This window comes from Nonomuraea sp. NPDC004186 (assembly GCF_053603495.1).
The window spans coordinates 1-41,899 of sequence record NZ_JBSGFQ010000112.1; the positions used below are offsets into that span (position 1 = coordinate 1).

Below are 41,899 nucleotides of genomic sequence, written 5' to 3' on the forward strand. Positions count from 1 at the left end.
AGAGGAGACCCTGCAGGTACGGCACCTCGCCCTCCGCCGGCTCCTGCGTCACTACCTGGCCACCGTCCGCACGATCAGCCGGAAGCTGAACAGGGTGCTCCTGACCGCTCAGCTCGGAGCGGGCGTGCTCCAGCGCGGCGGTCAGCTCGGGGGTGCGGCGGCTCGGATCGACGGCCTCGGCCTCCTCGATGAGCAGGTCGAGCAGGGTACGGTCGTCGCTCATGGACAGGAACTCGATCTCCGCCACGTTGGTGTTGCCCGACGGGAAGGCGACGCGCAGCCACGGGTAGGCCGCGGTCCGCGGGAGCGGGACGGAGTACCACTGCGCCGCGTCTACCCCGCTGACCGTGTGCAGGTCGGTCCAGGTGGCGCCGCCGTCGGCGGATCCCCTGAACACGGCGCCGTTCAGCCGCGTGACGTGGGTGGAGCGCGGGTGGTAGCGGACCGCGTCCAGCGCGACCACCGCCGGCAGGCGCACGTCGATCCAGCCCGCCGAGGTGGTGGTGTCGGTGGCGGTGGCCAGGTCGCCGTCGAAGGCGCGCCAGCCGTTCTGGGCCTTGGTGCCGCCGCCTCCCCACGCTTCGGTGGACGCCTCCACCATGGACGGCTCGACGGTCACCTTCTTCAGTAGCGTGCCGACCGGCACGAGCTGCTCGACGGCGGCGTAGATCCGGTCGATCAGCTCGTCCTCGTCGCCACCCGCCTTCGCCTCGGCGATCGCCCGGGTGAGCAGGTAGTGGCTGCCCTTGGTGTAGTCGGCGGCGGGCAGCTTCTCCGTCTCGGCGATCACGGTGGCGAGCGGTTCGGCCGTCGCCATCAGCAGGCCCGAGCCCGGCCGTTCGGCGCCGTCCGCGCCGATCGCCGCGATCCGGTAGAAGCGGGTGCCATGCCGCAGCGGTTCGTCGGTGAAGTCGAAGGTCAGCGCGCTGGACAGCACGGGGCGCCAGGCGGCGCTCACGCCGTCCTTGCGGTAGACGGTGAACCGGGTGGCGGCGTCCGGCTTGCTCCAGCGCAGCGTCACCTGGTCCCGGGCCCGCTCCACCCGGGCGTACAGCGTCCCCTCGCGGTCGGGCGACACCGTGACGTGGGTGAACGTGGCCGCCGCGGCCGCCGCGACCCCGGCGTACACGCCTTCGGGGAAGGGCGTGAACAGCTCCGCCACGTACGACCACGACCGGCCGTCCTTGCTCGCCCACGCCCGCACGATCTGGGCGTCGGCGTCGCGTACGAGCTTGACGAACGGGTACTCGGCCGCGGTGTAGCCCTGGATCCCGGCGTCGATCGGGCTGCGCCGGTCGTCCTGCCAGTCGTGCCGGGAGTCGCGGGTGCGATTGCGCAGGACGAGCCGGCCCGAGGCGTCCGCGCCGAAGTAGATGTAGCGGGCGTCGGCCCGGAGCATCACACCTGCAGCCGGGCCCCGCGCCTGCTCGATCCGGGCGATGACCGACCCGCTGCCGGTGAGCACCTCGTTCGAGAACAGCAGGGTGTCCTTGATGTCACGCTTGTCCACGTAGTAGTCGTCGCCGTCGCCGAGGCCCTTGCCGTCGCCCCCGGTGAGCTCGACGCGGTACCCGTCCGCCTTGATGCGGCCCGCGACCTCGCCGACGCGGTCCACCGGCGCGGCGGGCGGCTGGACGGCCTGCGAGGCCCAGCCGGAGCCGTGGCGGTTCACGCCGGTCACGGTGTAGGCGCCGGACTGCCTGCCGGCCTCGTACGTCGTGCCGCGGACCCCGGTGGCGACCACCTTGCCGTCGCGCCTGATCGTGTACGACTCGGCGCCGGCGGCGGGCTTCCACGTGAGGGTGACGCCGTCGCGGTCGCGCAGCGCCTGGACGAAGTCCACGTGGTGCGGCTTCGGCCGCTCGGCCACGGCGCCGTCCAGCCTCAGCACCATCGCGGTCTCGGGCGGCACGCTCACCGCGCCCCCGGCCACCCGCCTGCCCGAGACCAGGTCGACCGCGTCGCCGGGCACGTCCAGCGAGAACGAGCGCTTGTTGCCGTAGTCGTCCCGGGTGGTGTTGAAGGCGAACACGTAGTTCCCGTAGCGGGCGGTCAGGAAGTCCGCGTATCCGGAGTAGGGGGTGTCGAACTCGTAGTTCTCCCGCCGCACGGTGCCGACGCCCGGCTGGTAGGCGGCGGGCAGGATCTCACCGGCCAGGGCCTGCGGCAGGCCGCCGTCGCCCTTCTGCTGGTCCTCCATGAAGTCGACGTCGATGTTGTCCATCCGCAGGTTGTAGTCGCGGTAGGCGAACTGCGTGTCCGTGGCGATCTGCACGACGTTGTGGTGGTCCTTGTCCAGGACGTGCAGCCGCCCGTTCCCGGCGACGCCGCGCTGCCGTTCGAACAGCGAGCCGAAGATCCGGGTGTCGCCGTCGCGTACGGAGACGAACATGTCGTCCACGTCCGCGAACGCGAACCGCTCGTAGCGGGCCGGGTCGACGCCCAGGGCGGCGAGCTCCGCGGGCGTGTACGCGGCGAAGTCCGTCTGCGGGAGCACGGCCCCGGCCGCCGGACGGGCACGCAGGTAGGCGTAGGTCTCGGGCAGCCACATGTCGTACTTCCGCTTCGCCTCCACGGAGGAGAAGGTGTTGAAGTACTGGTTGTCGGCGATCTGCTGCTGGACGAACCCGGCCGCCTCGTTCGCGTAGCGCCGGTACGGCTCCCACTCCGCGCCCGCGTAGCGCTCGGCGTGCTCGGACATGTGCTTGTCCAGCGTGACGTACTCCATCGTGCGGCCCTCGGTGTTGCGCAGGGCGTAGGCGGGCCAGCCCGGGTAGCTCGTGTTGCGCTCGTCCACGACCATCTCCGCCAGGGCCACCCGCTTGCCGTTGTCGTCCGTGCCGGTGTAGCGGGTGAAGCCGCGGGCGTGCAGGTTCTTCAGCGCCAGCTTGAGGATCTCGTCGTTGAGCTTCTCGTCGCCCTGGTGGCCCCAGGTGCGGAAGAAGTACTCCGGCAGGTAGTTGGTGGCCTCGCCGTAGTTGGCGACGAAGGTGTTCTCCCTGGTCAGGCCGGCCTTGGTGATGCCGGTGTAGTGCTCGCCGTACGGCAGGCGGCGCACCACGCGCCCGTCGGGGCCGAGCTTGCTCCTGGCCAGGCCCTTGCCCACGATCTGCGCGAAGTCGTCGGTGAAGCGGGCGGTGGTGTCGTGGTAGAAGAGCGAGTGGTAGAGGTCCAGGTCCTTGCCGTCGGGCCCCACCAGCACCTCTTCGCCGAGGAAGGGCTCGACGCCGAGCGCCTCCAGCAGGATCCGGTGGCTCCTGGCCTTGCCCTCGTAGAAGCGCGACCCGATCACCCGCAGGCCCTCGTGCGCCTCCCACGCGCCCTCGTAGGTGTACATCACCTGGTTGTAGATGTAGGACAGGCGCGCGCGGGCGAAGTCGAAGTTGGCCTTCAGCACCCGCTCGTACGCCTCGCGCCGGGACAGCTCCCCGCCGTCCCAGTCCACGCCCTTGAGCGAGGACGGCCCGTCCTGCGTGCCGGTGACGAAGGGCTCGTCCAGGAACGCCTCGAACTCCTTCGCGCCGTACACCTCGGGGATCAGGTTCTCCACGATGTACAGCGCCTCGCCCAGGGCCCCGTAGTAGCCGCCCCAGTCGCCCTGGTGACCGCCCCGCAGCAGCAGCCGGGTGTCGGCGTAGTAGTCCTTGACGTGGTTGTCGATCGCCTTGAACAGCCGTCCCAGCGCCGCCTTCTTCAGCTCGGGCGTGTTCGCCGGCGTCCACGGCTCCAGCAGCGCCGAGGCGTAGAAGCGCAGGTCGTCCTGGTAGCGGACGATCGACAGCTTCGCCGTGGGCGAGGCGTCGAGCTGCCCGCTGTACTGGTTGAACAGGTCGATCTGGCTCTTCCGGTAGCGGTCGACCATTGCCTGCTTCTCGGCGTCGGCCGGCCCGGGCGCGGGCGTGGTGTCCGGGGTGACCGTCCCCTGCTTCTCGCCGGAGACGTCCAGGTACGCGGTGGTGTGCGTGTAGGCCCGGTAGTAGCCGCGCGAGTCGGCGGTCACGGGCTGGGCGAACCCGGCGTCGTACGTCCGGACCGTCATCTCCACGACCCGCCGGCCCAGGGTGTGGCCGAGCGGCAGCATGATCGTGTTGTAGTAGAACCGGCCCGGCAGCGCCTTGCTCGACCCGAGGTTGATCGCCTCGTAGTCGCCCGAGCGCCGGTAGCCGATCTGCTCGCCGTTGACGTAGGCGATCGTCTTGTAGGGCGAGACGTCGCTCCCCCAGAACTTCAGCGTGAAGTAGTTCTGCGCGACCGGATCGACCGCGACCCTGAACCGCAGCTCACCGCCCTTGACGGTGGGCGGCGAGGTCGGCTTGGCGACGCGGGCGGGCTCTCCCAGCGCCCCTTCGACCACCGCGGTGGAGGCCGCCTGCAGCGCGTGCGCGCTCTCGGACTCGGTGTCGCCGAACGTGACCACGTCCACGTGTCCGGCGGGCAGAGGGGCGGCCATCGCGGGGGGCGCGGCGAGGAAGGGCAGCAGCAGGATCGCGGCGAGCGGGCCGCCTAACCGGTGCCGAATGAGCATGGCGGATCTCCCGATAGAAAACGTTCTCCCCGGAGAGTAGGCCGCAGTGAGATGCCCGACAAGAACCCGTTACCCAGGCGTTACATAGGTGATCAGTTCAAGTCCGACGTTTCACCAGTTCAGAGGCATGATTGATGGCCGGAAATCCAGGAATGCGCTTTCCCCTCTTGCCGACCCCGCCGGGACGCGCTTACGCTGGGCGCACTCTGATAGGTACCGTTAACTACGCTCGCTGGCTCAGAAGGTCCAGAACTCGTTCGCGTTCTCCTTGGTCGCCAGCTTGACCGGGACCGCCACCGTCTTGGCGACCGTCTGGCCCTTGGCCACCTTGATGGCGTCCTGCACCGCCTGCCAGCCGATCAGGCGCGGCTGCTGGGTGACCGTGGCGGCCATGCTGCCCGCCCGCACCGCCTTGATCCCGTCCGGCGTGCCGTCGAAGCCGACGACCTTGACGTGGCCCGCCTTCGGCCCCAGGGCCTGGATCGCGCCCAGCGCCATCTCGTCGTTCTCCGCGAACACCCCGTCGAGGCCAGGGTGGGACCGGATGAGGCCCGTCATGACGTTCAGGCCCTTGGCCCGGTCGAAGTCGGCCTGCTGCGTGGCCACGACCTTGATCTTCGGGTACGCGGCGATGCCGTCGGTGAAGCCCTTGCTGCGGTCTCGGGAGGCGGAGGTGCCGGCCGTGCCGCGGAGCACGATCACCTCGCCCTTCCCGCCGATCTGCTTGGCCAGCTCCTGCGCGCCGAGCTTGCCTCCGGCCAGGTTGTCCGAGGTCAGGGTCTGCGCCACCGAGGCGTGGTTGATGGCGCGATCGGCCGCGATCACCGGGATGCCGGCCAGGTTCGCCGCTCTGACCTCCGTGGCGAGCGCGTTGGAGTCGACCGGGTTGATGATGACCGCTTTCAGCTTGCGGCTGGTGAAGCCCTGGATCTGCGTCGCCTGCCGGGAGGCGTTGTTCTGGGCGTCGGCGACGGCCAGCTTGGCCCCGAAGCGCTGCGCGGCCGCCTCCGCCCCGTCGCGGAACTGGACGAAGTACGGATTGTTCATCGTCGAGACCGACAGGCCGATGGTGAGGCCCTCCGTGGCGTCGCCGTTGGCGGGCACGCCACAGGCGGCCGCGCCCAGAGCGAGACCGGCAATGGCGTACGCGAGACTTCGCATGATCATATCTTCTCGTTGGGCTTCAGCCCCGCTGCGAAAGGGCACCGACGCGGGCGGCGAGCGCGCTCCACACGCACCCGTGACCGCCCGGCCGCTGCGCTGAGGCCGGGCAGCGGCACGAACGGCCACCACGTAACCGCTGGTCAGAGTGTATGTGATGGTCTTCACGTTTGCCGAACCCGAGTTGTGAGACCGTCATCACGGCGACGGCGCGAACCCCAGGAGACTCAATGGTCCCAGCCGGCCACCAGTTCCACGAACGTCGCCGGATGCTCCACGTGCAGGAAATGCCCGGAATCCGGCCACACCACGGTCCTGGATCGCGGGTGACCGGGGAGATCCGCCTCCCACCGCGCGGCCTCCGGCACATTGTGCACGGCGAGCACCGGACAGGCCCGTCTGGCCAGATATCGCTCCGATTCCCGCCGCACCCCGAACGCACCCGGCACGGTGTACATCCCGGCGTAGCACTCGGCCAGCACATGACCTGGCGTGGCCAGCAGCTGCCCGGTGATCGGCGCGGGCAGCGGCCCGAGCTGCCGCAGCGCGGCGGCCACACCGTCGGCGCGCAACGCCGCCAGGCGCCCGGGGATGAGCCGTTCCTCCTCCTCGTCGGCGCCGTAGGCGGGGGCGACCACGACCAGCCCGCTGACCAGCTCCGGGTGCTCGACCGCCAGCGCGGTGACCACCTGGGCGCCCATGGAGTGCCCGACGGCCAGCACCGGCTCGTCGAGCAGCGGCACCAGGTCGCGAGCCAGGTCGACGGGCCGGTACCCGGTCGCCGGGACCGGGGAGCGGCCGTGGCCGCGCAGGTCGGGGGCGATGACCCGGCGGCCCCCGAAGTCCAGGGCCCGCCACAGCCGGTGGTCGCCGCCCCAGCCGTGCACCAGGAGCAGCGGCGAGCCGCCCTGGCCCCAGGTGTCGACGTGCAGCCTCATGGGGTGCCCCAGGTGCTGGAGAAACCGGTGTTGCTCATGTGCGGTAGCTGATCTGCTCGAAGCGCGCCGAGCAGCCCTCCCCCGCCAGGTCCTGCACCCAGAACCCCACGAACGCGCCGGTGAAGCCGAAGGCCCGCACCTTCCCGTCGATGAACTCGTCGGCGTGCTCGTCCGACAGGATCGTGGCGTCCAGGTCCGGGCCGTGGTTGAAGCGCACGACCGGCCCGTCGAACTCCACGCGCAGCTCGACCTCGCCTCCCACGGGGCCGAGCAGGCGCTCGGTGCGGGTCCCCTGGTCGCTGGTGGTCAGCACCAGGCCGTCGGCGGTCACGGCCAGGTAATGCCAGTTGCGCGAGTTGTAGTAGGCGACGATGCCCGCCCACTGGTGGACGCTGTCCGGCTCAAACCGCATGACCGTTTCCAGGGAGCACTTCCGGTCCGTGACCCGGCGGGCGACCAGGCTCGGGGTGCGCAGGCCGTACGGGGACTGACCGCCCTGGACGGTGAGCCCGCCCTGGTCGGCGGTCAGCCAGTCGGGCGAGGCGGGCCGCCGCAGCGTGCTCCAGTCCGGCCCGAGCCCGCCGGGGGACGGCGAGCCGCCGTTCCAGCCCTCGCTCGCCGGCCACGGGTGCGCGGGCAGCTCGGGGGCGGCCACCTCGACGGCGGGCACGCCGCCCGCCACGCGCGGCCAGCCGTCCTCCCAGGTCACGCGCTGCAGCGCGGTCTCGCGCCCGAGCACGCACCTGCCGTTGTGGTACGGCCGGGCCATCAGGTGGGACAGATACCACTCCCCCGTCTGCGTCTCCACCAGGCAGCCGTGCCCGGCCTTCTGCAGCTCCAGGCTCCGGTCGTGACGCGAGGTGAGCATGGGCCCCGCCGGGTCCTCCTCGTACGGCCCCGACATCGAGCGGGAGCGCAGCACCGTGACCCCGTGCTCGTAGCCGGTGCCGCCCTCGGCCACCATCAGGTAGTACCAGCCGTCGATCTTGTAGAGGTGCGGGCCCTCGGTGACCTTGCGGTTGGGCAGGATGAGCTCGGGTTTGCCGCCGTCGAGGGGCTGCAGCTCGATCCCGGCGAACCCGCGGCCCGGCCGGGAGTCGAAGACCATGTTGAGCAGCCAGCTCCGGCCGTCCTCGTGGTAGAGGGAGGCGTCGAAGCCGCGGCCCGGCAGCCGGACCGGGTCGGACCACGGCCCCTCGATCGAGGGCGCGGTGATCAGGTGGTTGGCGATGTCCTTGTAGCCGAGGGCGTAGTTGTCCATCACGCCGTAGACCAGGTGGAACAGCCCGTCGTGATAGGTCAGGTCGGGCGCCCAGACGCCCCCTGAGTCGGGCACGCCGGACAGGTCGAGCAGCCCGCGCCCGGTCAGGACGCCGCCCAGCGGGCGCCAGTTGACCAGGTCACGGGAGTGGTGCACCCGGACGCCCGGATACCACTCGAAGGTCGAGGTGGCCAGGTAGTAATCCTCTCCCACCCGCACGATCGAGGGGTCAGGGTCGAAACCGGGCAGGACGGGATTGCGGATCATACGATCTCCACACTCTTTCCAGCAGGAAGCTCAACTTCTCGGCGCAGGCCCGAGGCACGGTGAACAACGGTAACGGTCTGGTCGATCAGCGAGATGGTCCCGGCCCGGACACCGTCGCCCCAGGGGGCGCGACGGGCCGGGCAAGGAGCGCATCAGTCCTCCAGGAAGAGCACCACGGTGCTGAGGGGCGCGACCTCGATCGGGGTTCCCAGGCGGACGCGGCGGCCGGTCACGAGGTCACGGGCGTGGCCGGGGCCGGTGGTGTGCAGGCGGCGGGGCCGGTCCTCGGAGGTGTTCATGCCGATGAGGTAGCGGCCGTAGGAGCAGCGGTAGAACTGGGCCTTGCCGACGAAGAGCTTCTCCACACCCGGGAAGTCCACCCCGAGCGCGGGGTCCGGGACGTCCGCGGGATACGGCCCGACCTTGAGCACCTCGCCCGCGAAGGCCTGGTGGACCTGCGGACCGGGGGGCGGGAAGCCGCCGGGCGGGATGTGGGAGGCGGCGGGGTCGTTGATGGCGAAGGAGAAGCAGACCCAGTCGGCCTCGGTCCAGGTGTCGCCGGTGGGCGTGACCTGGCACTGCTGCCGGACGGTGGCGACCCGGTGGGTGTCCGGGGTGATGTGGTGGACCCGGGCCAGGTCGTTGACGGCCTGCCGGGCGCGCCAGTAGAGGGAGGCGTAGAGGATCTCCTTGCCGTTCTTGATCGCGACGACGCCGTTCTCCTCGTCGGAGAAGACGAAGGCAGGGGCGTCCCAGTCCATGGGGAACCGCGTGCCGCTCGCCGGCAGCGCCTGGAAGGCGGGCCAGTCGCGCTGCACGAGGCGCAGGGCGTTGAGCCCCACGCGCGGCCAGGTGTTGGTGAGCAGCAGGTCGAGGTGGCCGAAGAACTGGTTGTCGGCGATCATGCGCTGGGCGTGCCCGGCGATCGCGGGGTCGCCGAGCACGGCGGCGGCCATGGCGGGGTGGCCGTCCCAGGCCAGGCGCTGGGCGTAGACGACGTCGCCGGGATAGTGGTCGTCGCGCCAGCCGACGGCGGCCTCCATGCGCATGGTGCGGTAGCCGTCGTTGTCGACCTCGGGGTAGCGGAAGACGGCCCGCGCGTTGATCATCTTGATCAGGTGCGCCTTCAGCTCGGCGTCCTCGACGCCGTCGAAGCGGGTGACGGCCTCGTAGAGCAGGACCAGCCAGTCGGTCACCTCGCCGTAGTTGCCGACGTAGCCCAGCTCCCTGGTCAGGCCCTTGCGGGTGACCTGGTGGAAGTGCTCGCCGAGGATCTTGCTGGGGGTGCCGGAGGCGTCCTCGCGGCCGAGGAAGGGCTTCAGGCCGACGGACTGGTGGATGTAGTCGCGGGCCTTCTCCTCGGTGAGCGGCGCCTTTTCCGGATTTATCAGCATCAGGGCGCGGTTGCAGCGGTAGATGCCGAGCGCGCAGATCATCGTCTGGTTGCTGTAGTGCGGCATGTGCTGGCGCCAGTACGAGATCGACTCGGCCAGCATCCTGGTGTACGCGTCCCGCCGTACCGGGAGATCGCCCTGGACCGGCGGGGTGGCCCCGTCGAGCGGCGTGACCTCGACGTCGTCGAACCAGGCGGTGCCGCCGCCCTCGACGCGGACGTCGAGCCGGAGCTCGACCGCGGTGGCCGGGGTGGTCAGCTCGGCGGTGATCTGCGTCCAGTCCCGGGTGCCGGCCGGGGCGTAGAACTTGTTGTCGGTGCCGACGATCTTGCCGGCGGCGTCGTAGAAGAGCACATCGAGGTAGGCGCCCGGGGCCACGACGTCCTCGGTCCTGACCCAGACGCCGTAGCGGTGCCGGCCCTGGCCGATGAGGGTGCGGTTCTGGGCGGTGTTCCAGCCCGCGGCGGCCCCGGCGGCGACGGTGACCTTGACCGAACGCGAGCCGCCGCGCTTGACCGTGTCGTCCCAGAGCCAGGTGGCCGTGCCGGCCCACCGGGCGGTGTTCCAGGAGGCGGGGGCGGTGCCGCCGCGCTCGAAGCCCGGGTTGGGCGCGCCCACGGGCCGCCCGCCGACCGGGCGCTCCAGCCGGTCGCCCAGGACGTCGCGGAGCAGCAGGAGCGCTGTGCCGACCTTGGCGAAGCCCTCCCACTGCTGGTCGGAGGCGGTCAGCACGGTCGGGTCGGTGAGCCACTTGGTGTAGCGGGCGTCGATGGCGGCCAGCACCTGGTCGATCGCGTCCGGAGCCTGGTGGGCGGGGCTCTCGGGCCAGAAGTAGCCCTCGGCCAGCCCCTGGAAGGCCCAGGAGTCGAGCGAGGCGGGGTTGCCGTCGAGCCAGTTGCGGTGCTCGCGCAGCACCCTGGCCTTGATGTCCGCCAGCATCTCGGGGCCGGGCGCGGGCCGGACGGGCGCGTCGGGCGCCGGCCCCTGGATGCCGTCGCCGGGGAAGTACGGCTCGGTATGGGTGTAGATCCGGTAGAAGGGGCGGCTGGGCTTGTCCATCGAGCGGTAGAACTCGGCCGCGTTCTGCCCGTAACCCCAGATCCGGCCCATCGACCGGATCTCCAGCGTGACCTGCTCGCGGTCGCGGGTCATCGCCTCGGGCAGCGGCAGCGTGTGGAAGTGGAAGCGGCCCGGCGAGTGGGCATCCTGGCTGAGGATGTCCAGCGGGTCGACCGCGCCCAGGTGGTAGTGGCCGACCTGCGCGCCCGCGCAGAAGAGCTGGAGCCGGGACTGGTCGGCCTCGCTCGCGGCCCGGTCGCCGCCCCACAGCTTGATCGTGACGTACGTGGTGCCGCGCGGCGCGCACTTGACGGTGAAGGAGACCGTGCCGCCCCAGACCCCGGCGGGCTCCTGCGGGTTGAGCACGCGGGCGGAGCGGCCGAGCGCCCCGGCCACCACCGCCGACCGGTCGGCGGTCACCGCGTGGGCGCTCTCGGAGGCCTCGTCGCCGAAGACCACCACGTCCAGCGGGGCCTCACGGCCCGTCGTGGCGGCGGCGGCCTCGCCGTTCCATAACCACGTGGCGGCGGCCAGCGCGCCGGAGGACGCCAGCACGGTCCTCCGGCTGAGGGGGAGCGCCATCGTCACTGGCCCTTCAGGTAGGCGTCGGCCTGCTTGGCCATCTCGGCCTGGACCTTGGCCAGGCCCGCCCGCTCCAGCGCCTTCTTCAGCTTGTCCAGCCCCTGGTCGACATCGACCGCGCCGATGAACAGCGGGTTCGCGAACTGCGTCATGGCCGCGGTGACCTGGGTGTTCTCCCGCTTGATCGGCTCCGGGTCGGGGACGAAGCTGGCGTAGGGGTCGACGGTGAAGTTGTCGATGTCCTGCGCCCAGTCGAACCACTTGGCCTCGGACTCGGTCATGCCCTTGACCCGGCGCTCCAGCTTGGCCCGCCAGGCGAGGGCGAAGCCGGGGAAGGTGTAGGTGGACAGCTGCTCGTACTTGTCGTCGCCGACGGGGTTCCAGTCCTTGCCGGGGAGGCCGTAGTTGATCAGGTCGTGGTTCTCCTTGATCGACACCCAGTCCTGCAGCTGCATGGCCTTCTCGTTGCTCTCGCCCTTGGCGTTGAGCACGACGAAGTTGTCACTCTGGAACGTCTGGTACGGCTTGGCGCTCTCGCCGCCCTTGAGCGGCATCACGTTCGCGATCATCGCGCCCGGCACGTTCTTGGTCAGCTCGGGCAGCCCCGTGGAGGACAGGCCGTCGGTCATGGCCCAGCCGGTGGCGACGCGGCCGGCCTTGAACTGGGAGTCCAGCGCCTTCGAGTCCAGGGTGAGGGCGTTCTTGTTGATCAGCCCGTCCTGGTAGTACTTGCGGATCTTGCGCAGCGCGTCCACCATGCCCGGGGCCTCCCACCACGGGATCGGGTTGGACGAGCCGGTCTGCTTGCCGTCGGCGGCCAGGACGAAGTTGAGCGAGTCGCCGGTGAAGGAGGCGATGCTCATGGTGGGGTTGTCCCACATGTAGGGGTTGAGCCAGCCGACCGGGTTCCACGCCACCAGCAGCTTGGGCATCCGGGAGCTGACCCCGATCGGGATGATGTCCTTGTTCTTCTGCTTGACGTCGTACCAGAACTTCTCCAGCCCGGCGAAGTCCGTGATGTCGCTCATGCCGAGCTTCTCCGCCAGGTCCTGGCGGATGCTGAAGTGGTGGAAGCGCGCGACCGAGTTGATCTGGGGCAGGCCGTAGAGCTTGCCGCTCCACCGGTTCAGCTCGATGATCTTCGGGTCGATCGTGGCGGTCAGGTTGGGGTACTTGCCGCTGGACAGCAGGCTGCTCAGCTCGACGATCGAGCCGCTGGCCGCGAGCTGGGTCATGTTGAGCCAGCGCGCCTGCAGCGCGGTGTCGAACTTCTCCCCCGCGGTGAACTTGAGCAGCGCCTGCTGGCCGTAGCTGGTCCACGGGATGAACTGCGGCTTGATGGTGAAGCCCAGGTCCGCCTGGAGCTTCTTGTTGACCTCGGCCAGGACGGCGTCCCAGCCGGCCGGAACGTCGCCGGGGAGCAGCAGGCTCAACGCGAGCGCGCCGGCGCTCTGGGCGCCGCCGGTGGCCTGCGGCTTCTGGGAGTCGTCCGAGCAGGCGGCGAGGAGGGCGGCCAGGGACAGGCCGCCGCCGGTGGCCAGCAGGCGGCGCCGCGACATGAGGTGGTGGGACACGGTAACTCCTGAGGTGGGGGGAGCGGGATCAGCCCTTGGTGGCACCGAGGGTGATGCCCTTGACGAAGTAGCGCTGGGCGAAGGGGTAGGCGAGCAGGATCGGGCCGATGGCGACGGTGGTGAGCGCCAGCCGGAGCTGGTAGACGGGGGTGGCCGCCTCGGCCAGCTGCGGCAGCATCTGCGTGAACGAGATGTTGGAGATGAGGTTCTGCAGCACGAGGGGCAGCGGGAACTTGTGCACGTCGTCGATGAACAGCAGCGCCATGAACCAGTCGTTCCAGTAGTGCACGGCGTAGAAGAGGCCGACGACGGCGAGGATCGGCTTGGACAGCGGGATCGCGATCGTGAAGAAGATGCGCAGCTCCCCCGCGCCGTCGATCTTGGCCGACTCGAAGATCGACTCCGGCAGCTGGCGGAAGGCGCTGACCTGGACGAAGACCAGGAACGGCATGACCAGCAGCGGCAGGATCACCGAGAAGTAGCTGTTCTGCAGCTTCAGGTACTGCGTGACCAGCAGGTAGAGGGGCACCAGGCCGCCGGAGAACAGCATCGGCAGGTAGGAGAAGACGGTCAGCGGCCGGCTGAGGCCGGGCAGCCGCCGGGCGATCACCCAGCTCAGCCCCGAGGTCACCGCCAGGGACAGGGCCGTGCCCACGACCGTGATGAAGACGCTGGCGAAGTAGGCGTTCAGCACCGCCGGACCCGTGAAGATCATCTTGTACGCGGTGAGGTCGAAGGCCGCGGGGAACAGGCTGTAGCCCGTCGTGGCCAGCTCGGACTCGCTGGTGAGGGACCCCGAGATGATCATCCAGAACGGGATCGCGCAGGCCAGCATGGCGAAGGAGACGCCGATGACGCTGACGATCGTGAACGGTTCCAGCTTCTTGCCGCTCATAGGACGCTGGTCTCCTTCGAGTACTTGCGCTGGATCAGCACCGCGATCACCACGAGGACGAAACCCACCACCGACTGGAACAGGCCGATCGCGGCGGTGGTGCCGAAGTCGCCGAGCTGGCGCAGGGCGCGGAAGACGTAGGTGTCGATGACGTCCGTGCTGTCGAACAGGGTGCCGTTGTCCCCGACGATCGCGTAGATGGTGCCGAAGTCGCCGTAGAAGATCCGGCCGACCCCCAGCACCAGCAGGACCGCCGCGGTGGGCTTCAGCAGCGGGAGCGTGATGCGCCAGGCCATCTGGGCCCGCGAGGCTCCGTCGATCATCCCGGCCTCGTAGACCTCCTCGGGGATGCCGGTGATCGCGGCCAGGAAGATGACGCTCAGGTAGCCCCCGAGCTGCCAGATCTTCACCACGGTGAGGATCCACGGCCACGGCCCCGGCTCCGTGTACCAGTCGACCGAGGGGAACCCGAGGCCCCCGAGGGCGTCGTTGACCGCCCCGCCCCCGCCGGAGGCCCCGGCCAGCAGCACCTGCAGGATGATGCTGATCACGACCGGGGAGACGAAGTAGGGGAAGAAGACGACGGACTGGGAGACCCGCTTGAAGAACGTGCTGCGGATCTCGTTCAGCATGATCGCCAGAACCATGCCGGCGGCCAGCGTCGCGACCAGGAACAGGATGTTGAGGAAGAGGGTGTTGAACAGGATCCTCGCCGCGTCCCCGGACTCCAGGAAATAGCTGAAGTTCTCCAGCCCGTTCCACGGGCTGCCGAAGATCCCCTGGCTGACGTCGAACTCCTTGAACGCCACCACCAGGCCGGACATCGGCAGGTAGCTGAAGACAAGGAAGAAGGCGACGGCCGGCAGGGCGAGCAGCCCGATCGTCCAGTTCGTACGGACCGCCCTGCGTCGGACGCGGCGCCTGTCCGGCGGCCCGGAAGGCGGTCTCGTCTGAGGCTCTGGCCTCGTCTGTAGCGTGCTCATCACCGAAGTCCCGTCTGAGGCGGCAGCAGGTGGTTCTCTAGGTTGATAGAAACCGGTCGCTGCGAACGCTACGTCCGACCGGCCAGCACGTTCAAGGCTGCGTTACAGAGACGTTACAGATCAGCGCAGGCCAGCCGGGAGATCCTGGTAAGACGCGCCTTCGAGTTAATCGGGGATTGCCCGTTGACCACAGAGGGCTGCGCTCCTAGTTTAGAAACCGGTCTCTATCGAATGGAGGGCTTCCCCCGTGTCCCCACGCCCGAAGGCGCTGTTCGCCATGCGCGAGGAACATCTCGCTCTGCTCTTCCCCGCGCCCTTGCTGCGGCGGCTGGACACGCTGGCCGACATCGACGTCGCCGTGGTCGCCGAGCGGTTCGACGACCCGCGCGTGGCCCTGGCCGACGTCGAGATCCTCATCACCGGCTGGGGCTGCCCGCCGATCGACGAGGCGCTGCTGGCCGCCGCGCCCCGCCTGCGCGCCGTCCTGCACGCGGCCGGCTCGGTGAAGGGCATGATCAGCCCCGCCTGGTGGGAACGCGGCCTGCTGGTCTCCTCGGCCGCCGAGGCCAACGCCGTCCCGGTGGCCGAGTACACCGTCGGCGCGATCCTGCTGGCCGGGAAGGGGGTCTTCGCCCTCAACCAGCGCTACCGGCGCGACCGCTCCTTCACCCTGGCCAAGATCGAGCCCGGCATCGGCAACAACGGCCGCACGGTCGGCATCGTGGGCGCCTCCCGCATCGGCCGCAAGGTGCTCGAACTGCTGGCGCCGTACGACCTGGACCTGTGCCTGTACGACCCCTACACCCGGGTTCCCGGCGTACGGCAGGAGTCGCTGGAGGAGCTGCTGCGCCGCAGCGACATCGTCAGCCTGCACGCCCCCGCCACCCCCGAGACCGAGCACATGCTCGACCGGGCGCGGCTGGCGCTGATGCCGGACGGCGCGGTCCTGATCAACACCGCGCGCGGGTCGCTGGTCGACACCGACGCGCTGATCGGCGAGCTGAAGTCCGGGCGGCTGTCGGCGGTCCTCGACGTCACCGAGCCCGAACCGCTGCAGCCCGACTCGCCCCTGTTCGACCTGCCCAACGCCTTCCTCACGCCGCACATCGCCGGCTCGCACGGCAACGAGCTGTCCCGGATGGGTGCCGTCGCCCTGGACGAGCTGGAACGGCTCATCGCCGGGCTGCCGCTGGCGCACCAGGTGACGCACGAGGACCTGGACCGGGTGGCCTGATGGAGGTGACCTGGCGCGACCTCGTCCTCGACCTGGCCGCCGGAGCTCCGCCCCGGCTGCTGGCGATCGGCCCGTTCCGGGGCAACGGCCGCTCGGCGCTGCCGGTGGTGCAGATCGAGGTGACCGGCCGGGGCAGGAGCGGCACGTCGGGCAAGCGGCACGTGGACGGGCTGAAGCTGCGCTACGAGAGCCACCGCGCCGAGGACGAGCGCCTGACGATCCGCTCCGGCGGCGACGGCGTCTCCGTGACGACCGTCTTCCAGGCGGTCGGCCCAGTGATTGGACAGGTGATTGGACAGGTCGTCCGGTGCTGGTCGACGGTGACCGCGACGGACGAGCTGGTCCTGGAGCACGTGTCGAGCTTCGCGTTCGCCGGGCTGCCCTGGGATCTGACGGTGTGGAGCGCGCGCAACCCGTGGAGCGGCGAGTTCCGCTGGTCGGGCCGGCCGCTGGAGCTGCACGACGTCGGCATGACGCGTTTCGGCCAGACCGGGACGAAGAACCGCGTCGCACTCACCAGCACCGGCTCCTGGCCGTCCTCCGAACACCTGCCGACAGGGTGGCTGGAGTGCGCCGGCGGCACGCTCGCCTGGCAGATCGAGCACAACGGCCCCTGGCACGCCGAGCTGGCCGACCGGTTCGACGACGTCTACCTGGCGCTGTCGGGACCGTCCCAGCGCGAGCACGGCTGGTCGGCGCGGCTGGCGCCGGGCGAGAGCTTCACCACCGCGACCGCCGCGTTCACCGTGGCCGGCGACCCCGTCGCCGCCCTGACCGCCTACCGCCGGGCCGTGCGCCGGCCGCACCGCGACAACGCCGAGCTGCCCGTGGTGTTCAACGACTTCATGAACTGCCTGATGGGCGACCCCTCGACCGAGCGCCTGCTGCCGCTGATCGAGGCCGCCGCCCGGGTCGGCGCGGAGTACTTCTGCGTCGACGCCGGCTGGTACGACGACTCGCTGGCCGGGCCCGGCGACGGCGGCGTGCCGGGCTGGTGGGACACGGTCGGCGCGTGGGAGCCGTCCACCGTGCGCTTCCCCGGGGGAATCGGCGAGGTCATCGACGCGATCAAGGGCCACGGCATGGTCCCGGGGCTGTGGCTGGAGCCCGAGGTCATCGGCGTACGCAGCGGGGTCGCCCTGCCCGAGGAGGCGTTCCTGCGCCGGGCCGGAACCAGGCTGGCCGAGTGGGGCCGCCACCAGCTCGACCTCAGCCACCCCGCCGCCGTCGCCCACCTCGACGCCGTGATCGACCGGCTGGTCCGGGAGCACGGCATCGGCTACTTCAAGTTCGACTACAACATCGACATCGGCCCGGCCGATCGGCTGCTCGAACACAACCGCGCCTACCTGGCCTGGGTCGAACGCCTGCTGGAGCGCCACCCCGGCCTGGTGATCGAGTCCTGCGCGGCCGGCGGCATGCGGCTGGACGGCGCCACCCTGGCCAGGCACTCCATCGCCTCGCTCACCGACCAGCAGGACGAGCTGCTGCTGCCCGCCATCGCCGCCGCCGCGCCCGCCGCGGTGCCGCCGGAGCAGGGCGCGATGTGGGCCTACCCCGCCGAGCGGGTCGCCTGGTCCATGGTCACCGCGATGCTCGGCCGCATCCACCTCAGCGGCCGGCTCGACCTGCTGGACCCGGACCAGCTGGCCGAGGTCGCCGAGGCGATCGGCGTGTACAAGTCCTACCGCGGCGAGCTGGCGCACGGCCTGCCATGCTGGCCGCTCGGGCTGCCCGGCTGGCAGGACGACCGCCTCGCCCTGGCCGTGGACTGCGGGGACACCGTCTACCTCGCCGTGTGGCGCAGGGGCGCGCCGTCCGCGACGATCGAGCTGCCCTGGCCCTCCGGTTGTGAGGTGACCCCGCTCTTCCCGCCGGCGACCGAGGCGGGCTGGCAGGCGGGCATGATCGGCGTCGTGTTGCCCGAGCCGTATTCCGCGGCGCTGCTCCGCCTGACGAAAGGTGCGCCTTGCCACGAAAGCTGACACCACCGAAGCCGGACGCCGCCGCGCGGGAGGCCGCGCCGCCGAAGTCCGATGCGCGGGAGGCGGCGTCGCGGAGGGCCGATGCGCGGGAGGCGGCGTCGCGGAGGGCCGCGCCCGTGGATGATCTGGAGCGGGCCACCATCCGCGACGTCGCCGCCCGCGCCGGGGTCTCCGCGTCCACGGTCTCCCGGGTCCTCAAAGGGGACTATCCGGTCGCGCAGGCCACCCGGGCCCGCGTGCTGCGGGCCATGCGCGAGCTGGACTACGTCCTCAACGTGCACGCCCGCGCCCTGTCCGGGGCCGGCACCAAGATGGTCGCCTTCGTGCTCGACGACGTCACCGGGCCCTCCTTCGCCTATGTCGCCAAGGGCGTCGAGCAGCAGGCGACCGAGGAGGGCCGGCTGTGCCTGGTGTGCGCCACGCACGGCGACCCGGCGCGCGAGCTGGCGGTCGTCGAGGCCATGCGCGAGCAGCGCGCCGACGCGGTGATCCTGGTCGGCGGCGGCTCGGCCGACGACGCCTACCGCGCTCGGATGTCGCACTTCGCGCACGCTCTGGACAAGGCGGGCTCCCGGCTCGTGCTGTGCGGGCGCCCGCCGCTCGGCGACGACGTGCCGACCACCGTCGTCGAGTACGACAACGAGGCCGGCGCGTACGCCATGACCGGCCACCTGCTCTCGCGCGGCCACCGCCGGATCGTCTATCTCGGCGCCGCCACCGCCGACGACCAGAACACCACCAAGATCGACCGCGTGGCCGGCTTCCGCCGCGCGCACGAGGACTACGGCGTCCCCTGCGATCCGGACCTCGTCCTGCCCGGCGACTTCTCCCGCGGCGCCGGTTACGAGGGGACCAGGCGGCTGCTGGCGGCGGGGACGGAGTTCACCGCGATCTTCGCGGGCACCGACATGGTCGCCGCCGGCGTGCTGGCCGCGCTGCGCGAGGCGGGCCTGCGCGTGCCCGAGGACGTGTCGGTCGCCGGCTACGACGACATCCCGCTCGCCGCCGACCTCGTGCCCGGGCTCACCACGGTGCACATTCCCACCGAGGAGCTGGGCCGTACCGCCGTGCGGCTGGCCCTGGACCCCGGCCAGCCGCAGCACGTCATCCTGGGCACGCACATCGTGGTGCGCGGATCGGTGGGCGAGAGGATCGTCAGTTGAAGGGGTTGTCGTAGGTGAACGACTTCCTCTTCCAGGTGGCCTGGTTCTGGCCGTTGAAGTTGACGCCCTCCACCTCGACCGTGACGTTCCTGACGGTGCCGCCGACGGAATCCGTCGTGCCGTACAGCTGGGCCGGATACAGGCACTCGGGTATCGTCGTGTCCCCCCAGTTCAAGCTGTACGAGGCGCGGAGGGTGGCGCGGTCGTTGATCAGGACGTACCCCCCGGCGGCGCTGTAGCTCGACTCGCGGCACAGGTAGAACTGGTAGGTGTACGTCGTGCTGTCGTTGAACTCGATCCAGCCGTAGATGCCGGCCAGCTTCCGGCTGTTGTCCCCGCGTACTTCCAGGAAGATCGGGACCTGGGCGGCCGAGTGGGCCGGCACGACCGGCACGGCGACCGCGGCCAGCAGCGTGAGAACGACGGTCAGGAGCCTGGTCGTGCGGCGTCGCAGGATGTCGGGTAACAATTCCCGCCCCCTTCTGTCTGACATGGCGTCGGCATCACCCTGCGCTGGGGGCCGTCGAGCCGTCCACTAGAGGATTCGTCGGGCCGGAATCGGGCGCGCGCTAACCTGGCTGAACGCCCGGCTGATAAGGGGGCCGGTCTCTCCTTTCACCGGCGGTTTTGGGGTGGCCGCGGGGCCCGGGGCGCAGATTCCTGTTCGTGAAAGTTTCAACGGCACAATGCGCACGATGAAGATCATGCGGGGTCTCGCGGCGGCGACGGCCTGGCTGAGCCTGCCTGCCGCCTGCGCCGTGGAAGGGTTCCCTGCACCACGTGACCGCGTTCGGCAGGGACGACGTGTGGGCGAGCGGCACCGACCCGACCCCCTCCACCCGGGCAAGGCGATCCTCCTCCACTGCGACGGCACGTCGTGGACGCGGGAGGCGATCAGCGCCGGAGGCACCGGTTACGCCGCCATCGCGGCCATCCCCGGCACCTCGGACCTGTGGGGTGTCGGTTCCGTCGGCGAGGAGACCGGCTCCGAGCAGCCTTTCATCGTGAGACGGCGCTGACCCCCTATTTCCTGCCGACCCCGCAGAATCCATCCACTTCCGGGACGTCGTCGATGTCGGGACGCCAGCGCGTGGTGGAGACGATGCCGGGGGGCAGGATCTCCAGGCCGTCGAAGAAGCGCCCGATCTGCTCGGGCGAGCGGATGGTCAGCTTGGGCGTGCCGTGCTCGTTCCAGTGGCGCACCTCCTCGCGCTTCGCCTCCGGGTTAAAGAACGCGGTGATGTGGACGAGCGCCAGGTGGCTGCCGGAGGGGACGGCGTCCAGCAGGCGGTTGATGATCGCGTACGCCTCGTCGTCGTCGTTGATGAAGTGCACGATCCCCAGCAGCATGATCGCGATCGGCTGGGTGAAGTCGAGCGTCTCGGCGGCCGCTCTCAGGATGGTGTCCGGGTCGTGGAGGTCGGCCTGGATGTAGTTGGTCCTGCCCTCCGGCGTCCCCACGAGCAGGGCCTTGGCGTGGGCGAGGACGACGGGGTCGTTGTCGACGTAGACCACGCGCGTCTCCGGAGCCAGGCTCTGGGCGATCTCGTGCGTGTTGCCGGCCGTGGGCAGCCCGGTGCCGATGTCCAGGAACTGCCGTACCCCCGCCTCGGCCACCAGATGGCGCACGGAGCGATGGAGGAAGGCGCGGTCGGCGCGGGCCGTGAAGGCGATGTCCGGATTTATCCGGCTCAACCGGTCGCCGACTTCCCGGTCCACCGCGTAGTGGTCCTTGCCGCCCAGCCAGTAGTTCCAGACCCGCGCCGAGTGTGCCACGGTCGTGTCGATCTCCGGCGGCCACCGGTCCGTGGTCGAGTTGTCTGCTGTCATTCAGAGGTCTCCAGGCTTGAGCATAAGGTCCCACCTGCGAGGTGATCATACCCATTTGCAACGAAGAGGCGGTTGTGCACTTCTCTCGAATCTGAATCTCACACGACTGGATAAATCACCCACCGAGGGCCTTTCATCCAAAGGCGCTCACCCGAAATGCCGGGCGCTCGACAAAGCATGGTAAGTTCCGGGAATTGTCTTCCGCGCGCGCAGGACCAGCGATATCGGAACAGCGCTTGACATGGTTTCTGCCGCGAATATTCGATCGCCGCACATCGGAAGGATGGCACCATGCGCGTGCGCCGGCCACGGCATGCGGGACGTAACACGGCGAGGACCACAGCGATTCTCGGGCTGTTCCTCCTGCTCGCGGCGTGCACCGGCACGCAACAGACGCCCCAGCCGAAACCGGCGGCGTCGGGGAATGCCAACGACCCCACCGACCTGCGCGGCGTCTGCCCGGCCACCATCGTGGTGCAGACCCAGTGGACGCCGCACATCACCGTCGAGGGCGGGATGTACCACCTCCTGGGCGCCGATCCCGCCATTGACGCCGGCAGGAAGCGGGTGAGCGCGCCGCTGGTCGTCCGGGGCAAGGACACCGGGGTCACGCTGGAGCTCCGGGCGGGCGGGCCGGCGATCGGCTTCACCCAGTCGTCGGCGCAGATGTACACCGACCCCGGCATCACCCTCGGCGTGCTGGGCGGCATGGACGAGGGCATCCAGATGTCGGCCACCCAGCCGACCCTCGCGGTCATGGCGTTGCTGGAGATCCACCCGCAGATCATCCTGTGGGACCCGGCCACGTACCCCACCTTCAACACCATCAAGGACATCGGCCGGACGGACACGAAGGTGCTCTACTTCGGCGGCAACACCTACATGGAGTATCTGGTGGGGGCGGGGCTGCTGAAGCGCAGCCAGGTGGACGGATCCTACGACGGGTCGCCGTCCCATTTCGTGGCCGCCGGGGGCAAGGCGGCGGTGGCCGGCTATGCCAACGCCGAGCCGTACATCTACGAAAAAGACGTGCCGCAGTGGCGCAAGCCGGTGAAGTATCAGCTGGTGTACGACGCCGGCTACCCCAACTACGGCCCGCCGCTGGTGATCCGCCCGGCCGACAAGCAGAAGCTCGCGCCGTGCCTGCGCAAGCTCATTCCCATCTTCCAGCAGGCGCAGGTCGACGTGCTGGCCGAGCCGGGCCCCACGATCGATCTCACCCTGCGGCTCAACCAGGCGTACAAGGTCGCCACCCAGTACACCAAGCCGAGCTCGGAGTTCTCTGTCCAGCAGATGAAGGCCCTCAAGCTGGCCGGCAACGGCCCCGACGACACCGTCGGCAACTTCGACACCGCCCGCGTGCAGCGGCTGATCGACATCACCAGGCCGATCTTCGCCAAGCAGAACAAGCCGGTGAAGGACGGTCTGCAGCCCTCCGACGTGGTCACCAACGACTTCGTCGACCCGAAGATCGGCTACGGCGCCGGCTGACCGGTCGGCGTGTTGCCCGTGTCCTGTCCGATGTGGTCTAGTGGCCCGGTGCTCGGTGAGGCCGCCCCCTCCGCGCTGTCCTTCTCCGGCGCGGGCAAGCGCTACGACGACGGCACGCAGGCGCTGGACAAGGTCGATCTGACCGTCGCCCCCGGCCAGTTCGTCGCGGTGGTCGGCCCTTCCGGGTGCGGCAAGAGCACTCTCCTGCGCCTGGCCGCGGGGCTGACCGACGCCACCGAGGGCTCGGTGCGCCGGGACACCACGTCCGTGGGCTACGTCTTCCAGGATCATGCCCTGCTGCCGTGGCGCACCGTCCGCGCCAACGTGGAGCTGCTCGGCGAGCTGCGCGGGCTGTCCAGGGCGGAGCGGCGGCGGCGCGCGGACGAGGCGATCGACCTGGTGGGGCTGGCCGGCTTCGCGCACCACCGGCCCCGGACCCTGTCGGGCGGGATGCGGATGAGGGTGTCGCTGGCCCGCGCGCTCACCATCCAGCCCGACCTGCTCCTGCTCGACGAGCCGTTCGGCACGCTGGACGAGATCACGCGCGAGCGGCTGCAGTCGGAGCTGCTGCGGCTGTTCGGCTTACGCCGCTTCGCCGCGGTGTTCGTCACCCACTCCGTCGGCGAGGCCGTCTTCCTGGCCACGAGGATCATCGTGCTGTCGGAACGTCCGGGGCGGATCGTCGGCGCCTGCGACGTGCCGTTCCCCTACCCGCGCCCGCCCGAGCTGCGCTTCAGCCCCGACTTCGCGCGGATCGCGGGCCAGGTGTCGGCCTGGCTGCGGGGGGCGGCCGCATGAGGTGGCTGCGGTGGGTGCCGCCGCTGCTCGTCTTCGCCCTGGTGATCGCCCTGTGGTACGCGGTCACGTACGTGCTGCTGACCCCGGACCGGCGGTTCCTGCTGCCACCGCCGGACGCCGTGGTGCGGGTGGGGCTTTTCGACCCCGTCAACCGCGCCGAGCTGTTCGCCGGCCTGCTGCTGTCCGGCCAGGTCGCGCTGCTGGGCCTGGCGATCGCGGCCGTGACCGGCGTCGTGTGCGCGATCGCCATGGCGCAGGCGAGCTGGCTGGAGCGGTCGCTGCATCCGTACCTCGTGATCCTGCAGACGATCCCGATCCTGGCGCTGGTGCCGCTGTTCGGGTTCTGGTTCGGGTTCGGGTTCTTCACCCGCGTCCTGGTCTGCGCGCTGATCGCGCTGTTCCCGATCGTGACCAACACGCTGTTCGGGCTGCGGTCGGTGGAGGAGGCCCACCACGACCTGTTCACGCTGGCGCGGGCCGGGTGGGCGGCCCGGCTGTGGAAGCTCCAGCTGCCGTCGGCGCTGCCCCACATCCTCACCGGCCTGCGCGTCTCCGCCGGCCTGTCGGTCATCGGCGCGGTGGTCGGTGACTTCTTCTTCCGGCAGGGCGAGCCGGGCATCGGCACGCTCATCGACCTGTACCGGTCCCGGCTGCAGTCCGAGCAGCTGTTCGCGGCGGTCGCGCTGGCGTCCCTGCTCGGGCTGGCCGTCTTCCTCGGCTTCGGCGCTCTGGCGCGCAGGGCGACGAGCTGGCACACGGCCGCCCGGGACGTGGCACGCTAGCCGCTCAGAGCTCTTCGAGCATGCCCTTGAGCAGCGACGGAGTCGCCTCCTTCGGAGCGGCCTGGATGGTCAAGGTGTTCATCACCTTGCTGTAGTCGTCGATGTCGGTGGGCTTGTCCAGGTACATCGCGCTGGTGAGATGCTCCAGATAGACCACGTCGGGCAGGTCGGGGGCGTCGAAGCGTAAGAGCGTGAACGGGCCGCCCACCGCCGCGTGCCCGCCGATGTGGAAGGGCACGATCTGCAGGGTGACGTTCGGCAGGTCGCAGGCCGCGAGCAGATGCTCGAGCTGGGCCCGCTGGACGTCGCGGCCGCCGATCGGCCTGGTCAGCACCGCCTCGTCCATGATCGCCCACAGGATGGGCGCGTCGCTGTCGGTGAGCAGGTCCTGGCGGCGCATCCGCATCGCCACCCGGCGATCGAGGTCGTCGGGGTCCGCGTCGCCGTGCCGGATGCCGATGACGGCCCGCGCGTACGGCTCGCACTGCAGCAGGCCGTGCACGAACTGCGCCTCGTAGTTGCGGATCGTGCGTGCCGCCTGCTCCAGCCCGAGGTAGGGCTCGAGCCAGCCGGGGAGCACGTCGCTGTACTGGTGCCACCACCCCGGGGCGCTGGCCTGGCGGGCCAGCTCCAGCACCTTCTCCCGCTCGTCGGGGGCGGTGATGCCGTACAAGGTGAGCAGATCGGCCACGTCACGCTGCTTGAAGGGGCTGCGGCCCAGCTCCATCCGGCTGATCTTGGAGTGGCTGGCGCGGATGGTGTCCGCGGCCTTCTCGCCGGTGATGCCCTTGGCCTCGCGCAGCCGGCGCAGCTGTGTACCCACCATGATCCGCAACGCGGTCGGCCCGCTCCGGGCACCACGTACGACGCCGGTGGGGACGCCGTCTCCGTCAGGCTCTGCAACGATCATCATTGATCCTTTTGCCGGGCGAGGCACACATTGCTCCTTACGTTACCTACTGTTTCATGCTCTTTCTGACCATGCATCGATATTCGCGCCGCGCACTTCACCCCATACAACACAGAAGACGACATGCCCTTGTAAATGGGACTCTCCATCCCTTTCCCCCTTTCAACGCGCAGCCGGTGCACGTGCATATGCAATTTTCTTGGAATGCATGTGCAGACGTACTTGCATCGGGGAATGCCGAGTGGGAAGGATAAGCGTCCGCACGCACCACGATCTACCCCCTCGATGGAGATCTTGATGCCAGCACCCATGCCGCCCGACCGGGAAGAGCCCACCCGGGAAGACCTCACGGAGAGATCGCAGCGACCCCGCCATCGCCGCTCGCGCGGTGGACCCGCCCAACCGCCCCCGCGGCAGGACGCCGGCGCCTCCGGCTCCTCGGCCGCCATCGATCGCGACCTGAACGCCCTGCAGGCGCGGTGGCCGGGCTGGGTCATCACCTGGGGGGCCTGGCGGCAGGCCTACACCGCCTTCGAATGCCGCGACCCCCTCCGCTGCACCGTCCTCGAGGCCGGCAGCCCCGACCAGCTGCAGGCCGCCATGGCCAAGGCCGAACTTGAGCTGAAGGCCCGCTGGCCCCGATCCGACGAGCGCCCCTGACGCACGGGCGTTCGCGCCGACCCTTCCGATCGGTCAGGATGTGCGCTAGAAAGAGGCGGACGCAAAATGCTACAAAATCCTGACGGCGATGCGTGCTGGCGTAGGAGATTAGGATGCGTTTCTCGGTCGAGAAGGACGTCATGGTGCCGATGCGCGACGGGGTGACCCTCGCCACCGACCTCTGGATCCCCGAAGGACCACCCGCGCCCACGCTGCTGGTGCGCGTCCCCTACGGCAAGGACGCCCTGCCGGGCCTCGGCGGATCTCCCCTCACCCCCAACCTGCAGGCCCTGCTCGAAGCCGGGTACGCGGTCGTCTGGCAGGACACGCGCGGCAGGTTCCGCTCCAACGGCGAGTTCACCCCCCACACGGACGACCCGCACGACGGCGCCGACACCGTCGCTTGGCTCCTGGAGCAGCCGTGGTGCGACGGCAACATCGGTAGCTACGGCGCCTCCTACCTCGGCTTCGTGCAGTGGGCCGGCGCCTCGCAGGCCCCCGCCGGGCTCAAGGCGATCGCCCCGACGGTGACCAGCACCGACTTCTACCACGCGCCCTGGTACTCCGCGGGAGGCGCGCTCTCGTGGCACACGACCTGGACGTGGACCACGATGATGACGCTGACGGCGGCGCAGACCGCGGGCGACTTCGGCGCTCTCATGGAGGCGGCCGGCATGTCGGCCGATCCGCAGCCGCATCTGGCCACCCTGCCGATCGGCGACCAGCCGCTGCTCAACAAGCGGTCGCCCTGGTGGGCCGAGTGGCTGCGGCACCCGGCCCGGGACCGGTTCTGGCAGGACCTCGCCGTCGCCGAGCGGTTCGACCGGGTGACCGTGCCCGCGCTCAACGTGGGCGGCTGGTTCGACCTGTTCGTCGACAGCACCGTCCGTACCTACACCCGCATGCGCGCCGAGGGCGGCAGCGCCGAGGCCCGCGAGGGGCAGCGGCTGATCATCGGCCCCTGGGACCACCTGTACCAGGACGGGGCCTACCACGACCGGCGGTTCGGGATGAGCGCCGGCGGCATGGCGGCCGACCTGACCGGGGCGCACATCCGCTTCTTCGACCGCTGGCTGCGCGGCCGCACCGACGTCCTGGACGGCACCGCGCCCGTACGGATCTTCGTCATGGGCATCGACCAGTGGCGCGACGAGCAGGACTGGCCGCTGCCCGATACCGAGTACACCGACTACTTCCTCGACGGCGCCGGCCGGGCCAACACCGCCGGCGGCGACGGCGTCCTCAGCCCTCGGCCGCCCACGGCGGAGGCGACCGACACCTACACCTACGACCCGGCCGACCCGGTGCCCACCCGCGGCGGCCGGATCATGATGCCCGCCGCCGTCAACGGGGCCGGCCCGGTCGACCAGCGCCCGGTCGAGGCCCGCGACGACGTGCTCTGCTTCACCACCCCCGCGCTGGAGGAGCCGGTCGAGGTCACCGGCCACGTCTCGCTCGTCCTCCACGTCACCTCGTCGGCGCGCGACACCGACTTCACGGGCAAGCTCGTCGACGTCTTCCCCGACGGACGGGCGATCTACCTCACCGACGGCATCCTGCGCGCCCGCTACCGCGACTCCCTGGCCGAGCCGGAGCCCCTCACCCCCGGCCAGGTGTACGAGGTCACGCTGGACCTGTCGGTGACCTCCAACGTGTTCCTGCCCGGGCACCGGATCCGCCTCGAGGTCTCCTCCAGCGACTTCCCCCGCTACGACCGCAACACCAACACCGGCGGGACCATCGCCGAGGACACCGCCGGCCAGGTCGTCGTCGCGACCAACAGCGTGCTCCACGGTCCCGGGCACCCGAGCCGCCTGATCCTGCCCGTGATCCACCGCTGAGACATGACGACGAGGAAAGAGGTCGCGGTGCTGCCGCTCAACGACACCGTGAAGATCGAGGACGGGCCCGACCGGATGCTGGTCCGGCTGGACCGGCCGCAGGTGCGCAACGCGATCGACGCCGGCATGGTGACGGACCTGCACGCGGTCTGCGCCGAGCTGGAGCGGCGGCCGCGCATCCTCGTGCTCACCGGCTCCGACGGGATCTTCGCCGCCGGCGCGGACATCCGCGAGCTGCGCGAGCGCCGCCGCGAGGACGCGCTGGCGGGCATCAACAGCGGCCTGTTCGACCGGATCGCCCGGCTGCCGATGCCCACGATCGCCGCCGTCGACGGCCCCGCCCTGGGCGGCGGCGCGGAGCTGGCCTACGCCTGCGACTTCCGCCTCGCCACCCCGCGGGCCCGCTTCGGCAACCCGGAGGCGGGGCTCGGCATCATGGCCGCCGCCGGGGCCTGCTGGCGGCTGCGCGAGCTGGTCGGCGAGCCGCTCGCCAAGGAGATCCTGCTCGCCGGGAGGGTGCTCTCGGCCGAGGAGGCGCTGGCCGTCCGGCTGGTCAACGAGCTGGTGCCGCAGGACGAGCTGCCGGCCGCGGCGGACCGGCTGGCCGCCCGGATCGCGAAGAACGCGCCGCTCGCGCTGCGCCTGACCAAGCTCGCGCTGGCGGCCCCGCCCGGCGCGCACCCGCGCTTCGACGACGTGGCGCAGGCCGTGCTGTTCGAGACGGAGGAGAAGCACGAGCGCATGACCGCGTTCCTGGAGCGGCGCCGCTGACGTGGGAGAAGGTCAGGGGTCGAGCCGGCGCAGCTCGTGGCGGTAGCGCTTGGCGTTGGCACGATACTCGTCCACGCCGAAGCCGATCCACTCGCTCTGCGCGGCCCCTTCCATCGGCCTGGGGCGGGCGGGCACGCCGAGCGCCATGTGGCCGGCTGGCACCTCCACCCCTTCGGGTACGAGGGCCTGGGCGCCCACCACCGACCCCGTACGCACCACGGCGCGGTTGAGCACCACCGAGCCGGAGCCGATGAGGCAGCGGTCCTCGACCGTGCAGCCTTCGAGGTGGGCGTTGTGCCCGACGACGCAGTCGCTGCCGATCACGGTGGGCCACTGCTCGGTGGTGTGCAGGATGGTGCCGTCCTGGATGGAGGTGCGCTCGCCGATCTCGATGCGGCCGAAGTCGGCGCGCAGCACGGCGGACGGCCAGACCGACGACTCGGCGCCGATGACGACGCTGCCGATGACGACGGCGTCGGGGTGGACGTAGGCGTCCGGGTGGATCCGGGGCACCTGGTCGCCGAGGGCGTAGACGGGCATGGTCACTCCCCCGTGCGCAGGCCGGCGTACACCTTCGTCGCGTTCCCGGCGAGCACGGCCCTGGCCACCTCGTCGGGCAGCAGGCCCGCGACGGCCCGGGCGTTGGCGGCGGTGCCGGGGACGCCGGGCCAGTCGGTGCCGAAGATCCATTTGCGGCCGAGCCGCGTGAGGTCGTACTTGGCGTAGTACTCGGGCAGCCGCTTGGGCGGCAGGCCGGACAGCTCCAGCCACACGGTGTCGTGGGACAGGGCGAGGAAGGCGGCGGCGTCGTACCACCAGCCGCGTCCGCCGTGCGCGAGCACCACGTTGAGGCCGGGGAAGTCCCGGACGACCGGGATGAGAAAGGCCGGGTCGGCGTTCTCGTTGGCCGCGCCCGGGAAGGAGCTGGTGCCGCAGTGGACGACGAGCGGGACGCCGCGCTCCTCCAGCACGTGGTAGGCGGGGTAGAGGGCGGCGTCGTCGCAGCGGAACCCGCCGTGCACGGGGTGCAGCTTGAGCGCGGCGGCGCCGAGGTCGAGCTGGCGGCGCAGCTCGTCGGCGAGCGGGAAGTGCAGGTGCGGGTTGACGTTGGCGACCGGCCGGAAGCGGACCGGGTTGTGCTCGACGATCGGCAGCAGGTCCTCGAACGCCTGCGTGCCGGTGGCCTTGGGGCTGTACTCGCAGAACAGCAGCGCGACGTCCACGCCCTGGGCGGCGAAGAGCTCGTCCAGGCGGTCGGGACGCGGCCTGCCCGCGGAGTCCCAGACGTCCTCCAGCACGCCGTGCTCGCCGAAGTCGCGGGCCCAGCGCAGCCAGGCGGGCTTGAGGGTGCCGAGCAGCGGCACGTGGACGTGCGCGTCGATGAGGGGGATGCCGTCGATCATGCTCATTACCTGCCCGCGACCATGGGGGTGTCCACCCCGATCCGGCCGGTTCTGCCCGAACCGCCGGGCGCGCCGAGCGGCGCGTCGCGCCCGTCCAGCACCTCGATGAAGAAGCGGCGATTGTCCTCGACGAACTCCGCGTGCTCGTCGGCCACCCGCCGGTCCTGGCTGATCGCCTCGACGGGGCAGACGGGTTCGCAGGCGCCGCAGTCGATGCACTCCTTGGGGTTGATGTAGAGCTTGCGGTCCCCCTCGTAGATGCAGTCGACCGGGCACTCCTCGACGCACGACTTGTCCATGACGTCGATGCAGGGTTCGGCGATGACGTACGGCATGGTGAATCTCCTGGTTACGGACCCGGGGCGGGGTTGTCGGTGGAGTGCCCCGGGAAGAGCTGGGCGGCGGGGTCGAGGTGCACGGCGGCGTTGTTGACGGCCGTGGCCACCTCGCCGAAGCCGACCGCGATCAGCCGGACCTTGCCGTCGTGGTCGGCGATGTCGCCGGCGGCGAAGATGCCGGGCACGTTGGTGCGCATCGCGGAGTCGACGACCAGGTGGCGGTTGTCGTGCAGGTCGAGGCCCCACTCGCGCAGCGGGCCGAGGTTGGCGGTGAAGCCGAGGGCGGCGACCAGCCGCTGGCACGGGAGGGCCCGCCCGGTGCTGAGCTCGACGCGTTCCAGCCGGTCGCCGCCGAGGGCGGCGGTGACCTGGGCGTTGACGACGACCTCGACCGGCGACGCGGTGAGCCGTTCCACGGAGCCGTGGTGGGCGCGGAAGGCGGCGCGGCGGTGGACCAGCGTGACGCTGCGCGCGACGGGGTGGAGCATGAGGGCCCAGTCCACGGCGCTGTCGCCGCCGCCGACGATGACGACGTCCCGGCCCGCGTAGTCCGCGGACTCGGGCACGAAGTAAGCCAGTCCCCGGCCGAGGAACTCCTCCCCGGCCGGGAGCGGGCGGGGCGTGAAGGTGCCGATGCCGCCGGTCACGATGACGGCCCCGGCGGTGATCTCGGTGCCCGCGCCGGTCTTGACCACGAGCCGGCCGCTCGGGGCGCGTTCGAGCCGCTGGGCCTCCTCCCCGAGCACGTACGCCGGCTCGTACGGGGCGGCCTGCTCGACCAGATTGGCGATGAGGCGGCGGCCGGAGACGGCCGGGAACCCGGCGATGTCGTAGATCTGCTTCTCCGGGTACATGGCGCTCACCTGGCCGCCGACCTGGCCGAGCGAGTCGACCACCGCCGTGCGCAGGCCGCGGACCCCGGCGTAGTAGGCGCCGTACAGGCCCACGGGACCGGCGCCGATGATCAGCACGTCGACGTTCACGCGCGGGCCTCCTCGGCGAGGAGCTCGCGGACCCGGAAGCGCTGGATCTTGCCGGTCGCGGTCTTGGGCAGCCGGTCGAGGAAGACCACCCGGCGGGGCCGTTTGAAGGCGGCCAGGCCGTCGCGGCACCACTGGACGAGCTCCTCGGCGGTGACCTGCCCCTGGGCGACGACGCAGGCGACCGGTTTGTCCAGCCCGTGCTCGTCGGCCACGCCCACCACGGCCGCCTCCAGGACCGCCGGGTGCTCCAGCAGCCGGCTCTCGACCTCGGCGGGCGAGACCCAGATGCCGCCCGCCTTGAGCAGGTCGTTGCTACGGCCCAGGCAGGTGTAGTAGCCCTCGGCAGAGCGCGTGTAGGTGTCGCCGGTGTTGAGCCACTGGCCCGCGAACACGGCGCGGCTGGCGTCGGTGCGCCGCCAGTAGCCCAGGGCGATGGACTCGCCGCGCACGTGCAGCGCGCCCGGCTCGCCGTCGGCGACGAGCCGGCCGTCGGGGTCGCGCAGCTCGATGTCGTACCCGGGCACGGGACGGCCGGTGGTGCCGGGGCGCACGTCGCCGGGCCGGTTGGACAGGAAGATGTGCAGCGCCTCGGTGGAGCCGATGCCGTCGATGATCTCGACGCCGAAGCGGCCGGTGAACCGCTCCTGGAGCGGCGCGGGCAGCGCCTCCCCGGCCGAGGCGCCCAGCCGTACGGAGGCGAACGTGCCGGCGGGCAGGCCGGCGGCCAGCAGCGCGGCGTAGAAGGTGGGGACGGCGAAGAACAGGGTCGGGCGGTCGGCGGCCATCCGTTCGGCGGTCACGGCGGGGGCGGGGCGGCGCGGCTCCAGCACGGTCGCGGCTCCGGCCGAGAGCGGGAAGAACATCGAGTTGCCGATGCCGTAGGCGAAGAACAGCTTCGCGACGGAGAAGCAGACGTCGTCGGGCCGGATGCCGAGCACCTGGTCGCCGTAGGTCTGGCAGACGTGCCTGACGTTGGCGTGCCGGTGCATGGCACCCTTGGGGACGCCGGTGGTGCCGGAGGTGTAGAGCCACAGGGCCCAGGAGTCCTCCAGCGTGGGAGCGGGCTCGCGCCGCTCTCCCCCGCCCGCGCGGAGCAGCTCCTCCCATGTCAGGGACGTGCTCCCTGGCGGCGGGTCGCCCTCCCACACCACGTGCCGCACCTCAGGGGCCGCGGCGAGCGCCTCCTGGACCTGGGGGGCGTACTCGGCTCCGGCGACGACGACGGCGGCGCCGGAGTCGGCGATGATCGCGCCGAGCTCCTTGGCGCCCAGCATGGTCGAGACCGGCACGGCCACGAACCCGCCGCAGAACGCCGCCAGGATCCCCGCGAACATGGGGACGCCGTCGCTGGTGACGAAGACCACGCGGTCGTCGCGCCGCAGGCCGAGTGCCCGCAGGGCGGCGGTGGCGGTCGCCACGAGGTCCGACAGCTGCGCGTACGTGAGCGTGACGCCGCCGCGGACCGCCACCCGGTCCCCGCGCCCCTCGCGGACGTGGCGGTGGACGAGCCAGTCCCCGGCGTTGAAAAGAGTCATGGTCAGACCCTCTTGGGGTCGTAGTCGCCCTTGCGGCCGGTGCCGTAGCGGCGCAGCGCGCCGTCGGGGCCGGAGGCGTTGGGCCGGACGAAGATCCAGTTCTGCCAGGCGGTGAGGCGGCCGAAGATCTTCGTCTCCAGCGTCTCCGGGCCGGCGAAGCGGTGGTTGGCCTCCATGCCGGTCAGCGCGTCGGGCGAGAGCGAGGCGCGTTCCTCCAGCACGATGCGCAGCTCGTCCTCGAAGTCGATGTCGTCCAGGGCGAGGGTGACCAGGCCGAGCTCCATCGCGGCGGCCGCCTCCAGCGGCTCGCCGAACCGGGCGCGGGCAGCCTCCAGGTCCCAGTCGTTGCCCCAGAAGCGGGAGCGCAGGCGGGACAGGCCGTTGCCCATCGGGAAGAGGCCGTCGTTGGACGGGGTGAGGACGAGGGTGGCGGGGACGGCGGCCTCGTCGCGGTCCTCGTAGACGCCCTCCAGCATGTACTGCCGGTCGGCGGCCAGGACCAGCTCGGCGAGCAGGCCCGCGAAGGCCGTGCCCGGCTCGATGACGGCGATGAGGCTGCGGCTGGTGACGTCGAGGCGTTTGAGCGTGCGTTTGTAGTAGTGGCGCACCTCGTTGACGAACCAGTGCCCGGCCCGCTCGCGGAGCTGGGCGTCGTAGGCCAGCACCCGGTCGGGGTCGCCGGCCGCGCGCAGCACCCAGATGCCGAGCTCGGGCTCGTTGGTGCGCAGGTGCAGGATCAGGTCGTCCAGCGCGCGGGTCACGGCGAGCGGCCAGTAGCCGGCGCCCTGGTCCGCGGGTTCGGCGGGTGGGGTGTCGCTCGGGCCGTCCACGGTGATCTCGACCCGGCGGCCGGCCCGGTCGATCCGGGCGGTCACGTACGGGTACGTGATGGCGTCGCCGTCGTCCTTGCGGTCGAGCGGCGTCAGGGCCACCCCCGTGGCGGTCGAAGGCCGGGCGGAGGCCGCCACCGCCGCGTCCGTCCGCCTGGTCACCTCCTCCTCGAACGAGTGGCGCGGCACGGCGGCGTCCACCAGGCCCCACTCCATGGCCGTGCGGCCGCGGAAGCCCTCGGACTTTGTCGCGAACAGGTCGGCCCGGTCCTTGCGCACGTGCCGCTTGTCCACCACGCGGGTCAGGCCGCCGGTGCCCGGCAGCACGCCGAGCAGCGGCACCTCGGGCAGGGAGACGGCAGAGGAGCCGTCGTCGACCAGGACGATCTGGTCGCAGGCCAGCGCGAGCTCGTAGCCGCCGCCGGCGGCGGTGCCGTTGAGCGCGGCGATCCAGGTCTGGCCGGAGTGCTCGGTGGCGTCCTCGATGCCGTTGCGGGTCTCGTTGGTGAACTTGCAGAAGTTGACCTTCCACGCGTGCGTGGACTGGGCCAGCATCCGGATGTTGGCTCCGGCGCAGAACATCCGGTCCAGGCCGCCGGTGAGCACGACCGCCCTGACCTCGGGATGCTCGAAGCGCAGGCGCTGGACGACGTCGTACAGCTCGATGTCGACGCCGAGGTCGTAGGAGTTCATCTTCAGCTCGTAGCCGGGGACGAGGCCGCCGTGCTCGTCCACTCGGAGCGTGACGGTGGCCACCGCCCCGTCCACCGCGAGAGTCCAGTGGCGGTAGCGGTCTGGGGAGGTCGCGAAGGTGACAGTCAATGCGTGCTCCGGGAGGGCGTGGGACCTTGGTCCTAATATTCGACGTCTATCATGAGTAGCGTCAAGTGTTTGTAGTGCTTCTGCTTGGATGCGCATCCGCGAGGGTGCCCGACCTGGCAGAATGCGCGTCACGAGCGTGTCGAACGACGGGAGGGCAACCGTGCCGGCCGAGTCCGCGGAGCGCCCGCGCGAGAAGGCGTCCGCCAGCGCGCGGTCGACGCTGCTGACGGTCCTGGGCGAGTTCGTCCTGCCGCGCGGGGGCGAGGTGTGGACGGGCACGCTGGTGGCCGCGCTCGGCGCGCTCGGCGTGGAGGAGAAGTCCGCGCGCCAGGCCCTGGCCCGCACCGCCGCCGAGGAGCTGCTGGAGTCCGAGCGGCACGGCCGCAAGGTGCGCTGGAGGCTGACCGAGGCCGGCGACCGGCTGCTGCGCGAGGGCACCGAGCGCATCTACGGCTTCATGCGCGCCCCCCACCAGTGGGACGGCCGCTGGCTTGTGCTCACCGCCGGCGTGCCCGAGACCCAGCGCCAGCTCCGGCACCGGCTGCGCACCAAGCTGACCTGGCTCGGGCTCGGCTCTCCCTCCCCCGCGCTCTGGGTGATCCCCGACGCCTCCAAGGAGGCCGCGGTACGCGAGGTCATCCGCGAGCTGGACCTGACCGACCGGGCCTACGCCTGGACCGGGCCGTCGGCGGGCATCGGCGACACCGCCAAGCTGATCTCGGCCGCGTGGGACCTCGACGACGTGGAGAAGCGCTACGTGAGCTTCATCGAGCAGTTCGAGGGCCGCGCGGTCGCCTCCGGCCGGGAGGCGTTCGTCAACCAGGTGCTGCTCATCCAGGAGTGGCGCCGCTTCCCGTTCCTCGACCCCGACCTGCCGGCCGAGCTGCTCGACCACGCCTGGCCGGGGCCCCGGGCGGCGGCCGTCTTCCACGACCTGCACAACCGCTGGCACCGGCGCGCGCAGGCCGAATGGGACCTCATGGACGAAGAGGCCGCCGCCCGGCACTAGAGGAGTCCCTCGTCGGCCAGGTGCACGTAGTCGAACTCGACCGGCTGGTCGTTGATGCCGGTCTTCGGCGGGGCGATCCAGCCGGCGAACTTGCCGTACTCGTACTCGGGGATCATGAGGGCGGCGACCTGCTCGCGGTCCTCGGGGGTGGGCAGCCACCCGTGGGCGCGGGCCTGCCAGGCGGCCTCGTCGAGGACCTCGCCGTGCGGGGTCACGTGGTGACCGGCGTAGACGCCGACCTTGCGGTTGAAGCCCTCGTGCGGCAGGTACAGCCGCTCGTCCAGCCCGGCGTCCTCCAGGGCCTGGTTCCAGCGGCGCACGCCGTTGGCGCAGTCGGCCACGTACTCGTCGCGCAGATCCAGGTTGAGCGCGCTGAGCATCGGCACCGTCCTGCTCCTGATCTGGCCGTCCTCGACGTAACTCAGCTCGCGGGTGGCCTCCAGCAGCACGTGGTCGTCCTTGCGCCGGGTCTCCATCCAGCGGCCCTTCAGCCCGGAGGTGAAGTAGTTGCCGGCGTTGGTCGACTGCTCGGAGCCGAACAGGTCCATCGAGACCGAGAACTGGAAGTTCAGGTACTTCTGGATGATGTCCAGCGGGATGCCGCCGTACGGCAGGACGTCGGCCGTGCCGTGCTCCTTCATCAGCTCGGCCGTGCGCTCCAGCACCCGCTGCACGCCCGTGGTGCCCACGAACATGTGGTGGGCCTCCTCCTTGAGCATGAACTCACACGTGCGCGCCAGCGGGTCGAACGCCGACTCCTTGAGCGTGCCGAGCTGGTACTTGCCGTCACGGTCGGTGAAGTACGTGAACATGAAGAACTGCAGCCAGTCGGTGGTCTCCTCGTTGAACGCGCCCAGGATGCGCGGCGAGTCCAGGTCGCCGGAGTTGCGCTTGAGCAGCTGCTCGGCCTCCTCGCGGCCCTCCCTGCCGAAGTAGGCGTGCAGCAGGTAGACCATGGCCCACAGGTGACGGCCCTCCTCCACGTTGACCTGGAAGAGGTTGCGCAGGTCGTAGATGCTGGGAGCGGTGTTGCCGAGGACGCGCTGCTGCTCGACGCTGGCGGGCTCGGTGTCGCCCTGCACGACGATCAGCCGCATCAGGTCGGCCCGGTGCTCACCGGGCACCTCCTGCCAGGCGGGCTCGCCCTTGTGCTTGCCGAAGTTGACCTTGCGGTCGGGGTCGCGCTCGGCCAGGAAGATCCCCCAGCGGTACTCCTCCATGGGGACGTGGTCGAAGTGCGCCCAGCCGTCGCGGCCGACGGCCACCGCCGTGCGCAGGTAGACGTCCTTGGTCGGCAGGGCCGGGCCGAGCTGCTTCCACCAGTCCAGGAACTTCGGCTGCCAGCCCTCCAGCGCCCGCTGCAGGCGGCGGTCGCCCGCGAGGTCGACGTTGTTGGGGATGCGCTCGCTGTAGTCCACGCGGCTGAGCGGGCCGCTGGGCAGGGGGGCGGCGCCGGTACGGGAGTCGGTGCTCATCGCTGCTCTCTCTACGCTTGTTTGTCGTTACTTCAGGATGGAGTCGAGTGTCGCCGGGCTGCCCTGGAGGGCGGTCCGCTGGAGGTGGGCGTGGACGGCGCGCAGGCCGCCCTCCTCCTCGCCGCCGCCCGCCCGGCCGGGGCCGCCGTGGACGAGCTGGGGCATGGGCGTGCCGTGCCCGGTGGACTCCCCCGCGCTGTCGCGGTCGAGCACCAGCAGGCGGCCGTGGTGCGCGGCGGCGCCGAGCACGACCTTCCGGACGAAGTCCGCGTCGTACGACACCACCGAGCCGGCCAGCGAACCCTCGCCGCGGGCGATCAGCGCGTTCAGCTCGGCGACCCCGCTGTAGGGCATGAGCGTGCTCACCGGCCCGAAGGCCTCGATCTCGTGCGGCTCCGGATGGACGGTGTCGTCCACGCGCAGGAGCAGCGGCGACAGGAACGCGCCGCGCTCGGGGTCCGCGCCGACCACCTCCACCGTCTGCGCGTCACCGAAGACCACCGTGCCGGCCGACGCGAGCCGCGCGACCGCGGCCCGGACGTCCCTGCGCTGGGCCTGCCCGACCAGAGCACCCATGGTCACGCCTTCGGCGCCGGGGGCGCCCACGACGACCTTCGCCAGCCTGGCCGCGATCGCCTCCGCCATCGCGTCGATGAGCTGGGCGGGGACGAACGCGCGCCGGATCGCCGTACACTTCTGCCCCGCCTTGACCGTCATCTCGGTCACCAGGGCGTCGGCGAACAGGTCGAACTCCGGCTCCCCCGGCACCGCGTCCGGGCCGAGCACCGAGCAGTTCAGCGAGTCGGCCTCGGCGTTGAAGCGGGCCGAGCGGCGGGTAACAGCCGGGTCGGACCGCAGCAGGGCGGCCGTGGCCGCCGAGCCGGTGAAGCCGATGTGATCCTGCCCGCCGAGCAGGTCGAACAGCCCGGGTACGCTGCCCGCCACGAGCTGGATCGCGCCCGGCGGCAGCGCGTCCGCGATGATCCGCACGGCCTGCGCGGCGATGTAGGCGGTCGGGGTGGCGGGCTTGACGATCGCAGGCAGCCCGGCGAGCAGCGCGGGCGCGAGCTTCTCCAGCATGCCCCAGACCGGGAAGTTGAACGCGTTGATCTGCAGGGAGAGGCCGCGCGGGGTGGTGAGGACGTGGCGGCCCGCGAACGTGCCGTTCTTGCCCAGCGGGATCGGGTCGTCCTCGACGATGAGCGTGTGGTCGGGCAGGCCCTCGCGGGCCAGGCTCGCGTACACGAGGGCCGTGCCGATGCCGCCGTCCACGTCCACCTGCGCGTCCCGCCGGGTGGCCCCGGCCCGCGCGGACAGCTCGTACAGCTCCTGCCTGCGCTCCTGCAACGTCAGGGCCGCGGCCTTGAGCGCGGCGGCGCGCTGCGGGAAGGTCAGCTCGCCGAGCGCGGCCAGGCCGGTGCCTCGGGCGTACGCCACCGCGGCGGCGAGGTCGAGCCCCTCGCCGCTGACCCGGGTGACGATCTCGCCGGTCACGGCGTCGGCGACCGGGACGCCTTCGCCTCCTCCGGCGCGCCAGGCCCCTTCGAGGTAGCTCTCCAGCGTGCTCACGACTCGCTCCAGTCGTAGAAGCCCTTGCCGCTCTTGCGCCCCAGGTGGCCCTGCTCGACGAGCCGGACGAGCAGGTCGGGCGGGGTGAAACGGGGGCCCAGCTCGCGTTCGAGGTAGCGGGCGATGCCCAGCCGGACGTCCAGGCCGACGAGGTCGGTCAGGCGCAGCGGCCCGGTCGGGTGACCGTAGCCGAGCGTCATCGCGGCGTCGATGTCCTCGGCCGAGGCGACGCCGGACTCGACCATGCGGATCGCCTCCAGCCCGAGGGCGACGCCTAGCCTGCTGCTGGCGAAGCCGGGCGAGTCGCGGACGACCACGGCCACCTTGCCGATGGCCTCGACCCACGCCACGGCCCGCTCCCGCAGGGCCGGGTCGGTGGCGGTCGCGATCACCACCTCGACGAGCCTGCTGGCCGGGACGGGGTTGAAGAAGTGCAGCCCGAGGAAGCGCTCGGGGCGGGCGAGCGCCTGGGCGAGCGTGTCGAGCGAGATGCTGCTGGTGTTGGAGGCGATCACGACCTCCGGCCCGACCGCGTCCTCGGCGGCGCGCAGCGTGACGAGCTTGAGGTCGACGTCCTCGGGCACCGCCTCGATCACCAGCCCGGCCGCGGCCAGCCGGGCGGGCTCCGTCACCGTGGTGAGGCGGGCCATCGGCGCGCCGGCGTCCTCGATCAGGCCGCGCTTCGCGCTGCCCTCGACCGCCCGCGCCACCCGGTCCCGCGCGGCGGCCGCGGCCTCGCCGTCGCGCTCCACCAGCGTGACGTGGCAGCCCGCGAGGAGCAGGGCGTGGGCGATGCCGGCGCCCATGCGCCCGCCGCCCACCACCCCGCACCGCTCCGGCAACGTCTGGGTCATCGCAGTCCTCCTGTGGCGAGCTCCTGGGCGCGGGGCGCGGACGCGCTGGATGCGGTCATGCCCCGTACGCTCACAGGTACTCAACTTGCCACAGTTTCATGGCGCTGCGAAAGACTGATGTAGCAGATTTATGTCTGGCCTAGTTCGGATTGCCGGCGTGAGTGAGGGTCTCCCAGGCGACGAAGAGGTTGTTGGTGCCCGCCGGGCGCTGCTGTTCGGTGAGGGCCTGCGTGTTGCTCATCGCGATGCCCATGCGGTTGTGCAGGGCGTTGAAGCCGACCTCGGTGACCGGCCCGAGGCCCAGGGTGAGGCTCCCGCCGCACAGCCACGCCGGCACGGCCGTGCCGAGCTGGTACTTGGCGTGCAGGCCGAGCGCGTGCCGCAGCCGGTCGGCGATCTCGGGGTAGAGGTCCTGGCCCTGGATCCGGGCCGTCTCGGCGATGTGCGCGATCGACGCCAGGCCGTACCCGGTGTGGGTGAAGTCGCGGCACGTCTCCTGGGAGAGCCCGTCGACGAAGGTGTCCTGGCCCTGCCAGTAGTCGACGACCTCGGCCCGGGTGTCGATGCCGCTGCCCGCCGGGCCCTTGGGGAAGGCGCCGTCGGTGGTGAGGTAGATGTAGGCGGGCACGCGGGCCCGGAACGTGCTCACGGCCTTGTCGTAGGCCGCCTTGTCCTGCAGGAACACCGCGATCCCGATCGTCGCGTCCATCATCGTCAGCTCCCAGTTGCCGTTCGTGCGGGCGCTGCCGTTGATGATCTCGGGAAGGTAGACGTCACGGAGCATGGTCGTGAAGCGGTTGACGCCCGTGGCGGACCACCCGGTGTAGGTGTAGCGGATGATCTCGGCCGCCCTGGGCCAGGACGATCCCGCCCAACCGGTCTGGAGCGGCGCGTTGCTGTTGGTGTGGTCGGTGATCACGGCGGACCAGGCGTCCATGATCTGGATCGCCTTCTGCGCGTACCGGCTGTCCCCGGAGATGTACCAGGCCAGCGCGTCGGTGTAGGCGGCCAGCGCGTCCTGGCGCTCGTCCGTGCAGCCGTTGTTGGGGTTGGAGTACGGGCCGCACTCCACGACGGCCCGCGGCTTCGGGGTCCGCGACAACGACGCGAGCGGACTCGCGATCATCTGGTCGTAGGCGCCCTTCCACGGCTGGGCCCCGGCGTTGACCTTGGTGCGGACGAAGTCGAGCTGGGCCTTGCTGACGAGCACGCCGGGATGCGCGAAGGCGGCCGGCGCCGTCCGGGCCACGGCGGCGGGCGGGGACAGGACGGCGGTGATCAGGGGGATCGCCAGGGCGATGGCGAGCGACGACAGGATCCCGCGACGACGGGGACGGACCACGGACCCCACTCCTTATTTAGGAAAGTTTCCTAAAGGTCGGTGTGATCGTAGCCCTGACACCGAACCTTGACAAGTGATGCGGCCCGCTTGTGTCCCTGGTAAGCCCTTCTCATGACGCGAATGCCTGAGGCCGAGCGGAAGTTCACCGAGCACCGGGGTCTGCTGCACGCCGTGGCGTACCGGGTGCTGGGCAGCGTCACCGAGGCCGAGGACGTGGTGCAGGACGCCTGGCTGCGCTGGAGCCGCGTCGACGTGGCCACCGTCGCGGACGCCGAAGGCTATCTGGTGCGGGTGGCCACCCGGCTGGCGATCGACCGGCTGCGCAGCGCACGCGTACGGCGCGAGTCCTACGTCGGGCCGTGGCTGCCCGAGCCGATGCTCACCCTCCCGGATGTCGCCGAGGACGTGGTGCTCTCCGACTCGGTGTCGACCGCGATGCTGCTCGTGCTGGAGGTCCTGTCGCCGACGGAGCGCGCGGTGTTCGTGCTGAGCGAGGCCTTCGGCTACAACCACGCCGAGATAGCGCACTTCGTCGGGCGCAACCACGCGGCGGTGCGGCAGATCGCGCACCGCGCCAGGAAGGCCGTCGAGGAACGGCGCCACCGCTACGACGCCGACCCGGCGACCAGGCAGCAGGCCACCGAGCGGTTCCTGGCCGCCTGCCTCGGCGGCGACCTGGAAGCCCTGCTGGAGGTGCTGGCACCGGACGTGACGATGGTGAGCGACGGCGGCGGCCTCACCGGCGCACCCCGCAAGGCGATCCACGGACACGAGTACGTGGCCCGCGCGATCGTCATCCTCTCCAGGCGCATGCCCGGCGACTCGCACGCTCAGGTGCTCCAGGTCAACGGCGGTCCGGGGATCGTCGTCCGCTCGGGGCGCACGCCGGTCCTGGCGATCACGTTGCACCTGCTGGACGGAGTGATCAAGACGGTGCACGTGGTCAGCAACCCGGAGAAGCTCGGCGGCGTGGCGCCATGACCTAAGTCACATGAGCACGTTGTCACTCTCCGGGGCGCTGTCCCGTCCGTGAGGCGATCGACCTGCCGTCGCCCTCATGGAGAAGGAGACCTTCGTGTTCGCCGCCTACCTCGCCATCACCCTCCTCGCCTCGGCGATCATCGGCCTGGCCGCCGTCGCCAACCTCATCGGCCACGACTATCCGAAGCGCCAGGCGGACATCATGCGCGTCCCCCGGTCCTGGACGCTCCCGTTGGGGCTGCTGCTGGGGGCGGGCGCGGTGGGGCTGCCGGCCGGGTTCGCCGTGCCGGCGCTGGGCACGCTCGCCGCCGCCGGCCTGGTGCTGTACTTCCTCGGGGCGTTCGCCGCCCACCTGCGGGCCCGCGACTATCACTTCGGCGCGTGGGCCGTGTTCTTCTCGCTGGCGGTGGCCGCTCTGGCCGTGAACCTGGCCTACCACGGGCTCGGGTGACCACGCTGAGCCGCTGGACGCCGGGCAGAGTGGCCAGCCGCCCGTCGTAGAGCTCCTGGAAGGCGAGTAACGGGCTACTCCTGGCTGCGGCGTGCCGTCCTCGTTACGGGCTACTCCTGGTTCGGCCGGCGGCTCGCGAGCCGGGCCAGGACTTTCGCCAGGAGCCCGCCACCGGCCGCCGCCCGCTCGGAGGCGCGGACGGC

Annotated in this window: 34 protein-coding genes; 13 read left to right on the forward strand and 21 right to left on the reverse strand. The window is 71.0% G+C overall.

The features are described 5' to 3' along the window. The 8 genes from ACWEPL_RS52210 to ACWEPL_RS52245 form a co-directional block, all read right to left on the reverse strand. Positions 1-4,525, reverse strand: a 4,525-nt coding sequence (locus ACWEPL_RS52210; RefSeq protein WP_452440827.1) for a hypothetical protein, incomplete at its 3' end; no start/stop codon positions are given. Between the two features lie 237 nt (positions 4,526-4,762). Continuing rightward, on the reverse strand, positions 4,763-5,686 hold the full coding sequence (locus tag ACWEPL_RS52215; RefSeq protein ID WP_363964833.1) for a substrate-binding domain-containing protein: 924 nt from the start codon (positions 5,684-5,686) through the stop codon (positions 4,763-4,765). A 227-nt stretch (positions 5,687-5,913) separates the two neighbouring features. Further along, entirely contained in the window at positions 5,914-6,624 is a 711-nt protein-coding gene (locus tag ACWEPL_RS52220; RefSeq protein WP_452440829.1) for an alpha/beta fold hydrolase, read from the reverse strand. A gap of 34 nt (positions 6,625-6,658) precedes the next feature. Beyond that, on the reverse strand, positions 6,659-8,152 hold the full coding sequence (locus tag ACWEPL_RS52225) for a glycoside hydrolase family 43 protein (protein ID WP_452440830.1): 1,494 nt from the start codon (positions 8,150-8,152) through the stop codon (positions 6,659-6,661). Between the two features lie 152 nt (positions 8,153-8,304). After that, positions 8,305-11,187, reverse strand: a complete 2,883-nt coding sequence (locus tag ACWEPL_RS52230) for a hypothetical protein (protein ID WP_452440832.1) — start codon at positions 11,185-11,187, stop codon at positions 8,305-8,307. Positions 11,188-11,189: 2 nt separating this feature from the next. Beyond that, entirely contained in the window at positions 11,190-12,761 is a 1,572-nt protein-coding gene (locus ACWEPL_RS52235) for a DUF3502 domain-containing protein (RefSeq protein WP_452440834.1), read from the reverse strand. A 28-nt stretch (positions 12,762-12,789) separates the two neighbouring features. Continuing rightward, positions 12,790-13,656: a carbohydrate ABC transporter permease gene (locus ACWEPL_RS52240; protein ID WP_357737024.1), complete on the reverse strand. Its 867-nt coding sequence runs from the start codon at positions 13,654-13,656 to the stop codon at positions 12,790-12,792. Next, the gene (locus ACWEPL_RS52245) at positions 13,653-14,639 is read right to left on the reverse strand and encodes an ABC transporter permease (protein ID WP_452440835.1); all 987 of its coding nucleotides are present in this window, start codon (positions 14,637-14,639) and stop codon (positions 13,653-13,655) included. The genes ACWEPL_RS52240 and ACWEPL_RS52245 overlap by 4 nt, the downstream gene beginning before the upstream one ends. 247 nt (positions 14,640-14,886) lie before the next feature. Between ACWEPL_RS52245 and ACWEPL_RS52250 the strand changes: the two genes are divergently transcribed. From ACWEPL_RS52250 to ACWEPL_RS52260, 3 genes are read left to right on the forward strand one after another with little or no spacing between them, the layout of a single operon-like run. Further along, positions 14,887-15,873: a hydroxyacid dehydrogenase gene (locus ACWEPL_RS52250; protein WP_363964823.1), complete on the forward strand. Its 987-nt coding sequence runs from the start codon at positions 14,887-14,889 to the stop codon at positions 15,871-15,873. After that, positions 15,873-17,858, forward strand: coding sequence for a glycoside hydrolase family 36 protein (locus tag ACWEPL_RS52255; RefSeq protein WP_452440837.1), 1,986 nt, complete (start codon positions 15,873-15,875; stop codon positions 17,856-17,858). The genes ACWEPL_RS52250 and ACWEPL_RS52255 overlap by 1 nt, the downstream gene beginning before the upstream one ends. Continuing rightward, positions 17,843-19,021 (forward strand): LacI family DNA-binding transcriptional regulator, encoded by a 1,179-nt coding sequence (locus tag ACWEPL_RS52260; RefSeq protein WP_452440838.1) that lies wholly within the window; start codon positions 17,843-17,845, stop codon positions 19,019-19,021. The genes ACWEPL_RS52255 and ACWEPL_RS52260 overlap by 16 nt, the downstream gene beginning before the upstream one ends. Here ACWEPL_RS52260 and ACWEPL_RS52265 read toward each other — a convergent pair. Beyond that, positions 19,014-19,490, reverse strand: a complete 477-nt coding sequence (locus ACWEPL_RS52265; protein ID WP_364248914.1) for a hypothetical protein — start codon at positions 19,488-19,490, stop codon at positions 19,014-19,016. The two genes, ACWEPL_RS52260 and ACWEPL_RS52265, sit on opposite strands and share 8 nt — an antisense overlap. Before the next feature lie 226 nt (positions 19,491-19,716). On the opposite strand from ACWEPL_RS52265, the gene ACWEPL_RS52270 reads away from it, so the two are divergent. Next, complete coding sequence (locus tag ACWEPL_RS52270) at positions 19,717-20,040, forward strand: hypothetical protein (RefSeq protein ID WP_452440839.1); 324 nt, start codon at positions 19,717-19,719, stop codon at positions 20,038-20,040. A gap of 4 nt (positions 20,041-20,044) precedes the next feature. Here the strand turns inward: ACWEPL_RS52270 and ACWEPL_RS52275 are convergent, their stop codons facing one another. Beyond that, entirely contained in the window at positions 20,045-20,851 is an 807-nt protein-coding gene (locus ACWEPL_RS52275) for an SAM-dependent methyltransferase (protein ID WP_363964814.1), read from the reverse strand. A gap of 291 nt (positions 20,852-21,142) precedes the next feature. Between ACWEPL_RS52275 and ACWEPL_RS52280 the strand changes: the two genes are divergently transcribed. The 3 genes from ACWEPL_RS52280 to ACWEPL_RS52290 are packed head-to-tail and all read left to right on the forward strand — an operon-like array spanning position 21,143 to position 23,922. Beyond that, entirely contained in the window at positions 21,143-22,342 is a 1,200-nt protein-coding gene (locus ACWEPL_RS52280) for a nitrate ABC transporter substrate-binding protein (protein ID WP_452440840.1), read from the forward strand. Positions 22,343-22,390: 48 nt separating this feature from the next. After that, positions 22,391-23,140 (forward strand): ABC transporter ATP-binding protein, encoded by a 750-nt coding sequence (locus ACWEPL_RS52285; protein ID WP_452440841.1) that lies wholly within the window; start codon positions 22,391-22,393, stop codon positions 23,138-23,140. Further along, entirely contained in the window at positions 23,137-23,922 is a 786-nt protein-coding gene (locus ACWEPL_RS52290; RefSeq protein WP_363964811.1) for an ABC transporter permease, read from the forward strand. Before ACWEPL_RS52285 ends, ACWEPL_RS52290 begins: the two co-directional genes overlap by 4 nt. A 4-nt stretch (positions 23,923-23,926) precedes the next feature. Here ACWEPL_RS52290 and ACWEPL_RS52295 read toward each other — a convergent pair whose 3' ends face one another. Further along, positions 23,927-24,835, reverse strand: a complete 909-nt coding sequence (locus ACWEPL_RS52295; protein ID WP_397369352.1) for a helix-turn-helix domain-containing protein — start codon at positions 24,833-24,835, stop codon at positions 23,927-23,929. Between the two features lie 294 nt (positions 24,836-25,129). On the opposite strand from ACWEPL_RS52295, the gene ACWEPL_RS52300 reads away from it, so the two are divergent. The 3 genes from ACWEPL_RS52300 (at position 25,130) to ACWEPL_RS52310 (ending at position 28,104) form a co-directional block, all read left to right on the forward strand. Further along, positions 25,130-25,492 carry a hypothetical protein gene (locus ACWEPL_RS52300; RefSeq protein ID WP_350738190.1) on the forward strand — a complete coding sequence of 121 codons (363 nt, stop codon included), beginning with the start codon at positions 25,130-25,132 and terminating at the stop codon, positions 25,490-25,492. Positions 25,493-25,605: 113 nt separating this feature from the next. Further along, positions 25,606-27,333 carry a CocE/NonD family hydrolase gene (locus ACWEPL_RS52305; protein WP_452440842.1) on the forward strand — a complete coding sequence of 576 codons (1,728 nt, stop codon included), beginning with the start codon at positions 25,606-25,608 and terminating at the stop codon, positions 27,331-27,333. A 3-nt stretch (positions 27,334-27,336) separates the two neighbouring features. Next, the gene (locus ACWEPL_RS52310) at positions 27,337-28,104 is read left to right on the forward strand and encodes an enoyl-CoA hydratase/isomerase family protein (RefSeq protein WP_452440843.1); all 768 of its coding nucleotides are present in this window, start codon (positions 27,337-27,339) and stop codon (positions 28,102-28,104) included. A 12-nt stretch (positions 28,105-28,116) separates the two neighbouring features. Here ACWEPL_RS52310 and ACWEPL_RS52315 read toward each other — a convergent pair whose 3' ends face one another. The 6 genes from ACWEPL_RS52315 to boxC are packed head-to-tail and all read right to left on the reverse strand — an operon-like array spanning position 28,117 to position 34,015. After that, complete coding sequence (locus tag ACWEPL_RS52315) at positions 28,117-28,644, reverse strand: gamma carbonic anhydrase family protein (protein ID WP_452440844.1); 528 nt, start codon at positions 28,642-28,644, stop codon at positions 28,117-28,119. 2 nt (positions 28,645-28,646) lie between these two features. Then, on the reverse strand, positions 28,647-29,507 hold the full coding sequence (locus ACWEPL_RS52320) for an amidohydrolase family protein (RefSeq protein WP_452440846.1): 861 nt from the start codon (positions 29,505-29,507) through the stop codon (positions 28,647-28,649). A gap of 5 nt (positions 29,508-29,512) precedes the next feature. Beyond that, positions 29,513-29,842 (reverse strand): ferredoxin, encoded by a 330-nt coding sequence (gene fdxA / locus ACWEPL_RS52325; RefSeq protein ID WP_350738204.1) that lies wholly within the window; start codon positions 29,840-29,842, stop codon positions 29,513-29,515. A gap of 14 nt (positions 29,843-29,856) precedes the next feature. Continuing rightward, the gene (locus ACWEPL_RS52330) at positions 29,857-30,828 is read right to left on the reverse strand and encodes an NAD(P)/FAD-dependent oxidoreductase (RefSeq protein WP_363964804.1); all 972 of its coding nucleotides are present in this window, start codon (positions 30,826-30,828) and stop codon (positions 29,857-29,859) included. Further along, complete coding sequence (locus ACWEPL_RS52335) at positions 30,825-32,363, reverse strand: benzoate-CoA ligase family protein (RefSeq protein ID WP_363964802.1); 1,539 nt, start codon at positions 32,361-32,363, stop codon at positions 30,825-30,827. The genes ACWEPL_RS52330 and ACWEPL_RS52335 overlap by 4 nt, the downstream gene beginning before the upstream one ends. 2 nt (positions 32,364-32,365) lie before the next feature. After that, the gene (boxC, locus tag ACWEPL_RS52340) at positions 32,366-34,015 is read right to left on the reverse strand and encodes a 2,3-epoxybenzoyl-CoA dihydrolase (RefSeq protein ID WP_452440847.1); all 1,650 of its coding nucleotides are present in this window, start codon (positions 34,013-34,015) and stop codon (positions 32,366-32,368) included. 121 nt (positions 34,016-34,136) lie between these two features. Here boxC and ACWEPL_RS52345 point away from each other — a divergent pair, with 121 nt between their 5' ends. Further along, on the forward strand, positions 34,137-35,024 hold the full coding sequence (locus tag ACWEPL_RS52345; protein ID WP_452440848.1) for a PaaX family transcriptional regulator: 888 nt from the start codon (positions 34,137-34,139) through the stop codon (positions 35,022-35,024). On the opposite strand, the gene boxB is transcribed toward ACWEPL_RS52345, so the two are convergent. The 4 genes from boxB to ACWEPL_RS52365 all read right to left on the reverse strand — a co-directional run bounded on the left by boxB (position 35,021) and on the right by ACWEPL_RS52365 (position 40,264). Continuing rightward, positions 35,021-36,499: a benzoyl-CoA 2,3-epoxidase subunit BoxB gene (boxB, locus tag ACWEPL_RS52350; RefSeq protein ID WP_452440850.1), complete on the reverse strand. Its 1,479-nt coding sequence runs from the start codon at positions 36,497-36,499 to the stop codon at positions 35,021-35,023. The two genes, ACWEPL_RS52345 and boxB, sit on opposite strands and share 4 nt — an antisense overlap. A gap of 27 nt (positions 36,500-36,526) precedes the next feature. After that, positions 36,527-38,068 (reverse strand): phenylacetic acid degradation bifunctional protein PaaZ, encoded by a 1,542-nt coding sequence (paaZ, locus tag ACWEPL_RS52355; RefSeq protein ID WP_452440851.1) that lies wholly within the window; start codon positions 38,066-38,068, stop codon positions 36,527-36,529. Next, positions 38,065-38,922 (reverse strand): 3-hydroxyacyl-CoA dehydrogenase family protein, encoded by an 858-nt coding sequence (locus tag ACWEPL_RS52360; RefSeq protein WP_452440852.1) that lies wholly within the window; start codon positions 38,920-38,922, stop codon positions 38,065-38,067. The genes paaZ and ACWEPL_RS52360 overlap by 4 nt, the downstream gene beginning before the upstream one ends. Before the next feature lie 139 nt (positions 38,923-39,061). Further along, positions 39,062-40,264, reverse strand: a complete 1,203-nt coding sequence (locus tag ACWEPL_RS52365; RefSeq protein WP_449892752.1) for an alginate lyase family protein — start codon at positions 40,262-40,264, stop codon at positions 39,062-39,064. A 111-nt stretch (positions 40,265-40,375) separates the two neighbouring features. Between ACWEPL_RS52365 and ACWEPL_RS52370 the strand changes: the two genes are divergently transcribed. Both ACWEPL_RS52370 and ACWEPL_RS52375 read left to right on the forward strand, forming a co-directional pair. Beyond that, positions 40,376-41,245, forward strand: a complete 870-nt coding sequence (locus ACWEPL_RS52370; protein WP_452440853.1) for an RNA polymerase sigma-70 factor — start codon at positions 40,376-40,378, stop codon at positions 41,243-41,245. Positions 41,246-41,321: 76 nt separating this feature from the next. Further along, positions 41,322-41,696 carry a DoxX family protein gene (locus ACWEPL_RS52375; RefSeq protein ID WP_452440854.1) on the forward strand — a complete coding sequence of 125 codons (375 nt, stop codon included), beginning with the start codon at positions 41,322-41,324 and terminating at the stop codon, positions 41,694-41,696. The last annotated feature ends 203 nt before the right edge of the window (positions 41,697-41,899 follow it).

Bases quoted from the DNA above. Each gene is read 5' to 3' on its own strand.
- ACWEPL_RS52215 (WP_363964833.1), bottom strand. From the start codon at position 5,686: ATGCGAAGTCTCGCGTACGCCATTGCCGGTCTCGCTCTGGGCGCGGCC.
- ACWEPL_RS52220 (WP_452440829.1), bottom strand. From the start codon at position 6,624: ATGAGGCTGCACGTCGACACCTGGGGCCAGGGCGGCTCGCCGCTGCTC.
- ACWEPL_RS52225 (WP_452440830.1), bottom strand. From the start codon at position 8,152: ATGATCCGCAATCCCGTCCTGCCCGGTTTCGACCCTGACCCCTCGATC.
- ACWEPL_RS52230 (WP_452440832.1), bottom strand. From the start codon at position 11,187: ATGGCGCTCCCCCTCAGCCGGAGGACCGTGCTGGCGTCCTCCGGCGCG.
- ACWEPL_RS52240 (WP_357737024.1), bottom strand. From the start codon at position 13,656: ATGAGCGGCAAGAAGCTGGAACCGTTCACGATCGTCAGCGTCATCGGC.
- ACWEPL_RS52245 (WP_452440835.1), bottom strand. From the start codon at position 14,639: ATGAGCACGCTACAGACGAGGCCAGAGCCTCAGACGAGACCGCCTTCC.
- ACWEPL_RS52255 (WP_452440837.1), top strand. From the start codon at position 15,873: ATGGAGGTGACCTGGCGCGACCTCGTCCTCGACCTGGCCGCCGGAGCT.
- ACWEPL_RS52270 (WP_452440839.1), top strand. From the start codon at position 19,717: ATGAAGATCATGCGGGGTCTCGCGGCGGCGACGGCCTGGCTGAGCCTG.
- ACWEPL_RS52275 (WP_363964814.1), bottom strand. From the start codon at position 20,851: ATGACAGCAGACAACTCGACCACGGACCGGTGGCCGCCGGAGATCGAC.
- ACWEPL_RS52280 (WP_452440840.1), top strand. From the start codon at position 21,143: ATGCGCGTGCGCCGGCCACGGCATGCGGGACGTAACACGGCGAGGACC.
- ACWEPL_RS52290 (WP_363964811.1), top strand. From the start codon at position 23,137: ATGAGGTGGCTGCGGTGGGTGCCGCCGCTGCTCGTCTTCGCCCTGGTG.
- ACWEPL_RS52295 (WP_397369352.1), bottom strand. From the start codon at position 24,835: ATGATGATCGTTGCAGAGCCTGACGGAGACGGCGTCCCCACCGGCGTC.
- ACWEPL_RS52300 (WP_350738190.1), top strand. From the start codon at position 25,130: ATGCCAGCACCCATGCCGCCCGACCGGGAAGAGCCCACCCGGGAAGAC.
- ACWEPL_RS52305 (WP_452440842.1), top strand. From the start codon at position 25,606: ATGCGTTTCTCGGTCGAGAAGGACGTCATGGTGCCGATGCGCGACGGG.
- ACWEPL_RS52310 (WP_452440843.1), top strand. From the start codon at position 27,337: ATGACGACGAGGAAAGAGGTCGCGGTGCTGCCGCTCAACGACACCGTG.
- ACWEPL_RS52315 (WP_452440844.1), bottom strand. From the start codon at position 28,644: ATGCCCGTCTACGCCCTCGGCGACCAGGTGCCCCGGATCCACCCGGAC.
- ACWEPL_RS52320 (WP_452440846.1), bottom strand. From the start codon at position 29,507: ATGATCGACGGCATCCCCCTCATCGACGCGCACGTCCACGTGCCGCTG.
- fdxA (WP_350738204.1), bottom strand. From the start codon at position 29,842: ATGCCGTACGTCATCGCCGAACCCTGCATCGACGTCATGGACAAGTCG.
- ACWEPL_RS52335 (WP_363964802.1), bottom strand. From the start codon at position 32,363: ATGACTCTTTTCAACGCCGGGGACTGGCTCGTCCACCGCCACGTCCGC.
- ACWEPL_RS52345 (WP_452440848.1), top strand. From the start codon at position 34,137: ATGCGCGTCACGAGCGTGTCGAACGACGGGAGGGCAACCGTGCCGGCC.
- boxB (WP_452440850.1), bottom strand. From the start codon at position 36,499: ATGAGCACCGACTCCCGTACCGGCGCCGCCCCCCTGCCCAGCGGCCCG.
- ACWEPL_RS52360 (WP_452440852.1), bottom strand. From the start codon at position 38,922: ATGACCCAGACGTTGCCGGAGCGGTGCGGGGTGGTGGGCGGCGGGCGC.
- ACWEPL_RS52370 (WP_452440853.1), top strand. From the start codon at position 40,376: ATGACGCGAATGCCTGAGGCCGAGCGGAAGTTCACCGAGCACCGGGGT.
- ACWEPL_RS52375 (WP_452440854.1), top strand. From the start codon at position 41,322: ATGGAGAAGGAGACCTTCGTGTTCGCCGCCTACCTCGCCATCACCCTC.